Origin of the sequence: Bradyrhizobium sp., assembly GCF_035273305.1 — a bacterium.
Taxonomy (GTDB): domain Bacteria; phylum Pseudomonadota; class Alphaproteobacteria; order Rhizobiales; family Xanthobacteraceae; genus Bradyrhizobium.
In genome coordinates this window covers 1-42,671 of record NZ_DATEPI010000240.1, presented here as the reverse complement: position 1 = coordinate 42,671, position 42,671 = coordinate 1, and the positions used below count along the sequence as shown (strand labels likewise).

33 protein-coding genes are annotated in these 42,671 nt (G+C 58.3%); 19 read left to right on the top strand and 14 right to left on the bottom strand.

Features of this window, described 5'->3' with window-relative positions:
• From VJV58_RS16270 to VJV58_RS16245, 6 genes are all read left to right on the top strand, one after another.
• The coding region (locus VJV58_RS16270) for a cytochrome c oxidase assembly protein (RefSeq protein WP_324138391.1) at nucleotides 1-716 on the top strand (716 nt) is incomplete at its 5' end.
• 143 nt (nucleotides 717-859) lie between these two features.
• Complete coding sequence (locus tag VJV58_RS16265) at nucleotides 860-1,660, top strand: GlcG/HbpS family heme-binding protein (RefSeq protein ID WP_324138390.1); 801 nt, start codon at nucleotides 860-862, stop codon at nucleotides 1,658-1,660.
• 193 nt (nucleotides 1,661-1,853) lie between these two features.
• Nucleotides 1,854-3,674, top strand: a complete 1,821-nt coding sequence (locus VJV58_RS16260) for a PQQ-dependent dehydrogenase, methanol/ethanol family (RefSeq protein WP_414641510.1) — start codon at nucleotides 1,854-1,856, stop codon at nucleotides 3,672-3,674.
• The gene (locus VJV58_RS16255; protein ID WP_324138388.1) at nucleotides 3,658-4,506 is read left to right on the top strand and encodes a substrate-binding domain-containing protein; all 849 of its coding nucleotides are present in this window, start codon (nucleotides 3,658-3,660) and stop codon (nucleotides 4,504-4,506) included. Before VJV58_RS16260 ends, VJV58_RS16255 begins: the two co-directional genes overlap by 17 nt.
• Before the next feature lie 161 nt (nucleotides 4,507-4,667).
• Nucleotides 4,668-5,129 carry a cytochrome c gene (locus VJV58_RS16250; protein WP_324138387.1) on the top strand — a complete coding sequence of 154 codons (462 nt, stop codon included), beginning with the start codon at nucleotides 4,668-4,670 and terminating at the stop codon, nucleotides 5,127-5,129.
• Nucleotides 5,130-5,152: 23 nt separating this feature from the next.
• Nucleotides 5,153-5,551 carry a c-type cytochrome gene (locus VJV58_RS16245; protein WP_324138386.1) on the top strand — a complete coding sequence of 133 codons (399 nt, stop codon included), beginning with the start codon at nucleotides 5,153-5,155 and terminating at the stop codon, nucleotides 5,549-5,551.
• A gap of 80 nt (nucleotides 5,552-5,631) precedes the next feature.
• Here VJV58_RS16245 and VJV58_RS16240 read toward each other — a convergent pair whose 3' ends face one another.
• Together VJV58_RS16240 and VJV58_RS16235 are read right to left on the bottom strand one after the other, a co-directional pair.
• Nucleotides 5,632-5,925, bottom strand: coding sequence for a copper-binding protein (locus VJV58_RS16240; RefSeq protein WP_324138385.1), 294 nt, complete (start codon nucleotides 5,923-5,925; stop codon nucleotides 5,632-5,634).
• A 128-nt stretch (nucleotides 5,926-6,053) separates the two neighbouring features.
• Complete coding sequence (locus VJV58_RS16235) at nucleotides 6,054-6,731, bottom strand: formylglycine-generating enzyme family protein (RefSeq protein ID WP_324138384.1); 678 nt, start codon at nucleotides 6,729-6,731, stop codon at nucleotides 6,054-6,056.
• Between the two features lie 558 nt (nucleotides 6,732-7,289).
• On the opposite strand from VJV58_RS16235, the gene VJV58_RS16230 reads away from it, so the two are divergent.
• On the top strand, nucleotides 7,290-8,195 hold the full coding sequence (locus VJV58_RS16230; protein WP_324138383.1) for a DUF4399 domain-containing protein: 906 nt from the start codon (nucleotides 7,290-7,292) through the stop codon (nucleotides 8,193-8,195).
• Nucleotides 8,196-8,229: 34 nt separating this feature from the next.
• The gene (locus tag VJV58_RS16225) at nucleotides 8,230-10,701 is read left to right on the top strand and encodes a caspase family protein (protein WP_324138382.1); all 2,472 of its coding nucleotides are present in this window, start codon (nucleotides 8,230-8,232) and stop codon (nucleotides 10,699-10,701) included.
• A 127-nt stretch (nucleotides 10,702-10,828) separates the two neighbouring features.
• Here the strand turns inward: VJV58_RS16225 and VJV58_RS16220 are convergent, their stop codons facing one another.
• From VJV58_RS16220 to VJV58_RS16210, 3 genes are all read right to left on the bottom strand, one after another.
• Nucleotides 10,829-11,296 (bottom strand): DUF4384 domain-containing protein, encoded by a 468-nt coding sequence (locus VJV58_RS16220; protein WP_324138381.1) that lies wholly within the window; start codon nucleotides 11,294-11,296, stop codon nucleotides 10,829-10,831.
• Nucleotides 11,297-11,547: 251 nt separating this feature from the next.
• Nucleotides 11,548-13,251, bottom strand: coding sequence for a caspase family protein (locus tag VJV58_RS16215; RefSeq protein ID WP_324138380.1), 1,704 nt, complete (start codon nucleotides 13,249-13,251; stop codon nucleotides 11,548-11,550).
• 128 nt (nucleotides 13,252-13,379) lie between these two features.
• Nucleotides 13,380-15,131 carry a hypothetical protein gene (locus VJV58_RS16210; protein WP_324138379.1) on the bottom strand — a complete coding sequence of 584 codons (1,752 nt, stop codon included), beginning with the start codon at nucleotides 15,129-15,131 and terminating at the stop codon, nucleotides 13,380-13,382.
• Nucleotides 15,132-15,352: 221 nt separating this feature from the next.
• Here VJV58_RS16210 and VJV58_RS16205 point away from each other — a divergent pair, with 221 nt between their 5' ends.
• Both VJV58_RS16205 and VJV58_RS16200 read left to right on the top strand, forming a co-directional pair.
• Nucleotides 15,353-15,634, top strand: coding sequence for a hypothetical protein (locus VJV58_RS16205; RefSeq protein ID WP_324138378.1), 282 nt, complete (start codon nucleotides 15,353-15,355; stop codon nucleotides 15,632-15,634).
• A 71-nt stretch (nucleotides 15,635-15,705) separates the two neighbouring features.
• Nucleotides 15,706-16,677, top strand: a complete 972-nt coding sequence (locus VJV58_RS16200; protein WP_324138392.1) for a DUF4424 domain-containing protein — start codon at nucleotides 15,706-15,708, stop codon at nucleotides 16,675-16,677.
• Between the two features lie 38 nt (nucleotides 16,678-16,715).
• On the opposite strand, the gene VJV58_RS16195 is transcribed toward VJV58_RS16200, so the two are convergent.
• From VJV58_RS16195 to VJV58_RS16155, 9 genes are all read right to left on the bottom strand, one after another.
• A complete protein-coding gene (locus VJV58_RS16195; RefSeq protein ID WP_324138377.1) occupies nucleotides 16,716-18,488 on the bottom strand; it encodes a serine/threonine-protein kinase in 1,773 nt (590 codons plus the stop codon).
• Nucleotides 18,485-19,267 carry a PP2C family protein-serine/threonine phosphatase gene (locus VJV58_RS16190; protein ID WP_324138376.1) on the bottom strand — a complete coding sequence of 261 codons (783 nt, stop codon included), beginning with the start codon at nucleotides 19,265-19,267 and terminating at the stop codon, nucleotides 18,485-18,487. Before VJV58_RS16190 ends, VJV58_RS16195 begins: the two co-directional genes overlap by 4 nt.
• 96 nt (nucleotides 19,268-19,363) lie before the next feature.
• The gene (gene tagF, locus VJV58_RS16185; protein WP_324138375.1) at nucleotides 19,364-20,056 is read right to left on the bottom strand and encodes a type VI secretion system-associated protein TagF; all 693 of its coding nucleotides are present in this window, start codon (nucleotides 20,054-20,056) and stop codon (nucleotides 19,364-19,366) included.
• Between the two features lie 5 nt (nucleotides 20,057-20,061).
• Complete coding sequence (tssM, locus tag VJV58_RS16180) at nucleotides 20,062-23,589, bottom strand: type VI secretion system membrane subunit TssM (RefSeq protein ID WP_324138374.1); 3,528 nt, start codon at nucleotides 23,587-23,589, stop codon at nucleotides 20,062-20,064.
• A 19-nt stretch (nucleotides 23,590-23,608) separates the two neighbouring features.
• The gene (tssL, locus tag VJV58_RS16175) at nucleotides 23,609-25,120 is read right to left on the bottom strand and encodes a type VI secretion system protein TssL, long form (RefSeq protein ID WP_324138373.1); all 1,512 of its coding nucleotides are present in this window, start codon (nucleotides 25,118-25,120) and stop codon (nucleotides 23,609-23,611) included.
• Complete coding sequence (tssK, locus tag VJV58_RS16170; protein ID WP_324138372.1) at nucleotides 25,117-26,454, bottom strand: type VI secretion system baseplate subunit TssK; 1,338 nt, start codon at nucleotides 26,452-26,454, stop codon at nucleotides 25,117-25,119. Before tssK ends, tssL begins: the two co-directional genes overlap by 4 nt.
• 60 nt (nucleotides 26,455-26,514) lie before the next feature.
• Nucleotides 26,515-27,984, bottom strand: coding sequence for a type VI secretion system-associated FHA domain protein TagH (tagH, locus tag VJV58_RS16165; protein ID WP_324138371.1), 1,470 nt, complete (start codon nucleotides 27,982-27,984; stop codon nucleotides 26,515-26,517).
• Nucleotides 27,985-27,996: 12 nt separating this feature from the next.
• On the bottom strand, nucleotides 27,997-28,560 hold the full coding sequence (locus VJV58_RS16160) for a DUF6931 family protein (protein WP_324138370.1): 564 nt from the start codon (nucleotides 28,558-28,560) through the stop codon (nucleotides 27,997-27,999).
• 8 nt (nucleotides 28,561-28,568) lie between these two features.
• A complete protein-coding gene (locus tag VJV58_RS16155; RefSeq protein ID WP_324138369.1) occupies nucleotides 28,569-30,407 on the bottom strand; it encodes a type VI secretion system Vgr family protein in 1,839 nt (612 codons plus the stop codon).
• Between the two features lie 325 nt (nucleotides 30,408-30,732).
• Here VJV58_RS16155 and VJV58_RS16150 point away from each other — a divergent pair, with 325 nt between their 5' ends.
• The 9 genes from VJV58_RS16150 to VJV58_RS16110 all read left to right on the top strand — a co-directional run.
• Entirely contained in the window at nucleotides 30,733-32,073 is a 1,341-nt protein-coding gene (locus VJV58_RS16150; protein ID WP_324138368.1) for an ImpA family type VI secretion system protein, read from the top strand.
• Between the two features lie 157 nt (nucleotides 32,074-32,230).
• A complete protein-coding gene (tssB, locus tag VJV58_RS16145) occupies nucleotides 32,231-32,758 on the top strand; it encodes a type VI secretion system contractile sheath small subunit (RefSeq protein ID WP_324138367.1) in 528 nt (175 codons plus the stop codon).
• Nucleotides 32,759-32,778: 20 nt separating this feature from the next.
• Nucleotides 32,779-34,281: a type VI secretion system contractile sheath large subunit gene (tssC, locus tag VJV58_RS16140; protein ID WP_324138366.1), complete on the top strand. Its 1,503-nt coding sequence runs from the start codon at nucleotides 32,779-32,781 to the stop codon at nucleotides 34,279-34,281.
• Nucleotides 34,282-34,320: 39 nt separating this feature from the next.
• Nucleotides 34,321-34,803 carry a type VI secretion system tube protein Hcp gene (locus VJV58_RS16135; RefSeq protein ID WP_324138365.1) on the top strand — a complete coding sequence of 161 codons (483 nt, stop codon included), beginning with the start codon at nucleotides 34,321-34,323 and terminating at the stop codon, nucleotides 34,801-34,803.
• 109 nt (nucleotides 34,804-34,912) lie between these two features.
• Nucleotides 34,913-35,461, top strand: a complete 549-nt coding sequence (gene tssE, locus VJV58_RS16130) for a type VI secretion system baseplate subunit TssE (RefSeq protein ID WP_324138364.1) — start codon at nucleotides 34,913-34,915, stop codon at nucleotides 35,459-35,461.
• 4 nt (nucleotides 35,462-35,465) lie between these two features.
• Nucleotides 35,466-37,433, top strand: a complete 1,968-nt coding sequence (gene tssF / locus VJV58_RS16125) for a type VI secretion system baseplate subunit TssF (RefSeq protein ID WP_324138363.1) — start codon at nucleotides 35,466-35,468, stop codon at nucleotides 37,431-37,433.
• Complete coding sequence (tssG, locus tag VJV58_RS16120; RefSeq protein WP_324138362.1) at nucleotides 37,397-38,497, top strand: type VI secretion system baseplate subunit TssG; 1,101 nt, start codon at nucleotides 37,397-37,399, stop codon at nucleotides 38,495-38,497. The genes tssF and tssG overlap by 37 nt, the downstream gene beginning before the upstream one ends.
• Nucleotides 38,498-38,588: 91 nt before the next feature.
• Nucleotides 38,589-41,231 (top strand): type VI secretion system ATPase TssH, encoded by a 2,643-nt coding sequence (gene tssH, locus VJV58_RS16115; RefSeq protein WP_324138361.1) that lies wholly within the window; start codon nucleotides 38,589-38,591, stop codon nucleotides 41,229-41,231.
• A gap of 73 nt (nucleotides 41,232-41,304) precedes the next feature.
• On the top strand, nucleotides 41,305-42,671 hold a 1,367-nt coding region (locus VJV58_RS16110; RefSeq protein WP_324138360.1), incomplete at its 3' end, for a class I SAM-dependent methyltransferase.

The following is a 42,671-nucleotide window of genomic DNA, read 5'->3' as shown; positions in this document are numbered from 1 at the left end:
TGACCCTGGCGCTCGTTGTCACTTCGCCTCTTCACTGGCTGGGCGAACGCCTTTTCGTCGCGCACATGACCGAGCACGAGCTGTTGATGGTGGTGGCCGCGCCGTTGTTGGCGTTCGGCAGACTTTCGGGCGCGATCCCCTGGAGCTTTCCTCGCAGCCTCCGCCCATGGCTCGGTCGGGCGGTTGGTTCGAAGCCGGTGGCCGTTGTGTGGCGTATACTTCGCAGGCCGCTGACAGCCACCGCACTGCAAGGCTCGGCGCTCTGGTTGTGGCATGCGCCGGTACTGTATCAGTTGGCCCTCACCAACGAGACCGTCCATCGGCTGCAGCATCTAAGCTTTTTTCTTGCAGCACTCCTGTTCTGGTGGGTGCTGTTGCATGGTCGAGGCGCCGGTCACGGCGAGCGCACCAGGGGTGGAATTGCCGTCGCCTGCTTGTTCATCACGGTTCTGCATTCGGGTTTGTTGGGCGCTCTCATGACGCTTTCGTCGCACGTCTGGTACCCGCAGCAGACGGGACTCGCGACTGAGTTCGGGCTGACGCCCCTTGAAGACCAACAGCTGGCGGGATTGGTTATGTGGATTCCGATGGGCGCACTTTACACCTGTGCCGCGTTGGTTTTCGCGTACAGGTGGATGTTCGATCCGTCGCACGGCCAGGCATCCCGTCAAAGGGCGATGTTGGCGCGGCTCGATCCCGCGTCAACTGCGCTGTGATTGATCGGACGCGAGCTATCGGCCGCGCCGATTTTCCGCGCGTGGAACCTTGTGGAGCAATTCCGGTTCACAGACAGCAGCGCGTACTGACCGCAGCCAATCGTTGCTCCGGCGGTCGCCTCAGACTTCGAGGAGGAGATTGGATGCCGAAGGGGATTTTGCGTGCGACGGTCACGGCTCTGTTCGCGCTGTCGCTTTCGCCGAATCTGCACGCGCAAACGGCAGCACCTCCAGCAGCAGGAGCAAACTCCTCGTGTCCGATCGACCACGATCGTCTCGCCGACGTGCTGAAGAAAAGCGTCAAGCCAGGTGGCGGGCCTACCAACGGAGGGTTTGACAACAATGAGTGGGCAGCTGTGGTCGATCGGCAAGGAATGATTTGCGCCATGGCGTTCAGCGGCAATAGTGTTCAGGACCAATGGCTCGGAAGCCGCGCGATCGCCGCTGAGAAGGCAAATACAGCCAATGCGTTCAGCCTCGGCAACAAGGCTATTGCTACCGCGAACCTCTATGCCGGAGCCCAGCCCGGTGGCTTTCTGTTCGGTGCAGCATTGGGAAACCCTGCCGTGCCTGAGGTGATTTATTCCGGCAATTCCCAACAATTCGGAACGGCCGACGACCCGATGATCGGAAAAAGTCCGGGCGGAGTCATTGTTTTCGGCGGAGGGCTGCCGCTTTACGACGACAATGGCCTGGTCGGCGCGCTTGGCGTCAGCGGAGACAGCTCATGTGCGGATCACAATGTCGCCTGGCGGGTTCGCCACTCCGTTGGCCTTGATCATGTGCCGGCGGGTGTCAGTCCCAACATGAAGGATGCAATCATCTACGACATTGGCCCTGACGGAAAGAGCAAGTCCGGGTTCGGGCATCCAAAGTGCAACGGGAAGGAAGACCAGATCGCCGTCGACTTGGGCGCGGGCGTCGAAGGAAATGCCGTGAGGTAATGTCCGCCATGGGACTAAGCACCAAATCCCGAATTGCGCATCGCAAGTTGCTGGAACTACAGCGAACCCAGCAAATTGTAAGTTCTTCATGGTTGCGGAAGCGGGCGTTCCGCGTGAAGGATTCTCGATGATGCGAGCCAAGCTCAGCAAAATTCTTGTCCTGGCGGGTTCGGTTGCTGCGTCTTTGGGTGGAATGGGCGGCAGTTCGATTTGCGTCGCTCAGTCAAGCGATCTCGCCGCGCGGATGAAGGACCCTGCTCAATGGCCGATGCCGGCGCGGGATTACGCCAACACGCGCTACAGCGAACTCGATCAGATCAACAAATCCAATGCGTCGCGCATGCAACTTGCGTGGACGTTCTCGGTCGGCGCTGACCGCGGGCAGGAAGCCGCTCCGATCATCATTGACGGCATGATGTACGTCGTCGGTCCATATGCTGGCCCGCATCCAAATCGGGTATTTGCACTCGATGCGACTAGCGGAGAATTAAAATGGTCTTACGCGCCACGTCCCGAGCCGGCGGCAAAGGGAGTCGCGTGCTGCGACGTGGTCAATCGAGGGCTCGCGTTCGATAACGGAAAAATTTTCCTCAATACGCTGGATAACCACGCCGTTGCGATCGACGCGAAGACCGGGAAAGAGCTGTGGCACACGAAATTAGGGGAAATCAACCGAGGTGAGACGGTCACGATGGCTCCGGTTGTCGTGAAAGGGAAAGTGCTGGTTGGTAATAGCGGCGGCGAACTCGGAGTCCGAGGCTGGGTGACGGCAATCGACGAGAACACCGGCGCAATCGCGTGGCGCGCCTATTCCACGGGTCCCGACAAGGACGTCCTGATCGGACCTGACTTCAAGCCATTTTACAGCGACCTTCAGGGCAAGGATCTAGGAATAACAAGCTGGCCGGCTGATCGTTGGCAAACCGGCGGCGGCACGGTTTGGGGTTGGATCTCATACGATCCCGAACTTAACCTGATCTACTACGGCACCGCGAATCCGAGTCCCTGGAACGCAAATCAAAGGAGCGGCGACAATCTTTGGAGCACCACTATATTTGCCCGCGACGCCGATACTGGACAAGCAAAATGGGCCTATCAGCTCAACCCGCACGACCTGTTTGATCATGACGAAATCAACGAGAACGTTCTGGTCGACCTTGAAATAGATGGAAAGACTCGCAAGGTACTCATCCATCCCGGCCGCAACGGATATATGTACGTCATCGATCGTACCAGCGGGGAAGTGCTGTCGGCCGATGCCTACGACCTCGTCAACTCGTACAAGGGCGTCGACCTCAAGACGGGCAGGATCATTCCGAATGACGAGAAAAATCCCGTTCTCGGCAAATCAATCGACAATATTTGTCCGGCCTCCCCAGGCGCCAAAGATTGGCAGCCGACGGCATGGTCGCCGCGCACTAAGCTCTTATACGTGCCCCATCAACATCTCTGCATGAGCTTCAAATCGTCGGAAGTCGGCTACATCGCCGGTACTCCCTTCGTCGGAGCCTCCGTCGACATGTACGCCGGACCAGGTGGTTACCGCGGCGAGTTTATGGCGTGGGATCCCATCGCCAAAAAGAAGGTCTGGGAAATTCATGAAAATCTGCCGGTCTGGAGCGGTACGCTCGTCACCGCTGGAGACGTCACATTCTACGGCACGATGGACCGCTTCTTTAAAGTGGTTGACGCGACCAATGGCAACGTCCTTTGGCAGTTCAGGGCGGGATCAGGTTTTATCGGCCAACCGGTGACGTATCGCGGCTCGGATGGACAACAATACGTCGCCATTCTGTCCGGCGTTGGAGGCTGGCCGGGCGTTGTCGCCAACGCCGAGGTTGATCCGCGCGTGAGAAATGCAGCCTTGGGATTTAGCGGCGCGACCCAGGATCTTCCATTTTATACCGCCGGCGGGAGCGAGCTGCTCGTTTTCAGGCTCGGCGATTCTACGGCGAAGCAGAATCAATCCGCGCCGTCACCTTCTTCGGACCAGAACAATGCGCAACCGCACTAGTCTTTCTGGTCTTCTCGTCGCGGCTTGCCTGATTTGCGCAAGTGCAGCCGCCAGATCAGAAGCAGGCAGTGAACTTCGCGTGTGCGCCGACCCCAACAACCTGCCATTTTCCAATCGTGAAGGCGCTGGATTCGAAAACAAGATCGCTGAGCTTGCTGCGGACAAGCTCGGCAAGACGCTCTCCTACACGTGGTGGGCGCAGCGTCGCGGATTTATCCGTCACACGCTCAAAGCGCGGCTATGCGACGTGGTGATCGGGTTGCCGGCGCATTATGATCTGGTCGAAAATACGCGTCCGTACTACCGATCGGCCTATGTATTCGTAAGCCAAAGGGAGCGAAACCTTCAGCTCAGATCGATCGACGATCCTCGTTTGAAGCAATTGAGGGTGGGCGTGCATCTAATCGGTGATGACGGAAACAATACGCCGCCCGCGCATGCACTGGGCGACCAGGGCATCGTCGACAACGTACGCGGCTACATGATCTACGGTGATTATCGCGAGCCCGATCCGCCGGCGCGACTGATCGAGGCGTTGGAACACGGCGACATTGATGTGGCCGCAGCGTGGGGCCCATTGGCTGGATACGCCGCCAAAACCTCCAGCGTGCCGTTGAGCATCACCCCGATACAAGGAGCCGAGCAGTTCGCGCCGCTTCGGTTTCAATTCGAGATCGCGATGGGCGTGCGCAAAGGCGATCATGCGCTGCGCGATCAGCTGAATGATTTTCTCGCGCAGAACGCGGCCGAGATCACGGCGCTGCTGAAAAGCTACGGCGTTCCACTGGTTGAGAATAGCCGCGCAGCCACTTCGGAGAATGAAGCAAAATGAGAAAAGCCTCTGCACCGGCGGCATTGATGGCGCTCAGTGTCCTCCAGCCGAGTGCGGTCGCTGCGCAGCAAAGCCTCCCTCCCCCACCATCGCAACAACCCAGCGTTCAGCCTCGTCCGAACATCGCGGAAAGCGTCGGGGGAACCGCTCCAGGTGTCTTCATGCAGGTCCCGGTCAGCGTTCTTTCCCCGGGAGCCGTCTCGAGCCGGCCGACCATCAAGAACCCGGTTCAGGGCGATCCGCAGGCGACCGATCGCGGCATGAAGTATTTCATCAACTTCAATTGCATCGGATGTCATGCCGACAATGGCGGCGGCGGCATGGGACCGGCGCTGAGTAACACCACTTTCATCTACGGTGGACAGCCGGAAAACATTTACTTGTCGATCTTCCAGGGGCGGCCGAATGGCATGCCGGCCTGGGGCGCGCTGCTTCCGGATCCCGTCATTTGGGATCTTGTTACCTACATCGGCAAGCTGAGCAACGAACCCAATCCGGAATGGGGGCGCACGTTTTCAAAATCCCCGCTGTCTCCAAACGTCGAGCAAGTGCCGGCTGAGCAGGTCACGACCTCGGACCCATGGTCGAGTACGAAGAGCTTCAGTTCGGGTCAGAAGCCTTAGCCTGTCGGTGATGAGCAGAGTAGATGCGCAACAATTCCGTCAGCCTTTTTGCCGCACTCCATCTCCCAATGCTGCTTCTGTTCGCTGCGGCCCCGCTTGCCGGATGTGACAATACCCACACCGGCACCACTTTGAACTTTCCGGGCGACGCCAACCGCGGCAAGACACTTATTGCCGAATACGGATGCGGAAACTGCCATCTCATCCCGAAGGTGGCGGGTGCCGACGGCAACGTCGGTCCGCCGCTCCTACATCTTGCGAACAGGGTTTTCATCGCGGGATATGTGAGAAACTCTCCCGAAAACATGTCGGTCTGGCTGCAGGATCCTCAAAGAATACTGCCCGGAAATGCGATGCCCACGATGGGCATATCGCGCAAAGACTCACACGATATCACTGCGTTTCTTTACTCGCTCGAATGAGCGTTCATACGCCTGACCGCAACGCAAATCGAACCGCTCATCTCCGAAGGATGATCGGCAAACGTTTCAACTCTGAAGGTTTACTGCTTATCGATTTTGGTAATTGTCTTGACGCCACCGTTTTCCGCGACGGAAAACGTCACCCTATCGCCGGCATGTACCGCGTCCAACGATAACCCGCCTTGCGCCTTGAACTCTTCAGCAGCGCCGCCAGTATTCGCGCCGGTTGTCCCATTTTGCGTTGGCCGAATGGCGACGGTCCCCTTGATGCGATCGATCTTCACGATCGTTCCGGAGAGGGGTTGGGCCACGCTCGCCCAGCTGAGGACGGCGGAGCTCAAAGTAACGGCCAGAATGATGTTTGCGGCTTTCATGGCATTCTCCCGGCGTTATGTAGCGGGATAAGCCGCAGGCTGGCGGATTGGTTCCTAGAACGGAACACGCATGCCGGTCCGATTGAGGTCAGCGTCGTGAATTGGCCGCCTCGGGCGCTCCATGCTGCTCACGGAAGTTCACGAACCACCCGAAAGCCGTTGGCATAGTAACGAACATCGATGTCGTACCTGAACCGCGCGGCCGATCTGGCGGCGTTGGCATTGTTGGCAAACGAGCCGCCGCGCAACACGCGCTGGGAGCATTGCCCCGACGTCCAGGCGGAGCCGTCCTTTGGAGCCTTGGCGTAGGATTCGTTCCAGCAATCAGCAACCCACTCATAGGCGTTACCGGAAGTATCGTAGAGTCCGAACCCATTTGGCCGGAAGGAACCGGTCGTCATCGTTTTGTGCAGGGAAGCGTCGCCACAGCCTTCGCAATTTGCGTTGGACTTGCCGGCGTCCTTGCCCCACCAAAACCTCGATGTGGTACCGGCGCGTGCGGCATACTCCCATTCCGCCTCGCTCGGCAGGCGATAAGTTCGGCCGGTCTTCTGACTGAGCCACGCAACGAAAGCCTTTGCGTCGGCCCAGCTTACGTCGATGACCGGTTGATTCCCGCGGCCCCAACCCTGATCGTCGGCCTTGTAGCTGCAGCCGCCCTCCGCAACGCACGCGTCCCATTCGCTGAAGGTCGTCTCGCGTCGCGCAATCGCGAACGCCTTGGCAATCGTGACTCGGTGAGGCGGCGACTCAAATGGAGTTTCGCGGCTGCCCATCTCGAACTCGCCTGGCGGTACGACAACCATCTCCGCGCAATCCGGGCAATCTCGAAAGACCTCACCAGGTTCTGGAACGGCCGACTGTGCGACTCGGATCAGCCGGTTTGGCGGTGCTTGGCTAGAAGAAGGACCAAAACCCTGAACCGAAGCGGAGCCCAACGCGACAAATTGTTGAATACCTGAATGTGCTTGTAACAGCGGAGCAGCCAAAGCGCCGGTGCCGGAAAGACCCGCTAGCAGCAGACTTATTCTGAGCATCGTTGTAAATTCCACGGACTGATCAAAGGCGGCATCTATGTCGCCCAAAAGATTGATAGTGAATAGAAATAGGCGCGGCATCTTGCTCATCGGGCGCCGCGAACGCCGCGGGGGCATGTTGAAGGTTGCATTTTACCTGCGGAAAAATACGTCAGCGTAATCACACCCTTCTCATTCAATCTCGCGAGGTTGAACGTATAATCTTAGGGCGGTTCGTTGTACCTTTTTCGTGATGTTCCCGGGACATAGCCTTCTTGAGTTATTGAGACGCGTTAGTCCAAAGCCGCTATTTGAGCCAAGGCTGTTTGATAAAGACTAGGAGCTGTGGTGTTCACAAAGGCAGCAAGTCCGGCTTCTATATTTCTTCTGGTTTTTATTGGAGCGCTGGAGACTGCGAATGGTCAGACCAAACCGACTGGCGGACCATCACCTGCAGCGCCCGGAGCGGTAGTTTATTTTGTCGATCTTAGGGACGGACAGACCGTACCCACAAAATTCACTGTACATTTCGGGCTTAAGGGCATGGGCATCGCGCCGGCGGGCTCGGACAAGGAGAATTCCGGACATCACCATCTTCTGATCGATACCGAATTGCCCCCATTGGATCAGCCCATCCCAAGCGATTTCAACCATCTGCATTTCGGCGCCGGGCAAACAGAAACCGAGGTCACGCTGACGCCAGGCGATCACACGTTGCAGTTGCTGCTCGGCGACCGGAACCACGTTCCAAATACAGTGCCGCTGATATCTGAGCGCATCCATGTGCATGTCGTTGACGGCGCAAAGGCGCCGGCGCAGACCGCTAGCCATGTTGGCCGCCATCCATCGCCACTGGGCGCGAAGGTTTACTTCGTTTATCCGACCGATCACGCTTACGTGTCACCGACGCCAGTGATCCGCTTCGGCCTGATCGGCATGGGTGTGGCCCCGGCCGGTTTCGAAAAAGCCAATACTGGTCATCACCATTTGCTGATCGATACCGCTCTCCCGCCGTTTGACCAACCGATCCCGAGCGACTTCAATCATCTGCACTTTGGCGCTGGCCAGACCGAAGCTAAAATCACGCTTCCGCTCGGTCCGCACAAATTGCAGCTGATTTTAGCGGACGAAAACCATGTTCCACACGACCCCCCAATTTACTCCGCCCCCATTCAGGTTGTGGTGACGGCCGCCGGCCGTCCACGGCCTGCGCCAAAGCAGAGACATCGTTACCGATATTACGAATACTATTGAACTGCAGGACATCCGGATCGTCCGGAGGTTGAGAATGAGCAAGCATCTTTCGCTTCTGGTGGCCGCATTATTCGGGTGCGTCCTGCTGACGTGCTCGGCCGAAAGCGCGAGCGCGGACCGCCGTATTGCGCTGGTGGTCGGGAATTCGAACTATAACAATGCGAGTCTCGCTCTCTCCAATCCCAAGAACGATGCCGAAGATGTCGCCACCGCCCTTCGTTCGCTGGGCTTCGAGGTGGTGCAGGCGATCGATGCCAACAAGCGCGACATGGATCTCAGTATGGCAAAGTTTGCCCGACTTGCCACGGATTCCGACGCCGCGCTCTTCTACTATGCCGGCCACGCTCTGCAGTATCAGGGCCGCAACTACCTGATGCCGGTCGATGCCGAAGTGGAAGACGAGGTCAGCCTCCGCTATCAGATGATGCCGATCGACGACGTTCGTGCCGCGCTTGACCGCGCAAGCGGCGTCAAGGTGATGATCCTGGATGCCTGCCGTAACAATCCGGTCGTTGAGACTTTGCGTCGGAAGGCGGGCGGAGAGACCCGCGCATTGGGCGGGGTTCGCGGGCTCGCCAGAATCGACAAAACGCAGGGAACGGTGATCGCCTATTCCACGGCGGCGGATGAAGTCGCGGCTGACGGACAGGGCCGCAACAGCCCATTCACGACGGCACTTTTGAAGCGCCTCAAGGAGCCCGGACTTGAAATCGAGCAATTGTTCAGACGCGTGGCTGCCGACGTCAATACGGCCACCGGGGGCCGCCAGCGACCCGAAACCTACGTATCGCTTTTAAGCGATTACTATCTGAACCAGACCGACCGAATCGCGTTTGATAGCATCAAAGACTCAGCGGATCCGGCCGCACTGCGAGATTTCGTCAATCGGTTTCCGACGTCGAGCTATGCTTCCGACGCTCGATATCGCATTCAGCGCATTGAGATCGATAGCGAACAGAAGCAACTGCAACAGGCGCGACAGCTGGAAGCCATGAGGCTTCTCGGCCAGCAGAGCAAGGCTGATCAGGACAAGCCTGCTCAGCAGGCCGCACCGCGCACGTCGACCGGGTCCAATGATCAGCCCGCAAAAGTGGCGACAGCCACACCGCGCGTTGGCGGTGAAAGGATTCAACCGACACAGGACGAGCAGCGCACAAAAACGCCCGTGGAGGCTCAGAAAGTTCAAGGCCAACAGGACTCCCCGGCGGGACGAGTGGGAGATTCGCCAAAGCTTGCCGCTGTCGAGCGCCAAGACCTGAACAATGGTTTGCAAAATACGCCGCCTGCCATGGCGCCGAAAGCGTCGATTGGGCCGCCGCAACAATCGACGGCGTCACCGTCGAACAATAGCTCCTGTGATCAGGACAATGCGAAGCTTGCGCGTTTGCGCAATGGCGCCTCGGTCGAGGAGCTGCTTCAGTTCGAGAGGGATTTGTCCTGCGATCGCCTGCGGCCGCAAGTAGCCCGATTGCACGAGAGTCTGATCGGAACTTCCGCGCCGGCAGCGGTAGCCAACGAACCTGCAAGGCCAGGCACTGGGACATCCGTCGCAGCACTCTCGCCGCAAGCCCCCACCGATCAGGGCTCAGCGACGCCGCCGACACTTGCGCCGAGTCCGCCGCCAGTTTCGGCCACCGCGCCGGATTCGATCGAAACCTGCAAGCGGGATGAGTCCAGACTTTCAAGGCTGCGCGCGACGCAATCCCTGGCCGAGGTGATCTTGTTCGAGCGCGAGCTCGGTTGCGAGAAATTGCGGCCGCAAATCGTGAGATTGCGTGAAAGCTTGACACCAGCCAATTCCGCATCGGTGGCCGGATCTGACAACCAGCCGTTCGTACAAGCGCAACGATCGTCCAGGCGGATCGAAATCACGGCGCCGTCCGACAATGAACCTGGTCAGCAGGTGGCAGCGCTGCCACCTGCGGAGACCGAAAAGCCCGCCCTCTCGGATGCCGAGATTGCCAGGTCCATAAAAAGCGAATTGACCCGCGTTGGTTGCTTCAGCGGTTCGCTTAACGGCGAATGGAACGCCGCATCGCGACGTTCGCTTGAGTTATTCAATAAGCGCGCCGGCACGAAACTCGAGGCGAAGTTCGCGACACTCGGCGCGCTTGATGCGATCAAGCTGAAACCGTCCCGCGTCTGCCCGCTCGTGTGTGAGCACGGCTTCAAGCCGATTGGCGAACGCTGCAGCAAGATCGTCTGCGCCCAAGGCTCGTTCCTCAACGAGGACAATGAATGCGAGAAACGCCGCGGACGGACGCCGACTGCCAGCCGCGAGCCTGATGAAGCTCCGCGTAGCTCCAGTCGGCCGCGACCTGGCGCCGACGTCGCCCCAGCTAAGCCGCAGGCTGCCGCACCGAAGCCGCAGGCAGCGACAGGCCAGATCGTATGCGACCGCGGCGGCTGCCGCCCCGTGGCACGCGGATGTCACCTTGAATTCCGAACGACCGCACAGGGCGGCCCCACGGAGGGCGGCGGCGGAAACGTGCAAGTTTGCAATTGAGCAAACGTCCATTCGCGAGGTTTCGAGAAAACCCGAACTGGAGTTCGACCGACCGATCTCGATCAGTGGCAGGGCGCTGTTCGTGGCCTGCGAAATGCAGTTGCCCCATGCACCGATCGTGCAACGCCTATTGGATCCGGTATCGCTTGATATCGAACGACCAGTTGCTCTGTTGCAATTTCCCGGTCTCAGGATCAGGCACGCGAAGCTGGTTGGTCCATTCAGCCAGCAATGCCACTGTTTCAGCCTCGCTACGCGTTTTCTGCGAGGTATCAGGTAGATCGAGGATTTGAACGCGGCGATCGCTCAGAATTGCCACCACGGCGGTCGGGCCCAACGGCGGCGTCGCGATATATTCGAAGCCGCGCTTTCTTGCAACGGCGTTTGGCAGCAACATCTCTTCCCCTGGCTTCAGAAAATTCATCGCCGCCTCCTGCGATTCGGCGATCAATTCGGGGCTGGGGAAAATCTGGGACATTCTTCCGTTGGCATCGATATCGACAAGGAGGACATAGCCGGGCTTTTTGGTAGTCACCCGAAACGAAATCTTGGTCCCTACTCCGGCGGTTTGCTCGGGAAACATCTGAAGCGACACGTTCGCGGTGTTCGGGACGTTTAGTGCTGTCGCGTTCGGAACGCCGGTTGCGTATTGGCTACCTCGGTCCAGCGCTTTTTGCGCTACCCTCGTCGGCGAAACGGCTGGAGCCGCAATGGAAAGTCGAAAAAGCGATCCGCTGAGCCACGGACCATTACCCGCGGATGCGGTCGACAGGGTCAATATGCTCAAACAGGATTGGACCAGGACCCTAAATCCGAATGACTGCATTATGGCTCTCGTCAGGTAATTCAGGGCACCGTAAAAAACCCGATCGAGCCGATCCGCGCATCCGAAGGCATGTACCGCTGCAAGCTTTTGATAACTTGCCCGGACGCCCGGCGCCGGTCCACCTGAAGCAGGACCTTCTCAAGTTCGACCATACGTTGCTTCGACGTGATGGCAACGATTTGATCGGCACCGAACGGCTCGCGTACCCGAAGCGGAAGCCGCAAGCTCGCCGATTGAACCGGTGAAGCATCGGATCCGATCGGATACAGCATCTGGATGGTGCCATTGCCGGAAATATCAAACACCACGAGCGCCCGACCTGCTGCGTCGGACAGATCAATTTCCACGGTTTGGTCGTTGTGATACTGGCGGTCATCCGGCGATACCCGCATCACCTGCGGCGACTGCGTCGCCATACGCTTCAATGCCCGGACCGCCGCGGTTCTGTCGATCACTGTCGCAAGATCAGCTATATCCACGCCGTAGGCGACGACGTCTCCCCACGAAATCACGTCGTGCGAAACCGGGTCCCATATCAAATCCGGGTTATCGGTCGGTTGGACAGATTGAACTCCCCCATCACGGGGCGTCAGCGCCGCGAAATAATTCACTTTGCCATCGAGTGCTGCCAGTCGGATCGGCGCATCGGTTCTTGTTGTATTTTGCCCGCTGATTGGCGGCCCGGATGTCGGTGCCGCGGTTGTGACAGCGGCCGGCACCGAGGGCAGAGGCGCTGGTGATTGACTGGTTTCGATCGGCCCCTGAATCAATGAAACCCCGCGCGTTAAGGCAAACGCAATATCCGTCTCGGGAGACAGGTTGGGCGAAGTCATCGTAACCACGTTCTGACGCTGGTCGGATAGCTGGTAGACCACTTGCCTCACATTGGCGAACAGTTCCTTCAACGTAACTTTGCCATCGTGATTGGCGTCGGCATTACCTTCGAGCGCGCGCGAGAAGGCGTAGCTCAGGGCACCTCGCAGTCCTTCGATGCCGGGAATACGTACCTCAGGTGCCTTGGTGCTACGGTCAACGGCGGCCAGAAACGCGGTATGATCGAGATCGAGTTCGGATCGTGGATCACTGGGGTCGGACACCGGCTGTAGCGTGTCGGTCAGCAGCGTATAAGTCGGAATTTGCCTGAAGCTCATCTCCCCCGCGCGCGGGTCGATCTCGCGCGCCATGCCGCCGCCATGACAAGTGTCCGCGATGAAGATGACCTTCGCGCCACGCAATTCGAATTGTTTGATAAAATGGTTGAACTCGCTGCCGAGAATGCGCTGTTGCGATCCGCTAGCCGTCGGTTCGAAAGCGGGCAGCAGGAACACGTCTTCCATCCCGTCGGGCTCGGATCCCTTGATCCGCTCGGGTTCCTGAGTCCCATGTCCGGCAATTGACAAAAAGATCAGATCATTCGTCTTGGTGCGCTCCACAAGCGCGCTGATTTCACGAAGCACGGTCGAGCGGTCTGCCTGATCATTGATCAAGGCAGTGACGTCCTGCACACCCATGGCTTGCAGCGTCGACTCGATGTCGCGGGCGTCCGCCGTTGCGCCTTTGAGCTTGCGTACGTGCTGGTAATCGTCAATTCCGATAACCAACGCGCGTACCTGTCCTCCATCCGTATTGCTGATCTGAAGCACGCTAGCGGCGCGGCTGGCGTCCACGTTGAAACTGCAGACGGCGATCAGAACGACGAGAAAGATGATCCTGTCCTTAGCCATCGCTCCTACCCTACCGCCGCTTTTACCTATTTTCGGGATGTCGCCATGTTCGAAAGTAAATCATTGGTATCAAGATAGATTTGCCTGATCCGCCCTTGTTACTTTGTCGCTGATGTTAAGATGGAGGTTCATCGTTTCTGACGGATCGGCCTTTTCGAGCTGCCAACAGGCGAGTTGCTCGATGGATCCGGCCTTTGATAGACACTCGCGGCGACGGTCGTGTTGTCCTCGGCAAGCGCGCGAAAACGCACGGGAACGTAGCCACGCTCTAATAATGACGCGAGCGGATAGACGTTGCGACAGACCCGTCCATTGCACCCGCCAGTTGATGATTCCATTACTTCGGCCTTGCGATCGGGGGTGAAGCGAAGGAAGAGCATGACGTGAGATCCCGGCTTGTTGAGCGCATCGCCTGGCTTCAGATCCCAGGGATTCTCAAGCGGCTTGGCAATCGCCGGAATGGCCGCGGTAGTGTAGTGAATAGAGAGTCCCCATGCTGCACTCACGAATGCTGAGCAATCCACGCCAGCGACATCGGGCCTTGGAGCATTCCTGGTGCAGACGTTGCCGGCCATGGTGCCGCTCTCAACGCGCTGGCGAAAATTTGCGAGTGATCCGTGACACCCCCAGCAATAGGGTACACCCCTCACCTCTTGATTGAGCTTGCCCTGCAGATACCATGGCCTGCGAATGCGATTGAAACCCGTGCAAGCAGTATCCGGATCGCTGCCATAATTCGCCGGCGTCACCTTCCACTGCAGGCCCTCAAACGCAAAAGCAGTCTCGATTGTTTGCTGACGATTGGAGGGACGCACCGCGGCAATGGCGTCAAATTTGCCACGCGAATTGGCGCCCGACTTGCTAGCAACCGAGGGGTTCGTTGTGCCGGGAAGACGAAGATCGACGATCGATGAGTTTCGAAGCTGCCGGAAACCGACTCCGACGACATCTACTGCTGTCGCTCTGGTGCGCAGGAAATAAACGTTCCCATCGCCAGAAACCGTGACAAAGCGCCGTGTCAGCGGCAAATTCTGCAGGGGCAGCTCGTAAATTCCCTCGAGTTTGCCATTAGGCGCATAGCGCGCCACGAAGGTAGAAGCCTTCCCTGAGTCCGGAATATTTTCACCCAGAACATAGAACCGGTCGCTATTGTCGATTTCCAAAAACTCGACTGTGCCTAATTTGTTGGGTACTCGTAAGGTAAGCGACGCAATCGTCTCGTTGGTCTCCATAGTTCGAACTTCGATTCGTACGCTGCTTTCCCCTTTGTTGGGAATGACGTCCGCGATGATCGAGCCTTTGCCGCGGGATGAGATATATTGACGATCGGGTTGCCGGGTTTTTTTAATGATCACGTCGCGCGTGCTCTGATCGAGCAGATCCGAGGCGCTGCCAGGCGGCTGCGAACCCATTTGCGCGAAAGCCGAGGTGGCAAACCGATCGTCGACACCCCTCGTAGAAACCTCTTCGAGCTGAACAGCATCGCCATCAAGCCCGCGGGTAGACGGTTGGTCCGTCGGTTTGAGCGTCCGCACCGAGCCGTCCCACACCAGGATATCGCTCTTGCTTACAACGAGATCGCTCGCTTGAATGGTTGCCGGCATCTTGAGAATGCTGGGTTCATCTCCTGATTGCTTTGGATTGAACCGGAGAATGCGGGCATTGACTTGATCAAGGAGAAAAAGATTGCCGTCCGCATCCGACGTTAGCGCCTGTGGGCCGGCGATCTCCACGTCCTCACTGGCATCCACGATCCCGACTGAGGCGGCCGTCGAGCCACTGGAAAACTTCCGCACCACGACGTCGTCGGCCACAGCCGCTTCAAACCAACAGCACGCGCAGCTTATCGTGATTGCCCAAATCAAATTTTGACGAAACATGTTCGCCTCAATACGAAACTGAACTGCCACCGATCTCACTTGATAGGTTGGCCGCCCTTTATCTGCTGGTCGTCAGTACGATCCTGCTCCTGCAACAAACTTCCGGCCTGCAAGGGCCTTGGGCCAAATGAATTAAGGGCTCGAATGTGATCTGTTTTGTCTAAGAGGAATATTATACACTAAGCTATTGGATAACATAAACCCGATTGCTGTTGGAAATCATGGCACGGAACCGGTTTGAGCAGGTAGACGAAATTCAACCCGATGCGGTGACGCTGGTTTTAAGGCGCGAAACCGATGGTGAAACCGGATCGATTGCATTTCCAGCAACCGCGAGTGGCGGCCGGTTGAGTACGGATCGTGTCAGTGCCCAACTCCCCGCGCAGGATGCCTATCGTGGCGCGATCCGCCTTGCCAACGACATGAAAGTCGCAATTGTCGTGTGCGACCCCGACGCGGTGTGGAAGCCGGAATGGGGCGACCTTTACCGACCGATCGACTGAACCTGCTATGCTGCGGCGCATCTAGGAGCGGCCAAATGCGAAGGCAAATAGCTTACCAATTTGCAGCATTGGTGCTCGCGGTTTTGGCGCGGCCTGACGCGGTTAGCGCCAACGATTCCGCCGCGGAGTTGTCAATCGGTGGCTTGCAATTTCTCCGGAGCAACACCATTGCAATCGAAAGTGAGGATCTGCGGATCTCACTCGATCGCGTCCAGGTTCGCTATCAATTCGCCAATACATCTGACAAGCCGGTTACATTGACCGTTGCCTTTCCGCTGCCGGACATCGACTTATCCGAAGGGGAGAGCATCGCACTGCCCTCTAGCGACCCGGTCAATTTCGTCGACTTCGCAACCACGATCGACGGGGCTCCGGCAAAGTTCCAACTGGATCAACGTGCGACGGTAGGTGGCAAGGACGTGAGCGCCCTGCTCCGTCAATTCAAATTGCCCATGCTCCCGATCGGGAAAAGCGAAATTCGTGTTGCCGATCTGCCCGAAGCAACCCGAGCAAAGCTTGCGGATGAAGGCCTTCTCATGCCCGCTGGCACCAACGATAAAGGCAGGCAGCAATATGCCGCGGCCTGGATTGCGAAAACTTCTGCCGTACGCCAGCAGACCTTTCCCCCGGATCGGAAAGTTGTGGTCGAGCACCAATACCGCCCGAGTGTCGGCACCAGTTCGGACACCATCCTGCGTTGGGTATTGCGCAACAACAAATCGCTTTCGGCGGAAGTGCAACGCTATCGCAAGCAATACTGCATTACTGATGCCTTTCTGGCGGATTTGGACAAGCGCGCTGGAAAGGGTCAGCTTAATGCTGCGATGATCCAGGAACGTCGTATAAGTTACGTGCTCTCCACCGGCGCGAACTGGGCTGGCCCAATCAGATCCTTCAAACTGGCTATCGATAGCGGCGGCGATCGCCTGGTCAGCTTCTGTGCCGGCCGCCTGAAGCCGATTTCGCCCAACGCGATGGAATTCAGCGCTAATGACTTCACGCCCGACCAGGATCTAAAGATCCTGATACTGGGCAGATTTTGAGCTCACGAGCTGCATATTGCTTTTCGTTGCGCCGTATCTCAGGGCTTGAGCCGGATATATCGCGCCGCTGTCGAAATCGTCAGGTTGCTACGCTGGGCTTCGCTCAGGGCCTGAAGGAAGAAAGTGTCGGCAGCCATCGGTCGCGGCTGTCGCAGCGAAGCGATAACCTGGGTGGTAGCGACCGCCATGATGAGCTGGGGGCCTGCCCCGGCAGCGCCGCTTCGCTGCATACCTATGGAAAAGGATAGAGAATCCGTGCCCGGCTTCAGCAGATAGGACAGGCTTTGAACCTGGCCGTTCTCGGAGACCAAAAGCAATTCGACAATGCGATTGGCAAAATTCTCGATGGTGCCGTTCAGCGTCTCGCCATCCTTTACTTCGACGGAGGCAAGATTGATCCTTGGCGCGCGCGCTTGATTGGTCCCGAGCTGGCTGAGGAATTTGATCGCCGGACATTGCGCTTGAGTGACTTGCCTGACGCCGATCGCGGCTTCGAAGCCCTGATCGCGTTTGAACGCTTTTTCGAACGCATCGAATGGCGCCGTCGACGTGCCAAACCCCTCGATCACAGCGGCTGCCGAACTGATCGCAACCGGCAGCATAAAAAAGCAATCACCGCCATCGTACTGCTCAACATATTTGCGAATTTGATCCGCACGGTTCGATGGTCCTTCGATTTTTGGAGGAAGCGTGGTAGGCGCCAGCGCAGGCTGAACATTCGGCTCGGGCCTGATCGGTGTGGATTTTTGACCGAGTGGCGGTGGCGGCGAAACAACCATCTTCGGCTCAGACCAGACAAAGCTGTAAAACCCGTACCCTCCCGCTGCCAAAAGAACAGCCGCGGCAGCAGCGGCCGATGTCATCCACAAGGCGCGATGACCGGATTGAGTTGTGAATGGCTGGCCTATCGGCAGGGCGTGGTGCATTTGCGGTGCGGAATCGGCGCCATCGGTTGTTCGCGGAACGGAAATTTGCCAGTCGACGATTTCCGTCATGCTGGCCGGCCGATTGGCCGGATCCGGCTGCATCATTCGTTCTAGAAGCGGTCGGATTCGCGCGTCGACGCCGCCCAGGTCGGGCACCCTCCGGCGCTTTTCGACAAGCTGAAATTGGCTCCCGCCCATGTCGAGCTTCTGACCAGTCAAAGAATAGAACAACAGCAGACCGAGGCTGTAGATGTCGGACTTTGCCGTCACTTCGTTGCCGTACAAGCCGACTTGCTCGGGCGAGACGAAGTTGGCTTTGCCGGCGAAGCCAGAGCCAATGATGGTCTTGTCACCAAACTGAGCTGAGCGTGCGATGCCGAAATCGATGATTTTGGCTCGCGTTACGTCCCCTAGCGGGATGATGATGTTGTCCGGGGACACGTCGCGATGGATAACTCCGTGTTCATGCGCGGCCTGCAGCCCCGACGCGATACGACGCATCAATTTCACCAGAGCTTCGAAGCTCAGGGGTCCTTCCTCCAGCATATCCGAAAGCGAGCGGCCGTTGACGAACTCCATCGCCAAATACGGCCGCTGCAAGACAGGTTCTACCGTGAACAGGAAGTAGCGAACGATGGCGTCGTGAGGCAGGTTATGCAGCGCCGCCGCTTCCCTGCGGAACAGCCCAAGCGCGGCTTCGTTCTCAGCCATCTCCGGGAGCAACATTTTGATGGCAACCGCGGCGCCCGTCTGTATTTCATGCGACTTGTAGACTTCGCCCATGCCGCCCGCGCCAATCATCTCGTCGATTTCGTAGATGCCATTAAGACGCGTGCCCGGTGGCACGCCGCGATATCCAGGGGTGAATGGCTTGTTGGGAGTCATGATGGTCGCCCGGGATGGATCATGGCGGGCGAATTCGTGGGCTCCGAGGATCGGCGCACCGCCGGGAGCACACGAACAACGACCACGCTTACATTGTCAGTCCCTCCGCGCTCGAGCGCCAGCGCAAGCATCGCCTCGCAGGATGCTTGCGCATTACGCGAAGTTACTTGTTCGAGGATTTCGTCGTCGTGCACATGCTTGGTCAAGCCGTCGCTGCAGAGCACGAAAACATCGCCCGGTGCAACGGGGCCCGTAACGACCTCAAGTTCAAGATCTGGCGCCACACCAACCGCACGGGTGATCACATTGTTGGGCCAGTTCCTTGCGTCCTCGCGAGACAGCGCCCCACCTGCGACCAATTCTTCTACTTCGGTGTGATCGCGGGAAACCTGTCCGATAGAACCATCCTTGATCAGGTAGACTCGGCTGTCGCCAGCCCAGACGCACGCATAATGCTCCTCACGCAAAAGCAGGATCGCAGCCGTGGTGCCGATGATGGCCCCATTGCGCGCGCTGCTGAGGTCCATGATCTCCTGATTGGCGCGAAAAATCCGCTCCTCGCATTGTTGCAGTAGTTCGGCTGACGATGCGGGCACCGCGATGCCATCAAGCGACCTGACAACGATCTGGCTGGCCATATCGCCGGCCTCGTGGCCGCCCATGCCGTCGGCGACGGCCCAAAGACCAATGTCGGTGCGCACCAGGCAGGAGTCCTCGTTGCGCTCCCGAACCAGCCCGGTATGCGTCACGCTTCCGACATCGAGCGGTGAAAGTTGCATCGACCAAAGGGACCGCAATTACAAAGTCAGAGCCGGGTTCACAGTATTCCGTTCTTTATCGCATTGCTTATACGCAGGCGAGAGCAATGTCTTTGATCATCCGACGGCAGCGATTTCTCCCAGATCGCCCGTGAGTAGGGTCGAATAGCGGTAAGCGTCGGGCAATCCGCGGCAACTCAAAACCAGCGGCGGAAATTCACCGCCGCCGCTCGTCCACCAAAAGCTCGCCGCGGCGTATACCTCGGGACTGGCGGCGCGAAGGTTGGACAATGAAGCGCTAAATCCGTCGACGGCCGAGATCATCCCTGCCATCCCGTCGCCGAGGGAAACGATTCTTTCGTCATGTTCATCGCTAATTCGAGTTCGCGGAACCGGAAGACGGTCCAATGCTGACGAGATATCCTCAAATGCCATAGCGCGATCTAGCGTCGACAACAAAAAATTTTCGCCCACGTTGAACCATTCGTCCTGCGCGTCGATGTCCGGAGGCGCAATCGGCGCGCCGGCATCGCCGACCGCGTGCAACGTGAGCGGATAATACCGGCCGACGCCATCAAGCGAAGGCATGATCGCGCCGGCAACTGTCGATCCGCATATCGCCGCACCAAGCCAGAACCGCCAGACCGGAGTTGTCAAAAATGCCTGTTGCCATCGATCGCCCAGTTGGTGCCGGCTCGCCGACAGCGACGCTTGCACCCAAGGCTCCCAAGTTTCCAGAAAATTACGCGGCGTTGCGAGCGCGATGAAGTCCCGCTTTGCACTCAGCTTTCCAAATAGGCCACAGCGCATGTCGCTCAAATCCCGCTCGGACAGCGGAAATCCCGAAGGATCGCCAGATTGAGCGGGTTGCGAACCGACCCGGTTGAAATTTGGTAATTCAACTCCCGTCCGGCCACAATAAAGTTGGCGCTGGCAGTATCTCCCTTGGCGCTCAGTGAACCCGCTTCAAGCATTCGGAACAAAGACCACGGGCCGGTGCGCTCCAGGACTGACGGCGGTCCGGTTTCGTTGCTGACCGAAATCGCCGTGCGAGTTGACGGACCGGGCCATTGCACCGTGGTCGGCCCGGAACTTTGCGGTTGTGGCGGCGGCGGCGCGCCGAAACCGGGAGCGATGCCCGGCGAGCCCGGGCTTGTGATGACCGTTCCGCCAATTTCGGTTTTGACATCGACACCAGGACCGGCCGAGCCGGGCGGCTTGATCGCCAACGACACCGTCGGCATGCTCCCCCCAGTCTGGAAAAATGCGTCACGTATGTAGGCCGCGGTTTGAAACTGCCTCAGCGTTTCCGGCGATAGCGAACGCCCGACCGGACTGTCCTTGCGCCACGCCCAATCCGGGCGGGATGTGTCCGCATAAGGCGCGAGGTACTGGCTGAAGAACTTGTCGATGATGCCGTTTGGACTGAACAGCTTGGCGAAATCGCCGAGCGGAACCTCCTGGCTGCCACTTCGTACGAACGGATAGCGGTTTGAAATGGTCTGCTGACAAAATGGCGTAACCTGATCGCGCAAGGATTGCAGCAGTTGCCCCGCCGTCGATGCCGCGATGCCGCCTTCGAATTCGGCGGCGGCGCCGCGAAGCATATCGGAGAACGGCGGCGGCATGCGCGCGGCGTTGTTGCGCAGCGCCGCGACCTGCGTCTGCAACGATGCCGTCGCCTGCGCCGTCATTTGCGGGTTTTCGACGATCAACGTCAGGTTCTGCGCGACATCGTTCAGGTTGGCAATGATGGAATCGATCGGCCGTCGTGTGCTGTCGCCCTCCAGCAGCGAATGAAAGGGCTTGAACTGCGCTTCGATCCTCGCCCCCGGTGAGCCATCCTGCGTGTTGAACAGCGCCGGCGTTGACAGCGTGGGCGCAGCAGGCGTCGCGGGTGCGTTGGAGGGCTTCGGCCGCTCCTTTGTAAGCGCGGTCTCATCGCGGATCGATTCAAGAATTTGGCGTAGGGGCGAGGTCGGCGCAGAGAGCGCACGCAGCGCTTCGTATCTGGGCTTGTCCGCCATCAGCTTCTTCAAACGGAGGCTTCCAAGCGCAGCGCGCCAGGTGGTGACAAATTCATTGGAATAGACATTCAGGAGATCACCGGCCAGCGCGTCATATTGCTGGCCAATCGCGGTCTGCTGTCCAGCCTCTCCCAGCACCCACCGATCTCGCTTCATCCGGTCCGATAGACCAGCCAGTTTCGCGATGAACATTTGCTGGAAGCCAGCGTAGGTGAAGAATGCCGGAACCCGGATGCTATCGAGTGACTGCCCTGCCGTGCTCTCGAAAACGACCGAGACATCCGGACCGCCTTTGCGCGTGACGACCCAGTCGCCCGCCGTCGAGGTCCGCGCTTCCGATTTCAGGAATTCATAGGCCCGTTGCGCCACACTGAGGCGCGCGAGCGAATTCTGCGCCTCCCGGATCAGGCGACCATCGAGCTCGACCAGAGGCGGCTGCTCGGTTTCCAGATCGAACATGGCCGTGAGATGGTCCTCCAGCAGCCGACGGCCCTCCGCGTTGCTCGCGCCCGGATAAAGATTGTTGGCCCAGTCGCGCTGCATCCAGGATTTGATCAGCTCGCGGTCGGGCGGATGCTGACCGCCGAGCATCAGGTAGACCTTGAGCGCTTCATAGACGAAAGCTGGGTCACCGAGCTTAGCATTGAGCTCCTCCTCCAGCCGATAAAGCAGGCGCGGGCGGAACATGCGTTCGAGCGCCGTATGATAGGCAGCATCTGACGACGACAACAGCCGCGCATGCTGACTTAATCCATAGCGCTGCGACAGCGGTACTTTCGCGTCGCGGGTGGCGTATCCCACCGGCATGTTTCGCAAGCGATGCAGAAGAGGCAGAACCTTATCGAGATCATGATCGGCAATGAGAGTCTGCTTGATCAGCGGCGAGCCAGCCGCTGCATAATCGCTGTCGATCTTAACGGCCTGCTCTATCAGGTCGGAGTTCTTTTTGTAGCTGGTGAGCCAGGCAATACCCAATCCGACTGCCAGCAGGCCAATCAACGACAGCGCGACGGCCTTGAGTATCAATGCGCGCCGAACCGCGCCACGATCCGTCGAGACCCAATCGGCTTCACCAATAATGACCTTCGTGATCAGGTTCGTCAGAAAAAAACTTTTGCCAGAACCATGATATGCGTTCGCCGAGACTTCCTCTGCGCCGAACGTACGAGCCAACGATCCGATCAGTTGATCGATCGGGGTGCCCTGCTGCGTTCCCGACGTGAAGTAGAATCCCCGAAGGCTGGCGTTGACGTGGTATCGCGTGGGCTCGAAGATCTGATTGAGAAAATCGTGGATTTGTGACTTCAGCCGCGCCATTTGTGCGGCGAAACCGAACAACTGGACACGATGCTGCGGCGCAGGTTCGTCCTGAAGCCGATCGAGGGTTTCCTCGCTGAGGCGCTCCAACAATAGATCGAACTCGTTCGGAATGTCGCCAATCAGATTTTTGTTCTTGTCCGCGGTCTGAAACGTCGCGCCCCAGACCTGTCGCCGGCCGGCTTCGTTGAGATAACTGAAATATTCAGTAAAGCCCGCGACCAGGTCGGTTTTCGTGAATAGGGCGTAAACCGGAAAACTGACTTTGAGACGCTGATGCAGTTCGAGCAGCCGCATGCGGATCGCTTCCGCATGCACCGCCAGCTCCTGGCGCGTCATCGTGAGTATGTCTTCGATGCTGATGGCGACGAGGACACCATTGATCGGCTGGCGCGGCCGGCTTTTCTTCAGCAGGTCGAGGAACGAGAACCAGCTTTCCTTATCGCTTTTAGAGTCGGAGTCCTGCGTCGTGTAGCGGCCGGCCGTATCGATCAGAACGGCCTCTTCCGTAAACCACCAGTCGCAGTAACGCGTGCCGCCGACGCCCGCGACTGCCGCGGGGGTCGCGCCTCTGGCCAACGGGAATTTCAGACCCGAATTGACAAGCGCCGTGGTCTTGCCAGCGCCGGGCGGGCCGATGATGACGTACCATGGCAAATCATACAGATAGCCCGATTTGTTACCACTGGCAGTCTTGAGCGTCGCAAGCGCGTCGTTCATGCGCTCCTTGAGGACGGGCTCATCATTGACCGTCTGTTCGGCGCCACCGATGCCTTCGGCGATTTGGCTGGCGGCCTGGCGACGCCGGAACAAACTGAAGCCGACGAATGCCGCGACAATGGCGGCCAGAAGAAGAATGACAATGTTTCGAACGATCGTATTTTCAAGCGGATGCCAATCTCCAATGGCGATAAGCGGTCCAGCAAAGTAGACGACCGCCGCCAGCGAACCGAGCCCGACGCCGTATAAAACGATACGTAGAATTTGCTTCGGAAGCATCCTGGCTTGTCCAGTCTCGCTATTCGCTGCGCTCTATAAATATCTCAACACGCCGGTTCCTGGCGCGGCCATCCGGCGTCGAATTGCTGGCGATGGGCACGTCGGGCCCCTTCCCTTCGATGTCGACCCGGCTCGGATTGGCAAGGCCAAGCTTGAGTACGGCAGCGACGGCCTTCGCCCGCTCCACCGAAAGTTCGAAATTCGAGGGGAAGCGCACGGTATGGATCGGTGAACTGTCAGTGTGCCCAACGATCTTGATGTGCCCCGGCTCCCTATCGAGCGTGGCGGCGACCCGCGCCGCGACCGGTTTGAACGCGTCGAGCACGCTCGCCTCTCCGGGTGCGAACAGGACGAGATCGCAGACCCTGATGATAATGTAGCTGCCCGTCTGATCCGCCGTCATCGCACAAGCGAGCTTTTCAGCGCCGAGCGCATTTCGAATTCGCTGCAGCTGAGTGATACGATCGGGAGGCGGTGGTGGCGGCGGCGGTGGCGGCGCGATGATTCGGCGTTTCAGCTCGATCGGATCGGCCGGATGCAGTGCAAGTGCCACCTGTGCGGCATTTTCTGCCCGGCCTGAAAGCAGTGCCCGCAGCGTGAAAAAACCTGCAGTGAGCAGCGCTGCGACGACTGCTGCGACCATCCAGACGGGGACGCGAACGCGCTGCCGGCGATTGGCCAACTCCTGGCCGCGCCAGTGCGGCGACAGGTCGGCGTTGGATTTCGGACGAACCCGGCGCAACGTTTCGTATAGGTTGCGCTGAATGATTTGCAGACTGGCGACACCATTTGGCGAGGTGCGGTGCATGCCCTGGAAGCCAAGCGCGAGGCACGCATGCTGCAGCTCCAGAACCGGGTAGTTCACCAGCGGGTCGGTCTTGAGGTGATCGAGGATTTCAAAAAACCGTACGCCGCCGACGCGTTCACCGAAGAAGCGGCTCAGCATCGAATATTGCGTCCAGACATGCCGGTCTTCAGTCGGAATATGCTGCACGATGTCGTCCGCCGTCGCGCACAACACGTATTTCGCGGTATTGGCCTGGTTTTCGGATATGCCCGCCGACCGGATGTCCGTCTCGAAAAACTTTACCGCGTCCGCGACCTGCTCCATCAAGCTTGCAAATGACGCGCGCATCAGAGCGACCCGCAACCGTCCGAGTAGCTGCAGCAGCGGTCCCGCCGCGCGCATGATCGGGTTGGCATTGGGCGCGACCAATTCGTCGACGCGCAACATCCGTCCGGCGGGCGGCGCTGACGGCGGCGGCACTGGCGTTGTCGGCGTCGAAATCCACTCTTCGGGCGTATGACTCGAAGGTGCCGGCGCATAGCCGGGAGGCTGCGGGGAATACGACGAGGACGGACTTGTCGACGGAGGCGTCGGCGAATACGGCGCGCGGGGCGGCATGCCCGGGACATCAGCGGCGGGCGGCTGAGGGACAGGAGTTTGCGGCAGTCTTCCACCCGGATTGGGGCGGATGATCGTCCGCTCAACCCGACCGAAGGGATTTACCGGTTTGTCCTTGTCGTTCATTGGCGGTCTTCCAGGATCGCCCATAGGTGAAGTTCGAGTTCCGGCCAGTCACCGGAGAAATGCATTCCGATCGATGCGGCATTACTGAAATCAGGCCACAGCGGCGATTTGCGGTCCAGATAGAAGTAAACGTGATCGGTGATGGCTCTAATATGCGTTGGCGGCGTCGGCAGATGCACCAGCGGCACGCCCGGCAAGTTCGCGTGCACGATCTCGTTCATCTTGGTGTTGGGCCCGACCTTGAAAAGGTGCGGAAAGTCGTTCTGTATTTCGACCAGCGGCCGGCGCGCCGCGACCTCGAGCACCAGCGTCGCGTTGCGGAACAGCGAACGGTCGCGAATTGGCGAGACGAAAGCGTTTTGCGCGCGCTCGATGATCTCCAGACGAATTGCCCGGCGTCCCAGTCGCGCGCTCAGGAAATCCTGGATGTCTCGGATCAATGGCGTGAACACGCTTTCCAGATCATCATGGTCGTAGTCCGGATAGTCACGCGCGCGTCGCTCCGAGGTGGCGAAGGTCGCAAGCTCACCCGCAAGCCTCAGCAGTTCCTCATACAGCCGCTCCGGATGCACGAAGCCTGATCTGTGGAAATGGAGCAGTACCGGGATCTGTCGGTTCAAAAGCTGAAGCACGAGATAGTCGACGCTCTGCAACCCGCCTCCGGACGAGGGATCGACAGCATAGCGGGAAAGCTCCTCCAGCTTGGTCTCGATCCAGCCGATAATGCTGTTCAGCCAGCCCTCGACCACCGGATGGGACGCGCATAGCAGCAGCGGCGGCACAAACTTGTCATCGAACAGTATATGCTTGTCGCGGACTTCCAGGACGCGCGCGATGCCGAGAGACATGTAACCGGGCTTGCTGGTCTTGCGTAATTCAAACGCCAGCCGAGGATAGGCGATATCGATTTCTTCTTCGATGCGAAGTGAAGAGGTGGAATCGATGAAGGTCTCGGCTTGCCGAATATAACGGCTGGCGCTATCGACGCGGGCTTCATCGACCTCGCGAGTATTCGGTGCAGCCACGGGCATGGTCAACCAGATGATCTGACCAGCGGCACTGCCCGGGATGTCGATCGCCTCAGGCATTGGGCTGTCCGCGGGGATGTCGAACGGCGTCCCGTCCGGCATCACGCCGGCCGCGCGGCGAACGGCAAACTTGCTTTGCTGGGCGAGGTCCTGGTCCATCTCGAGTTCTGAAAAACCCCATGGATACGGAGTGACGCTGCGGACGCGCTTTTCGACCAAATGCTCGACGTAACGGTCATTCTGCTGCAGATGATGCGGACGCAGAAACAGACCTTCAGACCAGAAAACCTTGCTGTACCAAGACATCTTACGTACGCTGCTGCGTCATTTTAACACCGTTCTTTGTTTAGAAGCTCCTCGACATCCTCATTTTCCGCCCGCCCTGTCGCGGTCATAAAACTCTGCGAAATGGCGCATGAATGCGTCCACCGGTGCGCTGCTGTCATGACCGACTAGCGAGGTCCAGCGCACCAGAAAAGCGTCCCACAGCTTGCTCTTGCCCGAGCCGAGCCACGATGATCGCCCGCCCTCGATCTCACGAGCCAGCGCCGTCGGATCGAGGCTGCCGATGAGCTGGACAACAGCTTGTTGCATCGCGACGTACGTCTTTAGCTGATGTGACTTGAGATCTCCGAATGCCTGCGTGAAAGCGGCACGCGCATCCAGATAACTTTGGGTTGGCGGACCAAAGAGGATACGCATTGCATCCTCTGGCGTTGGAGAAAACTTCAGCGGATTGTTTTCCACGGCCTGGACCGTCGTCTGATTTGCGCTGCGGGCCATCTGCTTCGCCTGAATGCGCGCCTGCAGCAGCTCCATCAAACCGCCGACCGTAACCAGCAGAATGGCTCCCACCTGCTCTCCGAACTCGGCCGCGTCCTTCTGGGCGAAAAAGCTCTCGGGCACTCCGATGGTTTTTGCAAGGTGCCGAAAAAATTCGGTCGCCGCGGCCTTACCTACATCGGGTGGCGCGATGTTCGGAGGGGCGGCACCGTCATCGCGCGTAAAGATGCGCGACGCCGGCTTCTCGGACGTTGTGTGCAGCGGCTCAACCAGACCAGCAGGAGGCTCTCTCCAACGCTGTTGTGATGCTGGCTCGGAGAATGCCTGGTCCGATGCAATCCGTCCCGATCCGCCGCGTCGCTTGTCCGGCCACGGCGGTTCCTCGTCTGTCCAGACAGGCCGCCGGGGCGATGGCACCGCCGGCGGGGGCTCCGCAACAGGAGCCGCCGGTCGCCTGCCGCTCGCCCAGCTCATATCGGCTTCGTGATGATCATCCTTAGGGTTGCGAAAGGGCGAGCCTCTAGCACGTCCGGTGTCGGGCTCCGGAACGCTTGCTGCCCAATCCAGAAATTCTGGGTTAACGGGTCGAGCGGATTCTCGGGGCGTCTTCAACTGCTGCCGATCCACTGGCGGGGCCACGTCGCCATCGACATTCCAGAGTTCCGCATAATCGGCGGACCTCGGGGGCGCTGCGGCGGCGTTTGCGGCGCGATGGTCGACGCCCTCGCCCTCAACCGCATCCAGCGAAACGCCGATGATATAATGCCCGACAATAAAGCGATCGCCGCTTCGCAATTTGTGCGGACCGCGCATGCGCTGATCGGCGCCATTGAGAAACGTGCCGTTGGTGGAGACGTCGTGCAGCCAATAGCCTCCATCGCGGTAATGCACTTCGCAATGCTTTCCCGAGATCAGCCGCGCCGGATCCGGCAGCGTCCAGTCGAGATGGCGATCTCGGCCAATATCGACGGTCCGCTTGCCCGTAACCGTAAAGGACACCGGCCCGCCGTCCGGCAAGCTGCTCTCGTTTTCAATATTGAAACGAAGCGCCATCGAAGCTTCCTGCTATCGCCCAGCGCGCGGTTCGCCGCGCACAGCTTGAATACCATCCTCCAGGCAAGGCGTCATTATCCCGTCCCTGGCTTCGCGAGGCAGGCGGGACAAACCTACAAAGAGAGCAACGCGGACCGCTCTTGCAGTCTGTTCCGGCGGCGCTTCGCGATACTCGCATTCGGGCGGCATCACGCTGCCTCCCGACCAGCCGGCGGCGAGCGCGAGCCAAGTCGTCGCCGCGCGCCGGTTGTTTCGATTGCCCAGCGCCAGGGCTCGCGTTCGGCGCCATTCTTCCGGCTGCTCGGCCCATTCTTCAGCGTAAGCGATCGCCCGATCCTCGCTCGCTTCGAAGTGGTCAACCATCCGCCGGAGCGAGCGGCAGCCCCAGGCCACGGCCTCTCTTCTTGGCAACAGATAGGCGCAAAGCGAAATTGCCGGCTCCCAATCGTGCGCGTCGACGAGTTGCCGAAGAAAGTCCAGCGACTGCAGGCCGGGATCACCTTTGCCAATATCCTCGCCAGCCGTTGGGTACGCCTCGAAAAGATCTTGCACCGTGCTAAATCGAACCTGCGTCATCTCCCATGTCACCCAATGGCGACCGGCGTTCCATGCATGGCCAGCGGACCCAGAGACTGAATAGTCACTGTCGGCGCATTGATCATGATCCCGGTCGGGTCGATCTTGATGATGCTGGCACCGACCCTGAGAACAATCTCCAGGTTGGCGGTCATGGTGATCGTCGTGCCCGCATCGACCGTTTGGTCCAGCATCATCGAGATGTGCTGCCCTCCCAATTCGATATCGAGCTTGTCGTCACCGCGCTTGATAGTCGTCCGCCGCGAGGCGCCTCCAAAGGAATTTTCGCCGATCGTGCGAGTCTCGGTATCACGCACTACGACGTCGTGATCTTTTTCGGCATGAACGGTGATCTTCTCGGAACCCTTTTTGTCCTCGAAATTCCACTCGTTGTACCCACCACCGTTTTTGGTGGAATCGGACTTTAAGCCGGCAATTGTCTTCTTCGACGGCAGATCATAAGGCGGCTTGTATTCGTCATTGTACACAGTGCCGATTACGAGCGGACGGTCCGGATCGCCCTCAAGGAATTCAACGACGACTTCCTGGCCAACACGCGGAATGATCTGACCGCCCCAGCGTTTGCCGGACCAAACCTGCGCAACGCGCAGGCGACACGAGCGCTTCTTCTTTCGATCCCAATAGAAGCGCACATAGATTTCACCGAGCGCTTCGACATCGATCTCTTCGGTGGAGTCGTCGTCCTTTGTGACCACCTTGGCCGTCTGGATGCCATTGATGACCGGCTTGGCTGTAACAATCGGAGCGCGAAACGGCTGCTTGCTCGGCAGAAACTCATAGGCTCCGAAGTAGCTCTCGCGACCGCCGGCTCCGCTCCCGGAGCGGTACGCCTCCATCACAAACGAATGCGTCGCCCGCACGACCAGGTATTCGACATTTTCCGAATCCTGCCAATGGCGCTCAAGCTTTGTCAGGCCTCCGGGGAACAGGTTCACTGCTTCGCCGTTGCCGCTCCGACGGTGATCAAGCGCCTGCTCCGATTGAAGCCGAATTTTCGCATAGCGCTCGCCGTCCGACTTCTCCTTGTACTTGCCGGGATAATCGTAAATCTCCATTTCCGAACGCGTGTAGTGTTCGGAACCCTTTGCGTCACTGACCATTTGCGCGTTGGGCTTCTGATAGTTGTAGTCATTGAGTTCGATCTTGCCCGTTCTGAAGCGCCGTTCCGCACTCCAATTGTGAATGATCTGTTCTTTACGTCGGTCGGTACTGGTCAGGGCGACGTAAGGAATGGATGCGAGGCCATCGATGGGAGAGTGCGAAGATTGCGAGTCCGCCAGCACCAAAGTGTGCTTTCCGCGCTCATGCTTGAAAAAATAATAGATGCCGTGTTGCTCCATCAGCCGGCTAATGAAATTGAGATCGGTTTCCCGGTACTGGACACAATATTCGAGCTTCGGATTCGAAGAGTCTTCCCTCAACTTGAATTCGACATCATCGAATCCGCGTTCCTTGAAGACGTCCTTGATGATCTCGGATGCCTTTTTATCTTGAAATATGCGGCAATCGGAGGTCCGCGACAGCAGCCAAAGCCAAGGCCTGAGCAAAATGCGGTAGCTGTAGTACGTGTCTTTGGAGCCGAGCCATCGCGCTTCCACGAGGATGCCGCTGAACTCGCGCTCCTTCCCATACATCTTTATTTTAAGCGTGCATTGCTGGCCGATCGCCTTGTCGAAATCGATGTCAGGCTTTTCACTCAGGCAATCGATTTGGAATTCGAAAAGCTCGCTCAAACCTTCAGTTGCTTCCAAGCTCACGAAAACCAGGACATCTTTGCCGAGCGGTGTCGTGAGCTCGCAGATGCGAGTATCCTGGGTAAGCACCATGTGAGCGACAAGCTCCAATAAAACAGTAAGGCACCGACTTAAATCGTAGAATTCTTTGGGAGGACTTTAGCGTATCTCCTCATCAAGGAAAGACGATTGCCCGCCGTTAAGTATATTCGAACCGCAAACCGGTGAACGCCACGCGTAGGGGCGCGGCTCGAACTTCTATCCGTCTCACATAAGTCGGCGATAAGGGGTTGCCGGTTCACGAAAAAATGTCATGATCGATGTGTTGCAGGGCGATGAGCCGGCCTCGGCGCGAGCCGTCAGAGCTGCCCATTGCCGATAATGTATTTACCCGGCGCCGCAATAAGCACGCTGAGAAATGAACGGCATTCAGATGCTGGATTTCGAGCCCTTGACGATTCCCGTCTCCGCGGAAGATCCGAGTGGTCCCGACCTCGATTCTGAAGGCAATGCTGAATACCTCAATTTCTTCGCCGGCACGGAACCGCTGCTGCCGATGTCCTACTTCGAAGTCGTGAAGCCGAGCGGGGAACGCGGGCGGTTCGATCCCAAGGCAGTCGATTTCGAAACGCCGCTTGCGGCGGCGAAGCCTCTTCTGGCGCGCACGCGCGATCTGCGCGTGCTTGTTCTGCTGGCAAAACTCTCGATCCTCAACCGCGATTTGACAGGTTTTACCAGATGTCTTGTCGCGATTGCGTCTCTTCTGGAGACGCAGTGGGCAACTGTTCATCCGCGCGATGACAATGGCGATTTCACATATCGTGGGGTCACGATCGAATCTCTCGATGTGCTTCCCACCGTCGTCAATCCGTTACAATTCCAACCGCTGATCGATAACCGCCGGTACGGCGTGATCACTTATCGCGCCTATCAAGTGGCCAAGGGCGAGATTGCCTCGACGGAGGAAAGCGATCTGGATCTCGCCACGATGGAACGCATCGTCGCAGAGACCGACCTCGACGTTCTCAAGACGATCAGCACCAAGTTCAACGAATTGGCCGCCGTCATCGCACGGATAAAAACGATCTGGCTCGACAAAGCAGGTCCGAGCCGGCCTTTGAGCCTCGAGCGCCTCGCAGGCACGGTGGACGGGATTGCGAGCTGGCTTCAGCAATTAGTCAGACAGCGCGATCCGGCCGCGGTGGAGGTTAACCAAGATGGGCCGGCTGCTTCGAGCAATGGAGAGGTTCCGGGTGATGCATCGGAACTTCCGCAAGTCGGCACCGTGAAATCCCAACCACAGGCCGCGGCCGCACTGGAGGCCATTGCAGAATATTTTGCCCGATCCGAGCCCTCCAATCCCGCTCTTCTCCTCGTCCGGCAGGCTCACGAGATGGTGGGCAAATCATTTGTAGAGGTAATGCGGATGCTGGTTCCCGCACATGTGGAGGCCGCCGCCATCAATATCGGTCGCGATAAATTTTTTGAGTTGCCAATCGAACGGATGGCGGTGCTGCCGGCTCCCGAAACGCCCTCGCACGTTAACGGGATAGGCGAGCAAGATGTTGTTTTCTCGACAGAAACGCGCGCGCAGGCTCTGCTGCTTCTAAATCATGTGGCGACATTTTTCAGAAGTACAGAGCCATCGAGCCCAATACCTTTTCTGATCGATCGCGCGCGCGAGCTAGCTCAGCGTGACTTTCTCAGCCTGCTTCAGGACGTACTGCCCGAAGGAGCGTTAAAAACATTCAACAGCTAACTTGAACCACAATCGCTGCCGGACCGACAAACGTCAAAATGATTAACCCTGCGACAGCAGGCCGATTTCAAGCCTTTTTACCTACTGCGAAAGATTGCTTCGCCGATTATTCGTGCAATACTGCAGCACTACAACAAGCCTTCACAGGGGGCGAGTTATGGCAACAGACAGTGGTCAGAAATTCATTCGGCGGAACCGCGCGCCGCGCGTTCATATCACTTACGAAGATCCTTACGACGCGGAGCGGCTGATCGAACTGCCGTTCGTTATGGGCGTGTTGTCCGATCTTTCCGGCAACAACCCCGGCGTCGAGAAGGCAAAAGTCGAGGAGCGGAAGTTTCTCGAATTCGACATGGACAATTTCGATAACCGTATGGCGGCGATTCAGCCGGGTGTCACGATGCGCGTCAACAACAAGCTCGGTGATGAGTCCGGCGAAAAGCTTTCGGTCAATCTCAGATTCGACAAGATGGCCGATTTCACGCCTGCGGCGGTTGCGCGCCAGGTGCCCGCGACAGCGAAACTGTTGGAAGCGCGCGAACAACTCGCAAACCTGCTGCGCTACATGGACGGCAAGGTGGCGGCCGAAGATCAACTGAAGAAGCTTCTAAGTGATCCGCAGTTGATGACTGCGCTTCAGGAACGAGCCGCAACACAATCTAAAGATCGGGATTCCGAGCTGTGAAGTAGAGGGACCGGGCTATCATGGCTAAACAAGCTGGGCGCAACGAAGCCACCACACAGACCGAAACAGTAGAGGCCGACGAGTTTTCGGCACTCTTGAAGCAAAGCTTCAAGCCGCGAACCGAACGGGCCGCCACAGAAGTAGAGAACGCGGTATCAACCCTCGTCCGCGAGGCGCTGAAAGACACCACGGTCATCAAGACCGACGTTCTCGACACGATCGAAGAGATGATCGCGCGTATCGATCAGAAACTCACCGCACAAATGAACGAAATTCTTCATGCGGAAGAGTTCCAGAAGATCGAGAGCGCATGGCGCGGCCTGCATTATCTGGTGTTCAACTCGGAGACCGACGCCAATCTGAAGATCCGGGTTTTAAACATCTCGAAAAACGAGCTGTACCGGAACCTCCGACTTTATCCCGACGCAAGATGGGACCAGAGTCCGCTGTTCAAGCAAGTTTACGAATATGAATTCGGTCAACTCGGCGGCGAACCGTTTGGATGCCTGGTCGGGGACTACTATTTCAGCCACGTTCCAACCGACGTACAGCTGTTGCGCGACTTGAGCAAAGTAGCTGGCGCGGCGCATGCGCCGTTCTTCACGGGAGCTGATCCGACGCTGATGGGCATGGACTCCTGGACGGAGCTGTCCAACCCGCGCGATCTTAGCAAGGTTTTCGACACGCCCGAATACGCGGCGTGGAAGGGATTGCGGGATCAGGATGACTCCCGATACCTCGGCCTATGCATGCCGCGCGTACTTGGCCGGTTACCATACGGTGCCAAGTCTGAACCTGTCGAGGAATTCGCCTTCGAAGAAGAAACAGACGGACACACCGGCGACAAATATGGCTGGATGAACGCGGCCTACGCGATGGCCGTCAACGTCAACAGGGCTTTCAAGGAGTTCGGTTGGTGTACGCGCATTCGCGGCGTTCAGTCGGGCGGGGAAGTTATAAACCTGCCCACCCACACGTTCCCAACCGATGATGGCGGTGTCGATCTCAAGTGCCCGACCGAAATCGCTATCAGTGATCGACGTGAGCATGAACTCGCCAAGTCGGGGCTTATTCCCCTCATCCATCGCAAGAACACCGACAAAGCCGCCTTTATCGGAGCGCAGTCGCTTTACAAGCCGAAGAAATACTTCGGTGACAAAGGCGTCGACGCCACGGCATCCGATAATCTCTCGGCGCGACTGCCCTACATGTTCGCCGTCTCCCGCTTTGCGCATTACCTGAAGTGCATGGTGCGCGACAAGATCGGCTCGATGAAGGAAAAGGACGAGCTGACCATCTGGCTGCAGACGTGGATCAACGGGTATGTCGACGCCAACCCCGCCATGTCATCGGAGGCGATGAAAGCGCGCAAACCGCTCGCCGCAGCGAAAGTCGAAGTCATTCCGAATGAGGAAAACCCTGGTTATTACAACGCGCGCTTTTTCCTGCGTCCGCATTTTCAGCTCGAGGCCATGGACGTAGGCCTTAGCCTCGTATCGCGTCTGCCCGGCCCGACCACCTAATTTTGCATTGCAATTACCTAATCCTTTGGAGGAGCTGTCATGGCTGTCGATTTTTTCTTACAATTGGATCCAATTAAGGGTGAGTCGACGGATGCAAAGCACAAGGAGCAGATTGACGTTCTGAGCTGGAGCTGGGGTTTAACCCAGAGTGGCAGCTTCCATTCGGGCACCGGCGGCGGCGCCGGCAAGGTGAGCGTCCAGGATCTGAGCTTCACTCATTACATCGACAAGGCATCGGCGGATCTCTTTCAAGCCTGCACGACGGGACAGCACATCAACAAAGGCACCCTTACGGTTCGCAAGGCCGGCGGGAAGGACGCGCTGGAATATCTGAAAATTACATTGGAAGATGTGCTCGTCACCAGTGTGCACACCGGCGGGCATAACGGTGACGAACGAATAATGGAAAATGTCAGTTTGAACTTCCGCAAATTCAAAGTGGAATACACCCCGCAAACCGAGAAGGGCGGTGCCGGCACTGCCGCGCAATTCTCCTGGGATATTGCGGCGAATACGGAATAGCCGGACAGGTGAGCGGGTGGCGCTCATGTCTATTCTATCCCCGTCGGACCGCTGAGCTTCCGGCCCTGCCGGTGATCGGCCGAAGATTTTTTGCGGGTGGATGACTGAGATGCCCGTCGTACCCAAGAAGGATCGCCTAAGCCCGCCGATCATGCTCGCGTTTCGTAATGCGTATGACGCGCGGGACGGCCGCAAGAAGCTCGACCTTCGCGACGAATCCGGCGAGCGCGTGATCGCCAGCCGGCGGACATCCGGGCGGACGCCTATTTCGGAGTCTCTGCTTCGGCGCGAGGTCGCGCACGACCTCGACGTATTGCTCAACACCGTGGCACTCGAGTCCACGGACGACCTCGCGAACTACGAGCGCGTGCGGGCGTCAATTCTCAATTTCGGATTCCCTGATATCGCGCATCGGTCGATTGACGAGATTTCCGTCGAGGATCTGAAGGACGAAATAACCTCAGTCCTGATGACCTATGAACCTCGGCTTGAACGCAACAGTATCCGGGCGCGGCGAGACAACAGCATCGGCAAGGAAGAGCTGAAACTTCGTTTTGTCGTCCACGCCGATCTGCATTGCGAGCCGCTGAACGTGCCAATCGAGTTCATTGCAGACGTCGATCTCGACAGCGGCAATATTCAAGTCAGTCGGCTTTAGGGAAATGAACCGCGAGTTTCTGGATTTCTATAATCGGGAATTGTCACTGCTCTACGAGCAGGCGGGAGAGTTCGCAGAGCAATATCCCGGGATTGCCGAGCGACTGGGCGGACTGATCCGCGAACGCTCAGACCCTATGATAGCCGGCGTGTTGGAGGGCGCGGCATTCCTTGCTGCCAGAGTCCAACTGAAATTGAAGCATGAATTTCCGGAGTTTACCGCGAACCTACTGGAGCAGCTGGTGCCGAACTATCTGGCGCCGACGCCGTCCGCGATGCTCATCAAGGTGTTGCCACCCTATTCAGATCCTGCCCTTCGCGACGGCAAAAAAATCGCGCGCGGCGCCTATTTCGACGCGACCTACCGCGAACGCGAGCGCAGCGTCGCCTGCCGATTTCGCCTTTGCCGTGACATCGTCCTCTGGCCGTTTGATGTAACCGGCGCCGAATATTTTTCGACCGCCGCTGCGCTGCAGGCCCTGGGAATCCCAATCAAGAGCGATGTGATCTCGGGGCTTCGCATCTCCCTCACGCATCGCATGGCGGCGCGAATCGACGAAGAGATTCTCGACGCCGAGGCGCGGAACAAGCCCGAGATGTGGTTCTCCGGCTGCCGCACGACCGAGATTCCAATTCATCTTTCGGGAGCAGAGCAGGACGCAATAGCTCTTTACGAGCAGATCATATCCAACCGGGTTGGGGTGTACTTCCGCCATCTGGATGATTTCGGTGATCCGGTGGTAACGCGGGCGCCGGATGATTGTGTTCGCCAAATCGGCTTCGAGGATGAAGACGCCCTCTTCCCTCGGGACAGCCGGGTTTTTCGCGGCTCTGAGCTGCTACGCGAATACTTTGTGTTCCCGCGAAAGTTTCTGGCCTTCAATCTAGTCGGACTGCGCGCGATCATGCCGCAGCTACGCAGCAAGTCCGTAGACGTCGTACTGGCATTCGACAAGCACAACGCTCGTCTTGCGGCGTCAGTACGGCCGGAAACCTTCAGCCTCTACACGGCTCCGTCAATCAACCTATTCGAGAAGACCAGCGACCGAATTCCTATCAAATCCAATACGCACGAGTATCAGGTCATTCCTGACCGCAGCCGCTACCTCGAATACGAACCGCATCGTGTTCTTGACGTTTATGCGCACTTTGCCGCGGAAAGAGACAAGGTGCCGGTGAGACCGCTGTATTCCGCATCGATGGATAAACCCAGCGGTGCGGTCGAGGATCTCTTCTATACTGTTCGGCGCTTGCCGCGCCGGCGTACCGTCGAAGAGCGAGCCCGCGGCGCAACGTCGGATTATATCGGTACCGACATGTTCATCTCTCTGCTCGAGCCGGGAGAATTGAACGGACAGGCGTCTGCCATCGAACTCAGCGTGCGGGCCCTCTGTTCCAATCGTCACCTCACTGAGCATCTGCCGATCGGCCAAGGCGGCGCCGATTTTCGACTGTTGGACGATACCTCACTGAACTTGGTTTGCATTGCCGGGCCCACTCCCCCGCGCGAACCGGTCGTTTCGCAGATACGTAGCCGCAGCGAGATCAGCAGCATCGGCATCGTCACCTGGCGGTTGATCAACATGCTGAGCCTAAACTACCTCGGACTCGTCGAGCGGGGCGCCGGCAAAAACGCCGCCGCATTAAGAGAGATGCTGGCGCTGTTTGCGGATTTTCTTGACGACGCCACCGAACGCAAGATTCGTGGAATACGCAGCGTCGATAGTCGCCCGGTGGTCAGGCGCGTTCGCGAGCGCGCCGGGAGCGGCGCGGCGCGCGGCCAGGAAATCACCATCAGCCTCGATGAAAAAGCGTTTGAAGGCAGCGGAGTGTTTCTGCTTGGAGCCGTGATCGAACGGTTCTTCGCCGAATATTCCGGCTTGAATTATTTCACCCAGACCGTGATCGCTACGGCCGAACGCGGTGAGATCATGCGATGGCCAGCCCGCATGGGTTCGCGGAGGCCTTTATGACGTTGATCGACGAGCTCAAAGCCGAGCCCTGGCGTTTCGATTTTTATCATGTCTTGCGTCAGATCGAACGCGCCCACGCCGACAAACCCCGGATCGGGGACAGCGCGGCGCGGCGCGAGGAATACGTCGATCTCGGCCAAAATCCGTACCTTGATTTTCCCGCCTCCAACCTCAGTTCCGTGTCCGAGGAAGATGGCCGGCTGAAAATCAAGGTCAAGTTTCTTGGACTGCTAGGCCCCCAAGGTGCGCTGCCGCTGGCGACGACCGACGAAAGCCTCGGTTGGCTGTTGATGCGGGACGATGCGTTTCCGCGCTTTCTGGATTTGATCAATGGACGGTTTTTGCAGCTGTTCTTCCGCGCCTGGTCCGATGCTCGCCCGATCGCACAACACGACCGGCCAGCTGAGGACCGTTTCTTTGCCTATATCGGTTCATTCATCGGCCTTGGCACGCGAGTCTATTCCGGTCTCGATACCGTGCCCGACATGGCCAAGCTTGCTTTCGCCGGCCTCATCGCTCCCAAGGCAAAGTCCGCGTCGCGCCTGTCCGGATTTCTACAGGGCTTGTTCGGGGTGCGGGTGGAGATCGATGAATTTATCGGGTCCTGGCTAACGTTCGATACGAGCGATCGGAGCAAACTCGGCCACAAGCACGCGAGCCTCGGCCACGATCTTCTTCTGGGCTCCAGCGTTTTCAGTGTCGAAGACAAGTTCAGGTTACGAGTCTACGTCAAGGACTTCGCGCAATATCAACAGTTTCTTCCAACGGAAACGCGGAATCTATCAGAGCCGTTGGCGGATGCGGTATTCTTTTACATAGGCGAGGAGATCGACTGGGACGTCGAGTTGGCAATTCCTTCAGGCTCGGTCGCGCCGGTCACGCTTGGTAAAAGCGGACAGCTCGGCTGGACCACGTGGGTTTCTCCAAACTGGACATCGACCGAAGAATACAGGTGCGATGCGCGTTTTCATTTGAGCGCGCGGCTGCGGGCAAAACGGGCTGCCGCAATGTCAGCCGCTGGTGACAACCAGGGCGGGCGTACCCAAAAGATCCGGGTGCAATGAACATCGTCAGCACTTGAGCATACAAATAGCTTGAGACCGGAGGCACTACGCATTCCAATTTTGCTTCAATGCCGCTGGATTAGGAGGAGCCGTGACCGATATCAGTCTTGAGTCTGTAACGGGGAAATTGAACCGGGTCGGCTATGATGCCTTCATCCAGGCCTTGCGCCATGCCAAAAGCGCAGGCAACCGCAACGTCGAACTGGCACACTGGCTGTTCCATATTCTTCAACAGGACCGCACCGATCTTGGTCTGTCGGCCGATCAGTACAAGCTCGACCGCGCCCGACTGTTGTCCGATCTCGCTGGCATCATTGCGGGGTTCCGCAAGAACGAAACCGACATGCCGGGAATCGCCAACGGCGTGATCGATCTCCTCGACCGCGGCTGGCATTATGCCACGCTTTTCTTTGGCGAGACGCAAATTCGAACTGGTCACCTTCTTGTGGCGGGGCTGAAGTCGACCGATCTTCGGCGGGCACTCACCAACCTTTCGCAGGAATTCGGCAAGATCAATGTCGATGCGCTTGCCGCTGAACATCGCGCGATATGGGCCGGCTCCGAGGAAGAGAACCTCCGGCCCATGGATGGCGCCGGCGTCCCTGCGGCCGGCACGCCCGGCGCTGATCGAGCAGCCAGGCCAAAGGGCACGACACCACTGGACCGGTTTTCTCAGGATCTGACGGCGAAGGCGAAATCGGGGGAAATGGATCCGATTCTCGGCCGCGACGACGAAATCCGCCAGATGATCGACGTGTTGATGCGACGGCGGCAAAACAACCCCATCCTTACTGGCGAGGCCGGTGTCGGCAAAACCGCCGTGGTTGAAGGCTTCGCCCAGCGCATCGCGTCAGGCGACGTGCCGCCGCCGCTCAAGGGTGTTCGGCTTTGCGCGCTCGACATCGGGCTGATGCAGGCGGGCGCGTCCATGAAGGGCGAATTCGAACAACGGTTGCGATCCGTGATCGACGAAGTGCAGAACTCGCCGACGCCAATCATCCTGTTCATAGACGAAGCTCACACCTTGATAGGCGCAGGTGGTTCGGCAGGAACCGGTGACGCCGCCAATCTGTTGAAGCCCTCGCTTGCGCGCGGCACGTTGCGCACCATCGCCGCGACCACCTGGGCCGAATATCGCCAGTACATCGAAAAAGATCCGGCGCTGACCCGACGCTTTCAACCCATCAATATCGACGAACCCGATGTCGAGACTTGCTGCATTATGCTGCGCGGCATTCTCGGACCGATGGAAAAACACCACGGCGTCCGTATCTCCGATGCCGCCATCACAGCCGCCGTAAATCTCTCTCATCGGTACATCCCGGCGCGACAACTACCGGACAAGGCGGTGAGCCTGTTGGATACCGCTGCAGCGCGGGTGGCGATAAGTCAGAGCACGACGCCAGCCCTGATCGAGCACGCGCGTGTCGCGATAGCGGCTCGCGAGGCGGAGAAGACCGCACTCGTCCATGACAGCGATCTCGGGGTTGATGACGCCGAACGCATTACAACGCTCCAGTCCGAAATCGACGGGTTGAAGGAGAAGCTTACCGGACTTGAGTCGGAATGGGCCAGTGAGCAGGCTCTGGTCGGCGACATCCGCAGCATCCGCGATATCCTGGCCGAGCCGAAGGAAGGCGACGATCCGGCAGCAAAACGCGCCGAATTGCGCGGCAAGTTCGACACATTGGAGGGCATCACTCCGGAAAAGCGGATGATCTACGCTCACGTCGACGAGCAATCAGTCGCTTCGGTGGTCTCGGACTGGACCGGCATTCCGGTCGGCCGCATGGTTCGCGACGAAATCGAAACCGTGCTCAAGCTTCAGGAGCTCCTGGACCGCCGGGTCATCGGCCAGTCTCACGGGCTCGCAATGATTGCGAAGCGCATTGAGACCAGCCGGGCCAAGCTCGACAACCCGTCGAAGCCCATCGGCGTCTTTATGCTGGCGGGCCCTTCCGGGGTCGGCAAAACTGAGACGGCGCTGGCGCTGGCCGAGACCCTCTATGGGGGCGAGCAGAATATGATCGCCATCAACATGTCTGAATTCCAGGAGGCACATACCGTATCGTCCCTCAAAGGGGCGCCTCCGGGCTATGTCGGCTATGGCGAAGGCGGTCGGCTGACCGAAGCGGTACGACGCAAACCTTACAGCGTGATTTTGCTTGATGAGGTCGAGAAGGCGCATCCCGACGTGCACGAGATATTCTTTCAGGTGTTCGATAAGGGCATCATGGAAGACGGCAATGGCCGCCGAATAGATTTCAAGAATACGCTGATTATTCTGACGACCAATGTCGGAACCGACCTGATCATGGGACTGTCGCGCGATCCGAAATATCGCAATGATCCGGAAGAGCTGGCTCTCATGCTTCGACCGGAGTTGCTCAAGGTATTTCCAGCGGCGCTACTGGGACGCATCGTTTCCATTCCGTACTTTCCGCTGTCGAATTCCATGCTCGAAGGAATCGTCCGGCTGCAGCTCGATCGCATCGATCGGCGCATCCGGAGCAACCAAGGCGTTTCGTTGGTTTACGATGACGCGGTGGTCAGCCACATTGTTTCGAAATGTAACGATCCTGACTCTGGCGGCCGCATGATCGATAATATTATCACCAACACGTTGTTACCTGCATTATCCCGCGAGTTCCTCAAGAAATCGCTCGCGAAAGAAGAGATTACACAAGCGCGAGTAACGATCGATAACAACAACTTCGCTTATGCCTGGAACTAGCCGTAACGCACATCCGGCCGGAACCGATCCGGGACCAGAGGACGCTCGCAGAGCGCCGACGCCCTATGATGCCGTGTCCTATCCCGGACATGTGTACGAGCATACCCATCCTAATCGACTTGCGACACTTGCAAAACTCTACGGAATGGATCCCACGTCAGTCACGCAGTGTCGCGTGCTGGAGCTCGGGTGCGGGTCCGGCAGCAACCTGCTCCCGATGGCGTTTCAATATCCCCGCAGCGAGTTCGTCGGAATTGATTTGAGCGGCCTCACCGTCCAACGCGGGATGCGCAATGTCCAGGCGCTGGGGCTGAAGAACATCAAGCTGCTCCATCACGATATCCTGGATGTCGACGCCTCTTTCGGCCGGTTCGATTACATTATCGCACACGGCGTCTATTCCTGGGTACCGCCGGCCGTTCGCAATCACATGATGAAGGTTTTCAAGCAGAACCTGACGGCGAGCGGCGTTTGCTATGTGAGCTATAACGCCCATCCCTATTCGCACAGTCGCGACCTCGCTCGCGACATGATGATCTATCACACGCGTCACCTGACCGATACCAAGCACAAGACAAGCCAAGCCATCGCAATAATGAAATTTCTCAGCGACGCGTCCGACGCGCGGAGTGTTCACGGCGCAATCATGCGCGATCAATACAAGCGCGTCTCGGAGATGCCGGAGGAAGTACTGTTTCACGACGATCTTAACGAAATAGCCAGAGCATTTCTGTTGCATGAATTCGTCGACGAAGCAGGTAAACACGGTTTGCAATACCTGAGCGATGCCGAATTCTCCCGCCGCAATCTCGCCGACTATCCGGATCAAGTGCGCGCGACCCTTGAACGGTTTCCGGAAACGGAATTCGTCGCACGCGAGCAGTATCAGGATTTTATTGACGGCAACGGTTTCCGACGGAGCCTGTTGTGCCACGACAGCGTGCGCCTGCGGCGAACCATCGATGTGAGCTTCGTGACACGATTCCATCTGTTATGCGGGCTGCATGCGGTCCACCCGGAAGACTCACTTACAGACAAGTCACCGATGCAATTCCAGACGCAGAAGGGTGCAACGCTCACGGTAAACGAGCCACTGCTCAAGGCTGCCCACATGTGCCTCGGGGACGTTTGGCCCGACGCGCTGTCGTTCGACGAGTTACTGCGTAAGAGTCGGGCACTACTGCCCGGAAGAAGAGCTGCGGAGGAGGACGCGCAGATGCTGATGGAGGCAATGTACGTGCTCGCATCCAGCGGCGTTGCCTCCTTCACGGCATGGCCGCCCACCGTAACAACCGAAATCAGCCCGCGTCCGGAGGTCAGCGCTTTGGTACGCCAACAGGCGCTGAGCGGCCCGATTGTGACCAACCAGTTGCATCAGGCGGTGCGGCTTGAAGATGAAAAGGTGCGCCGCTTCGTGCAGCTACTGGATGGTACGCGCAC

Coding starts and splice junctions, on each gene's coding strand:
- tagF (WP_324138375.1), bottom strand. CDS start 20,056: ATGCGCTGTGGCCTATTTGGAAAGCTGAGTGCAAAGCGGGACTTCATC.
- tssB (WP_324138367.1), top strand. CDS start 32,231: ATGGCAACAGACAGTGGTCAGAAATTCATTCGGCGGAACCGCGCGCCG.
- VJV58_RS16210 (WP_324138379.1), bottom strand. CDS start 15,131: ATGTTTCGTCAAAATTTGATTTGGGCAATCACGATAAGCTGCGCGTGC.
- VJV58_RS16225 (WP_324138382.1), top strand. CDS start 8,230: ATGAGCAAGCATCTTTCGCTTCTGGTGGCCGCATTATTCGGGTGCGTC.
- VJV58_RS16215 (WP_324138380.1), bottom strand. CDS start 13,251: ATGGCTAAGGACAGGATCATCTTTCTCGTCGTTCTGATCGCCGTCTGC.
- VJV58_RS16240 (WP_324138385.1), bottom strand. CDS start 5,925: ATGAAAGCCGCAAACATCATTCTGGCCGTTACTTTGAGCTCCGCCGTC.
- tssE (WP_324138364.1), top strand. CDS start 34,913: ATGCCCGTCGTACCCAAGAAGGATCGCCTAAGCCCGCCGATCATGCTC.
- VJV58_RS16250 (WP_324138387.1), top strand. CDS start 4,668: ATGCAGGTCCCGGTCAGCGTTCTTTCCCCGGGAGCCGTCTCGAGCCGG.
- tagH (WP_324138371.1), bottom strand. CDS start 27,984: ATGGCGCTTCGTTTCAATATTGAAAACGAGAGCAGCTTGCCGGACGGC.
- VJV58_RS16190 (WP_324138376.1), bottom strand. CDS start 19,267: ATGCAACTTTCACCGCTCGATGTCGGAAGCGTGACGCATACCGGGCTG.
- tssC (WP_324138366.1), top strand. CDS start 32,779: ATGGCTAAACAAGCTGGGCGCAACGAAGCCACCACACAGACCGAAACA.
- VJV58_RS16260 (WP_414641510.1), top strand. CDS start 1,854: ATGGGCGGCAGTTCGATTTGCGTCGCTCAGTCAAGCGATCTCGCCGCG.
- VJV58_RS16160 (WP_324138370.1), bottom strand. CDS start 28,560: ATGACGCAGGTTCGATTTAGCACGGTGCAAGATCTTTTCGAGGCGTAC.
- VJV58_RS16135 (WP_324138365.1), top strand. CDS start 34,321: ATGGCTGTCGATTTTTTCTTACAATTGGATCCAATTAAGGGTGAGTCG.
- tssG (WP_324138362.1), top strand. CDS start 37,397: ATGGCCAGCCCGCATGGGTTCGCGGAGGCCTTTATGACGTTGATCGAC.
- VJV58_RS16235 (WP_324138384.1), bottom strand. CDS start 6,731: ATGGTTGTCGTACCGCCAGGCGAGTTCGAGATGGGCAGCCGCGAAACT.
- VJV58_RS16195 (WP_324138377.1), bottom strand. CDS start 18,488: ATGACTCCCAACAAGCCATTCACCCCTGGATATCGCGGCGTGCCACCG.
- tssM (WP_324138374.1), bottom strand. CDS start 23,589: ATGCTTCCGAAGCAAATTCTACGTATCGTTTTATACGGCGTCGGGCTC.
- VJV58_RS16205 (WP_324138378.1), top strand. CDS start 15,353: ATGGCACGGAACCGGTTTGAGCAGGTAGACGAAATTCAACCCGATGCG.
- tssK (WP_324138372.1), bottom strand. CDS start 26,454: ATGTCTTGGTACAGCAAGGTTTTCTGGTCTGAAGGTCTGTTTCTGCGT.
- tssL (WP_324138373.1), bottom strand. CDS start 25,120: ATGAACGACAAGGACAAACCGGTAAATCCCTTCGGTCGGGTTGAGCGG.
- VJV58_RS16155 (WP_324138369.1), bottom strand. CDS start 30,407: ATGGTGCTTACCCAGGATACTCGCATCTGCGAGCTCACGACACCGCTC.
- VJV58_RS16255 (WP_324138388.1), top strand. CDS start 3,658: ATGCGCAACCGCACTAGTCTTTCTGGTCTTCTCGTCGCGGCTTGCCTG.
- tssF (WP_324138363.1), top strand. CDS start 35,466: ATGAACCGCGAGTTTCTGGATTTCTATAATCGGGAATTGTCACTGCTC.
- VJV58_RS16265 (WP_324138390.1), top strand. CDS start 860: ATGCCGAAGGGGATTTTGCGTGCGACGGTCACGGCTCTGTTCGCGCTG.
- VJV58_RS16245 (WP_324138386.1), top strand. CDS start 5,153: ATGCGCAACAATTCCGTCAGCCTTTTTGCCGCACTCCATCTCCCAATG.
- VJV58_RS16150 (WP_324138368.1), top strand. CDS start 30,733: ATGAACGGCATTCAGATGCTGGATTTCGAGCCCTTGACGATTCCCGTC.